This is a genomic window from Paenibacillus lemnae, from assembly GCF_012933385.1.
Lineage (GTDB): Bacteria > Bacillota > Bacilli > Paenibacillales > Paenibacillaceae > Paenibacillus_AQ > Paenibacillus_AQ lemnae.
The window spans coordinates 171,690-229,360 of sequence record NZ_JABBPN010000004.1 but is presented as its reverse complement, the minus strand read 5'-3'; the positions used below and the strand labels follow the sequence as shown (position 1 = coordinate 229,360).

Genomic DNA, 57,671 nt, shown 5'->3' with positions numbered 1-57,671 from the left:
TGTTCAGCAAGACGAGCCGCGTCCTTAGGTTGATCTAATCGTCCACTTAAAATGATGAATTCATCTCCGCCTAACCGTGCGACCATATCGCCTGGACCCGTCAGGCTGTGGAGCAGCCGCGCGATCTGCTGGAGCAGCTTGTCGCCAACCGAATGCCCGAGACTGTCGTTAATGTTCTTGAAGCGATCCAGATCAAGCAGCATAACAGCAAAACGTCCGCCTGCACGGCAGCGTTCGGCAATTTGTTCGTAGATGTGCCTGCGGTTAGGCAAATCTGTCAGGGCATCATGGTAAGCGATGTAGCGAATGCGCTCCTCCGAAAGCTTTCGTTCTGTAATGTCCACAATGGAGCCAATCATACGCAGTGGGGTTCCATCAGCGTCTCGTATGGCTTCACCTGCTGCGGAAACCCATGCATAATGATTGTCAGCCTGTCTAAGGCGGAATTCCGCATGGAACAGCATATGCTCACGAAAATGCTGCTGGATGATTCGGATTAATCCGCGCCTATCATCAGGATAAATACGTTCAAATAATTCTTTCGCATGCATATTAGTACCGATATTTCCAAGGATGCGAATGATTTTCTTGTTCCAGGAAATTTCATGATTCTTAAGATCCCAGTCGAAAATACCATCATTGGTCGTAGAGGTGACGATTTCAATCCGAGCTTCGCGGTCGCGAGCTTCCTGATACATTGCTTCGCGTTCCAGAGTGTAAGCCACAAGATCAAGGCTGTGCGTCATGGTATCAAACTTATAATTGCTGGTCCGGTTATTATCATCGATTCTCCCGATCAGAACCATATAGCCCCATTCACGGTCTTCTGTACGAATTGTATGGATCGAAAGTGCTTCATCCGGTTTCATTAAGGAATGTAGAGAGGAGGGAGGGAAACACTGCTCCTCGTACGTTTCTCCTGCGGCCAGAGGTGATTCGGTTTTACTGGTATAGATACTGTCTATAGTCAGCGAACCGCTTGCATTCCACAATGCCAGGCACGCCCAGGAATAATCCGTAAATTTTAACCAGGATAAATCTTTAATTTTACTGCCATCAGCACGAACCATTTCATGAGCGATATGATGATTCCGCTGGATGACCCGGGCAAGATAATCAATGGTTTCCTGCGCATTTTTTGCAGGCATTTCAACACTGGGAATATAACTTTCCGTAGGTTTGCAGCCACAGGATTCACGGATAACGAGCGCAGTTGGTTCTTTATACAGATGGGCTGTCTGTTCCATCCCGCCATCCATTTGTTGAAGCAGAATTTCTGCCATGTGACTGCCTCTGCTGAAGAGCGGCTGTTCTACGGATGTTATCGATTTCTGACGGGCTGCATCCATGTTATCAAAACCAATAATTGCAATATCATCCGGTACGGATAATCCCCACTGCCGGATGGTTTCTGCGATTCCGATGGCCATCATATCGGAAGCAACAGTCACTGCTGTGAATGGAAATCCTCGCTGCTTCATGAGATTAGCTGCATGAACTCCATTGGCTTCCCAGAGGTCATCCATATCGTACACTAACTCCGGATCATACGGGATGTCATGTTCGTTCAGTGCCCGCAAGTATCCTTCATGACGAAGCAGACATTCGGGATTCTTGCTGCTGAATACACTGGCAATCCGCTGATGTCCATGCTGAATCAGATGACTTGTAGAATCGTAACCTCCCTGTTCATTGTTTACGATGAAGATTCCAGCATTATGAAAACCACCTTGGTAGGGACTGCAAATGATAGGTTTTCCGGTTTTTTCAAGCTGTTCTATATAACTTGGATCGGTGACGGCATTCAGCAGCACGATCCAGGCGCCGATTTCTTCCATGCCCAAAAAGCGCTGATAGGTTACTCGTGACATTTGGGAATCCATCGTTTGAAACAGGATAAGGTGGGCATTATTTGTTCTGACAGCATGATGAATTCCTTGAAGGATCCCGTTAAAATAGAACCCGTCCAGAAGCGGGGTCAAAACTCCTATGGTTTTAGTATTCATATTTGCACCAGCCTCATAGTCGGATATGTGTATGAAATCTTTTAATTCTCTCTATAATATCCTACTTCCTGCGTAATTTTTAACAAAATTTTGATAGTGAAGAACATATAACCCTGCATCCAAGGGGATACAGGGTCTCGAGATATGGTTCACGCCTTACTCAACCGTTCAATACAAAAATAAACATACCCAGGATCGTAACTAAAACAACACCGTTAATGATGGCTCCGACGATCGCGATGGCCCGTTTGCTGTTTTTGTTGTAACTTCCGAACAGTCCGAGAACAAGACCGGTCAGGTTCAAGGCAACCACAAAAACAAAAATGGCGGCGAGGGTGGTCATGGCCTCAAGCGCTTCCTTGGGCAGCTCCGTAACCGGTCCTTGAGGTGTGACATACGGTTCAATCATCGCCGTACCAAATGAAGCCATGACGATGTATCCCAGGAGGGTGATCACGGCAATGGCTAATGAAGCGATTCCCAATTTGGAGGTTCTGCGATCCTCGCGGGGAGTGCGGCCGGCTGCTGCTTGGGTAGAAGCAGGTTTTAATGAGTCGGGCCTGGAGGATTGTTCAGACATCGTTATGTATTCTCTCCTTCCTTATATGTTACTAAGATTTCATAAAATGCTGCTAAAATCAAGTCACAGGCCTTGAAACCTGCTGGAAAAGCAAAGCGGTATCCGTTACACTGAGAACGTATGACAAGATCATCACATGAGGAGCTGGTTAGCATTGCAGTGGAGTAGAAAATGGATCGCTTGGGGCGCCCTGATTATGGCCTTGTCGGTGGCGATTGGAGCCTTCGGAGCGCATATGCTGGAAAATCAGATCAGTGAAGATGCGCTGGCTACCTTTGAAACAGGAGTCCATTATCATATGATACATGGTTTGGCCCTTATTTTGACAGGTCTGGCCGGCATCGGATTAGGTGCATCCCGTAAGCTGTACTGGGCAGGATGCCTCTTTGTGATTGGAATTGTAATTTTTTCAGGAAGTTTATATGTATTGTCACTTAGCGGGACCAAATGGCTGGGAGCGATTACGCCTATCGGCGGCGTATCTTTTATTGCGGGATGGATTATGCTGGCTTTAGGAGCTTTGGGATCTTCAAGATCACAAAAGTAAACAAATCAACAAAACGGCTGACCTTTTCCGAGTAAAGGGTCCGCCGTTTTTTTATGGAAGTGTCAACTGGTGCTGAATTCATCGATTTCATTGATGTTAAAAGTGTATACTTGCTTCTCATCTACATGGTATACCGTGACCAGGCGATTCTTTTCATCATAATTTAAAATGCGGCAGGGAAGACTGAATTTCTTTCCTTGTCGGTTCGTGGTTAATCGGATCAGGCGGTTATCTTTGGAGTAGATCTTGATTAATTCCGTAGGATCAGAAGAAGATTCAGGTACGTCGGATACGGTCTGTTCCGCAGGCTGCTTCTTGGTCTTCTCGGTCACCGCTGGTGAAACTTTCTCGGTCGCTGCTGCTGCTTTCGTGATGACAGACCTTTTCTTGGCTTCAATCAGCTGATCAATCATTCCACCCAGTTCCATGCCTGATTTAATTCGGTAATCAGCAATATGTTGACTCTGATTTAGGGTTTCCAGCAAATGCTGCAGGGCAAATGCATTGGAGGGGCTTTTTACAAGAATATCTACATTAAATAAAAAGCCGTTGTTCTCTGGGGGAGTGCTGTTATTCATAAGTTTGTCGTTCACCAGCTTTCACAATGTTTCCTATAGACAACTATATCACACCTTTCAAATTTTCATAGTCTAAATGTCATACGTTCGTCATGTAATTTACATAAAGGTCTTTCGTCATGGCAAGCCATTTGCACCATTTCAGATGAGTCGGAATACACTTGAAGCAGATGCCTTTGAGGAGGTGTACTGCTTGGTAACTTTGATTCCTATTCAAATCGAAGGACACACTGTGATGGCGGTGGAGGTCAAGCTGCCGAAAACGACATTGCTGGCGGTTTACACACAGCGGGGTTACATTATGTGCGGGGCTTTGGATGTGCAGCTGTTGAATGAGAAGCTGGCCGACAGACAGATTATTGCAGGCAGGGCCGTAGGAGTACGGACCATTGATGATCTCCTGGAAGCTCCCCTGGAATCGGTCACCGTGGAGGCGGAAAGATGGGGCATTCACGCGGGACTGAAAGGCAAGGATGCACTAATGCGCATGTTATAACAAACCACATGAGAAAGGGACGGCCAGTAAGCGGCACGTCCCTTTTGTAATTATTTGTTTTGTTTCTCGAACAGGGTTTTCAGGCTTTCCTCATAGGGAGCCCTGACGACACCTTTTTCGGTAATAATGGCAGTTACATACTCATTCGGCGTAACATCAAATGCCGGGTTAAATACCTGGACACCCGGGGGTGCGGTCCGTTTCCCGAAGCTTTCCGTAATTTCCTCAGCCGGCCGCTCTTCGATCGGAATATCCGCCCCTGTCGGGGTGTTTAAATCAATGGTCGAGAGCGGGGAGGCGACATAAAAAGGAATGCCATGGGCTTTTGCCAGAACCGCTACGCCATACGTGCCGATTTTGTTAGCGACATCGCCGTTCGCTGCTACTCGGTCGGTGCCGACGATAACGGCCTGAATCCATCCCTTGGACATGACCATGGCGGCCATGTTGTCGGCCAGGAGAGTTACATCAATACCGGCCTGCTGGAGCTCAAATGCGGTGAGCCGGGCTCCTTGAAGCACAGGCCGGGTCTCATCAGCGAATACTTTAAATGAGATGCCCTGTTCCTGAGCCAGATACATCGGTGCCAGAGCGGTGCCGTATCGAGCAGTAGCAAGGCCGCCGGCATTGCAGTGCGTCAGGATGCCCATTCCCTCCTGGATCAAAGGCAGGGCATGAACACCGATCTGCCGGCATACTTCTTCATCTTCCGCACGGATATCATTGGCTTCTGCCAGCAGTTTTTCATTCAGATTTTCAATAGACATCAGTGTTTCTGCCAGCTGTCCGGCGACGAGCTTCATCCGGTCCAGTGCCCAAAATAGATTAACGGCAGTCGGACGGGAGGTTGCCAGGTAAGCGCAAGCTTTACGGACATTTTCAAACCATTCCGCCGGGAGGCTGCCTTTATACTGGAGTCCGGCAAGAACGACACCGTAAGCTGCGGCGATGCCAATGGCAGGCGCACCACGAACTTTCATGGAATGAATGCCTTCCCACACTTCTTCAGGCGTAAACAGCTTGAGGTGTACAATTTCTTCCGGCAGCAGGCGCTGATCCAGCATAAGAAGATGGTCGCCGCCCCATGACAGGGAAGTTAATGGAGCACTCATAAAGACACCTCCGTCTCATGGACGGTTTGCTGCACCAGCTGAATGAGCTGTTCTGCACTGCTGATACTGCGATGATGACGAACCAATGCTTTACCGATTGCCAGTGATTTGCGCTGTGAAGCTTCCCGGATCTCGTCATTTTTTATGCCTTCAATATCGGCAACGTGAGACAGCCCCACAATCCGGCGGATCATCTTGCAGCCTGCAAAGCCAGCCGCATCGCGCAGAACTTCTGCAATATAATGATCCTGATACCCTGGTGTCCGGGACATTTCATCCTGCAGATCCTTGTCCCATAATTGACGGAAATTATTCTCAAAATGCTTCCATACGTCAGTACACATATTCAGCAGCCGCTGCTGCCGGCCGGAAAGGATAGTCTCATCCTCACTCCAACCAGGCTGGGATGCATAATTCAGAAGCAGATTGGCAATGACGGCTCCGATATCGAAGCCCATCGGTCCGTAATACGCAAACTCAGGATCGATGACCATGGTGGAGTCCGGTGTTACAAATATACTGCCAGTATGGAGATCTCCGTGGAGAAGCGCTTGTCCGCGTGTGAGAAACTTGTCGCGGAGCAGTGCAACCTCAAAGTGGAGCTGGGTATCATTGCGAAGCGCTTTTGCTTCATCAGCAATAGCATCGGAATAATTGTTGTTGGGTGAATCCCGGTAAGGATCTTCGAAAATCAGATCTTCTGTAATTTTGCACAGATCTGGATTGACAAACTGCCCTGCGAGCACCTTTTTCTCCTGTTGATTCATACCCAAATCAGACGTATAAAACAGTGTGTTTGCCATAAAGCGTCCGATATGCTGGGCAAAGTTAGGATATACACCGCCTTCAATAAGGCCTTTTCTCATAATCGTGAAACGGCTGAGATCCTCCATAACCGTATAAGCCATTTCATCCGAATAGGCGTATACTTCCGGAACGAGATCAGGACAAAGCTTGTGCTGAATTTGCAGAGCCTGGCGTTCGATCCGGGCACGGTCCAGAGAGAGCGGCCAGGATTCGCCTACGACTTTTGCATAAGGAACAGCCTGTTTGATAATGATACTTTTATCCGAGTGTTTATCTGTCACGTGAAAAACAAGGTTCAGGTTTCCGTCACCGATTTCACGGCAGCTTAAATCTGAGTCAGCTGAAAAGTGTCCCGAGATACTCTTGGCAAGCTCGATGGCTTCTTCAACGGACAGCGGATGATATGCGGGCATGATGCCACCTCCATATATATTGTAAGGATTAAACCAACCACTCTAGTAGGTATAGCCAGTATACCTTTAAATGGTCACTTTTTGCACCCTTTTTAATGAGAATTGTAATGAAAGGCCATGATTCGTCTCCGGACTATACGGGTAAACTACAACTAGGCCCGAGCAACACGGGAAATGTTTAAATGAGTAAGACTGAACACCAATTTTTTTGAAAAGGAAGGGATTAACAATGGCTAAAGCACAATCCAGTAAATCAACTTCTAAAACACAAAATAAAGGTGTAGAACAAATGCTGAACCAACAGGTGTCCAACCTGAATGTTCTTTATGTTAAGCTTCATAACTACCACTGGTATGTCAGCGGTGAGCAGTTCTACTCCCTGCATGTTAAATTTGAAGAACTTTATAATGAAGTGACATTGAAAATGGATGAGGCTGCTGAACGCCTTCTGTCCATCAAAGGACGTCCGGCTGCAACGATGAAAGAATATCTGGAAATGGCAACGATCCAGGAAGCGGCAGGAAACGAGGATACTCGCGGTATGGTGCAGCAGCTGGTCGAGGATTTCGCGACCCTTTCCGAAGAACTGCAGGAAGGCATTGAGATGGCAGAGGAAGCCGAAGATATGCCGACATCGGATATGCTGACAGGCTTCAAGGCCGATTTCGAGAAGCATATGTGGATGCTTCGTTCTTTCCTGGGCTGAATATCGGAACCTGGAAGCTGCCTGCGTATGAGAAATACCACGGCCATCTCATGACGATTCAGTAACTGTGACGGTTTGAGATGCAGCTTCAAAGGCAGCTGTCATATAGCTTTAAGTGCAAATACAATAAAAAACAGGCTTGGCCGATCATATGCGGCCAAGCCTGTTTTGCTAAAGAAGGTGGAGGCTGCCGGATAGCCTGAGCCAGCTAGTCCGGTTGAAAAGAGTCGTTATTTATTATAAAATGACTTGAGAATCAATGAGTATCAGTTTAGAATAATTATAAATAAACAAAAAGTTTATAGTTATTCCGGATGAAATCAGGGCAAAGAAGGCCTGTGATCATAGACCTACTATAATATATATGGCGGAGGGAATATCAAATGTCGACGAAGTTTGTCATTGAAGGTTTAAAAGCAGAGATTGAAGGAAAAGAGATTCTGAAAGGAATCAACCTGGAAATGAACGGTGGCGAGATTCATGCCATCATGGGACCGAACGGAACAGGTAAAAGTACGCTGGCATCTGCGCTTATGGGCCATCCCAAGTACGAAGTTACAGGCGGAAGTGTAACCCTGAATGGCGAAGATGTACTGGACATGGAAGTGGATGAGCGTGCACTTGCTGGTCTTTTCCTGGCTATGCAGTATCCAAGTGAAATTGCGGGTGTGACCAATTCCGACTTCCTTCGCAGTGCAATTAATGCCCGCCGCGGTGAAGGGAATGAGATTTCCCTCATCAAATTTATCCGCCAGATGGAAGGCAAGATGAAAGAGCTGGAGATGAATCCGGAATTCGCACATCGTTATCTTAATGAAGGCTTCTCCGGCGGCGAGAAGAAACGGAACGAAATTTTGCAAATGATGCTGCTGGATCCGAAAATCGTAGTTTTGGACGAAATTGACTCGGGTCTAGATATTGATGCCCTGCGTATTGTAGCGAATGGCGTCAACGCTATGAGGGCAGAAGACCGCGGTTTCCTGATTATTACCCACTATCAGCGTCTGTTGAATTACATCACTCCGGATTTTGTTCATGTGATGATGCAGGGGCGTATTGTCAAATCGGGTGGCCCTGAGCTTGCACAGCGTCTGGAAGCTGAAGGTTATGACTGGATTAAAGAAGAGCTCGGCATCACAGATGAAACTGTAGGTCAAGAAGCGTAATTGACGGGAGGAGGAAATCATATGACAACACAAACTATTCTTCCGGTCAACGCCGAGACCTTGAAGTCTGTATCTGAAGGAAGGCAGGAGCCGGCATGGGTAACGGAGAGCCGTCTTGCATCCCTGGAGCTGGCGGGACGCCTGGAGCTGCCGAAGCTGGAGAAACAGCGCATTGACCGTTGGAACATTCAATCGTTTGGTGAATACAAGAAGAGTCAGGAGTTGTCCTCTTTTGAGGATCTGCCTGAACGTGCGGCCCAGCTGGTTGAAGGGTCGAGAGAGGGCGGACTTCTGATTCAGCGCAACAGCAGTACCGTCTACAGCAAAATTTCTGAAGAGCTGGCCGCCCAGGGCGTTATCTTTACGGATCTGGAAACAGCAGCAAAAGAATATGAGGACTTGGTTAAGCCATATCTGCATCAGGCTATCAAAGCCGATGAGAACGCCTTGTCTGCACTGCATGCGGCAACGTGGAACGGCGGAGTTTTCCTGTATGTTCCGAAGAATGTCGAAGTTGAACTGCCGCTGCAAGCGGTCATGCTGACCGATGATGCCGGAGCTCTCTTTGCACCGCATGTTCTGATCGTGGCAGAAGCTAACAGCCGTGTGACTTATGTTGACAACTATGTGTCCAATGATCTTGGTGATGCTCTGACACATAATGGTGCTGTTGAGGTTTTCGTGAAGAATGGAGCGAAAGTGCGTTTTGCTTCTGTTCACCAGTTATCTGCTCAGGCAACGGACATTACATTCCGCCGTGCCGTGGTTGAGAACGACGGCTCTATAGAATGGATTGTCGGAGAAATGAACGATGGAGATACAGCCAGCGATACGATGAGTATTCTGAACGGCAGCGGTTCCGTATCGGATGCGAAAATCATCGCCGTCGGTTCAGGATCCCAGAAGATCAATTACACGACTCAGGCACGTCACTTTGGTAAAAATTCTGCCAGCCAGATGATTACCCGTGCTGTTATGCGTGAAGAGGCACAAGCGATTATTAACGGGGTTACCAAGATTGAAAAAGGTGCAAGCAAGTCGGATGGCCAGCAAACAGAACGTGTTCTGATGCTGAGTCCGAAAGCACGTGGAGATGCGAACCCGATTCTTCTGATTGATGAGGATGATGTAACCGCAGGTCACGCGGCATCTGTAGGTCAGGTGAATGCGGAACAAATCTATTACCTGATGTCCCGCGGTATTTCCAAAACGACGGCAGAGTCTTTAATCATATACGGATTCCTTGCTCCAGTTATCAGCGAAATTCCTTTGGAGGGTCTGCGTGATCAGCTGCAGAGTCTCGTCGAAAGGAAGCTGGGACAATGAACCCATCCATCCGCGAACAGTTTCCCATTTTGCATCAGGAAATTAACGGGCACCCGTTAGTGTATCTGGATAATGCGGCAACTTCACAAAAACCGCGGGCGGTCATTGAGGCGGTCAAGCATTATTACGAATGGGAAAACTCGAATGTTCACCGCGGAGTTCATACACTCGGCAGTCGGGCAACCGATGCATATGAAGGCGCAAGGGAGAAGGTCGCCCGGTTCATCAATGCGAAGAGCATGGAGGAGATCATCTTTACACGTGGTACGACAACAGCTCTGAACCTTGTAGCGTCATCCTATGCCCGCTCCGTGTGCGGACCCGGTGATGAAATTGTACTGACGGAAATGGAACATCACAGCAATTTGATACCGTGGCAGCAGGCAGCCTTAGCTGTCGGTGCCACGCTGAAGTATATACCTCTGCAGCCGGATGGAACCATTACACTTGAAGATGTTGAGAATACGATCAGCCCGCGCACAAAAGTAGTCGCGATAGCCTATGTCTCTAACGTCATGGGCGTGGTACATCCGGTGAAAGAAATAGCAGCAATTGCTCACCGCAATGGAGCGGTCATCTCTATAGACGGTGCGCAGAGTACCCCGCATATGAAAGTAGATGTTCAAGATCTGGACTGTGACTTCTATGCCTTGTCGGGACACAAAATGTGCGCACCGACAGGAATCGGTGCACTGTATGGCAAAAAGGCGCTGCTGAATAAGATGGAGCCGGTCGAGTTCGGCGGCGAAATGATTAATGATGTCGGCCTGTATGAATCCAACTGGAAAGAGCTGCCGTGGAAGTTTGAAGGCGGTACGCCGATCATTGCCGGGGCTGTAGGATTAGGTGCTGCCATTGATTTTCTTCAGGACATCGGAATGGACAATATTGAGCAGCATGAAAGCCGGCTTGCAGCGTATGCAATGAACCGATTGGCAGAGATTGAGGGCTTTCAACTGTACGGTCCCCGGATACGTGAAGTTGGATTGATTACCTTCAATTTGGGAGATGTCCATCCGCATGATTTGGCCACAGTATTGGATGCTCAGGGAGTTGCCATACGTGCAGGACATCACTGCTGCCAGCCGCTGATGCGCTGGCTTCAAGTATCTTCTACTGCACGTGCGAGCTTTTACCTGTATAATACAGAAGAAGACGTCGACCGGTTGATCAGCGCCTTAATCCAGACAAAGGAGTATTTTGGCGATGCAACTTGATGATTTATATAGACGTGTCATAATGGATCACTACAAGAATCCCCGCAACCGCGGCAAGTTCGAAGACGGTACTGTCACGATTGACTTGAACAATCCAACTTGCGGTGACCGTATTTCCCTTCAGCTGAAGGTGGAGGACGGAATCGTCAAGGATGCTAAATATACGGGTGAAGGCTGTTCCATCAGTATGTCATCCGCATCCATGATGACGGAAGCCATCAAGGGCAGAAACCTGCAGGAAGCGGAAGAACTGGCCTCCAGATTTTCTTCCCTTATGAAGGGTGAAGCAGTGGAGTTCGAGGAGTATGAAGATATAGAAGCCCTATCCGGGGTGAACAAGTTTCCTGCCCGTATCAAATGTGCAACACTGGCCTGGAATGCACTTCGCAAAGGTATAGAAGGCACGGAAGAGAAGTCCTAAGAATGATAGGGAGGTAAGACAAATGGCGAAAAAAGCTCCTGAAATGGAAGAGTATAAATATGGCTTTCGCGATGAGCACAAGTCTATTTTTCAAACCGGTAAAGGTTTGACCCGCGAAGTAGTGACGGAAATTTCCAAGATTAAGAATGAACCGGAGTGGATGCTGGATTTCCGCTTGAAGTCTTTGGAACAGTTTGAGAAGATGGATACTCCGAAATGGGGAGGCGATCTGGATGAACTCGACTTTAACGACATCCAGTACTATGTAAGAGCTTCTGATAAACAGGGGAAAACCTGGGAAGAGGTTCCTACAGAAATTAAGGAGACCTTTGATAAACTGGGTATTCCTGAAGCAGAGCAGAAGTTCCTCGCGGGTGTATCCGCACAGTACGAATCTGAAGTTGTGTATCACAACATGCAGAAAGAACTGGAAGATCAGGGTGTTATCTTTACAGATACGGATACCGCGCTGAGAGAGCATCCGGAAATTTTCAAGGAGTATTTCTCAACCGTGGTTCCTCCAGCCGATAACAAATTCGCAGCATTGAACAGCGCGGTTTGGTCGGGAGGCAGCTTCATCTATGTTCCAAAAGGCGTAAAATGTGAAATTCCTCTGCAAGCCTATTTCCGGATTAACTCCGAAAACATGGGGCAATTTGAGCGTACGCTGATCATTGCAGACGAGGACAGCTTCGTTCACTATGTTGAGGGCTGTACAGCTCCAATCTACAGCACCAACTCGCTGCATAGTGCGGTTGTAGAAATCATCTGCAAGAAAAATGCCCGTGTTCGTTACACCACGATCCAGAACTGGGCACCAAATATTTATAACCTGGTAACCAAGCGTGCAGTGGCTGAAGAGAATGCCACCATGGAGTGGGTTGATGGAAACATCGGTTCCAAACTGACCATGAAATACCCGGCTGTTGTCCTTAAAGGACGCGGTGCCAAAGGTATGGTGCTTTCGATTGCTGTAGCAGGTAAAGGCCAGCATCAGGATGCCGGTGCCAAAATGATTCACTTGGCTCCAGACACCACCTCGACCATCGTCTCGAAGTCGATCAGTAAGCACGGGGGTAAGGTTACGTACCGAGGTCTGGCGTCCTTCGGACGTAATGCTGAAGGTGCGAAGGCAAACATTCAATGTGATACGTTGATTCTGGATAATGAGTCCACATCGGATACAATCCCGTACAACGAGATCAAGAACGATAATGTGACCCTCGAGCATGAAGCGACCGTATCCAAGGTGTCAGAAGATCAGCTGTTCTATCTGATGAGCCGCGGCCTCAGCGAGGCGGAAGCCACGCAGATGATCGTCATGGGCTTCATCGAACCGTTCACCAAGGAGCTTCCTATGGAGTATGCGGTAGAGATGAACCGTTTGATCAAGTTTGAGATGGAGGGCTCGATCGGTTAAGCTGTAAACAATCGAACCTTAATTTATATCTTAGTGAAAAGGGGATGTCCCAAAAGATCTTAGATCTTGAGGGACATCCCTTTTTCTTGTTTTCAACTCAATCATGTACCCTTCCATCTGCCTATGGCATAGGATGGTTTTATAATTAAGGAAGGGATTGAGAACCATGTATAGAGCTCCTTATCCGTATTCCTATCCACATGCATATTTTATTTGCGTCCATGGACCGGATTATGATTTTGCTTCTAATCGTTTCGAAAGCACGATGATAAAGGATTACGGACCCAACCCGTTTGTAGTCAACATTGACGAAGTCACCAAACTAAACCATACTTATCGGACTGCTTTGTGGACAGGAACATATTTGCAATTGACACTAATGAGTCTGGGCGCTGGTGAAGATATCGGGTTAGAAATGCATCCTGATGTAGATCAATTTATACGTATTGAACAAGGACAAGGGATTGTCCAAATGGGCAAGAGTAAAGAAAATTTAGACTATGTAAAAAACGTCGCTGATGATTATGCCATCATAATTCCTGCTGGAACCTGGCATAATTTGACGAATACCGGTGATGTCCCTTTAAAGCTATATTCGATTTATGGTCCCCCTAATCATCCATTTGGTACCGTCCATGTCACCAAGGCAGATGCCATTGCTGCGGAAGCGGCTGAGGAGCAGAGCCATTGCAATGTGGTTGTTTCTGGCAGAACACCAGATGAGTGGGTACAATACACAGATTTCCTGGTAAAGGAAGGCTTAGAGGATGTAAAACGAGGAATTAATGCCACACATATTCTTCAAGAGTTCATTCTGATGGGAGTTCTTGTAGGGAAAGGGTACTCACCTGAAAAAGCATATGAAACTGTGGAGGGATGGGAGCGTACAGGGGAATCCAAGCTTCTTCAGCAAAGCAAGAACAAATAGATGTTTTTAGATTCCCCTAATCTCACTTTAAGCTTGCTTTAAGATTAAGGTGTTAATGTATAGATACCTCTTACAAATATATGTGGAACCCCCTTTGGCAGCTGCCAAAGGGGGTTCGTGCGTCTGTCGCTAAAAGTCTGTCGCTAAAACTTGATTTCATGAATGGCCGAGTCAGGCTCCTTGGACAAGTCAATGAAACGATCCGATGTACGGACCAGCGGACGGAAAAAATCAGAAGGGTTTGTCATGACGATCGTTCCGGATTCACCAGAAGTCAGCAGCACCTTTTTACCGATAAAATTAGGCAGCATATGTTTGATAAAAGCATGGACAGGCTTTCCGTTTAATTGGCCGAAGCTCATGGTGTGCAGTTCGCGGAGCACATGCAGTAGCTGCTGCTTGGACTGGTATACCCGATTGGAGGACATAGCACTATAGACGTCTGCAACGGCTGCGATATGAGAATAGGGATGAATTTGCTTGGACCGAAGTTTCAGTGGATACCCTTTGCCGTCATCCCGTTCATGATGCTGCAGCGCGACCAGAGCCGTTAACTCATCATCCATGGATTCTCGAATAATATCATATCCGTAAAGGGTGTGACGTTTCACCTCTTCAAATTCTTCGTAAGTCAGCTTGCTCGGTTTATTCAGAATTTCCAGTGGGATTCGGCACTTGCCGATATCATGAAGATATCCTGCCTTTCCGATCTCATAGGCTTCGTCATCGTTGTAGCCCATCCAGGTGGCGAGATAGTAAGACAGCATGCCAACCTGCATGGAATGTCTAGAGGTATAATCATCTTGTCCGTTCAGAAGGAGCAGAAGAGATACAACGTCTTTCTGCTTCATCAAGGTTTCTACTACAGGCTTAAACGCATCATCAACAAGATCCTCATGAAATTTACCGTGCTTCAGTGCATCCATAAAAATAGAGGAAATGGATTCCACGGCCTGGTCGAACTGAGGTTTGATCTGATGCAGGGTTTCCGGGGTGTCAGAAGAAGAATCTGCAGTTATAAGAACCTCGCGCGGCTCAATTTCGATATAATCAACGCTGTGCTGAATTAACTTGGAGATCTCTTCAATCTGGAGAACCGTCCCTTTACGCAATACATGAACACCATTGTCGTTATAGACATCATGCTGCATCAAATCTCCAGGCTGGAGGTCAGTAACATGTACTCTCAAATTGCTGCACCTCTTATTGTTATAATATGGATAATTGGAATTAACCTATATCATAGCAAGAAAATAATGGGATATCAATGACTTTTTGACTACTCGCTTTTTGGTAATGGGTCCCAAGGACCAGTCTGATACCCTTTCCATTGTGAACCGTCAGCCCACACTTCCTTTTTCCATATCGGTACGCTTCGTTTCAACTCTTCAATCGCATAGCGGCTAGCCGTATAGCATGTATCCCGGTGAGGAGCGGATACGGCAATCACTACGCTGATTTCACCGATATCTACAATACCGACCCGATGGGATATCGCACAGCTTGTTCCAGGCCAGAGCTTGTACATTTGTGTGATGATTTTCTGCATCTCTGCAAGCGCCATGGGGATATAAGCTTCATATTCCAGTGTGACAGTTTTCATGTCCCCTGTAATTTCACGCGTGGTTCCAACAAAAGAAAGGGAAGCGCCATGATTGGGATGCAGCACTTTAACGAGAGTATCGTCAGACGATAAGGGAAGGGCTGAGATGACACACATACCGTCAGCGCTGACATGGTGGACAGGTTCAGCTGCATCGGACGGCTCCAGGCCGTCTCCTCCAGATACCGGAGGAATCAACGCCACTTCATCACCCGATTGAATCTGCTGGTCGTCGGCAGCATAGGTGTGATTGACTGCTGCAAAAGAAATTTGAATCAGCGAAGAAGCCTCCGGGTAGGCGGCAGACAGGAGGTCCTTCAGTTCTTTTGCGGTCAGTGGAAATTGTTCTACTGGGAAATCAAGAGCCTGATGGCCGATTTTCTCGGCGAGGCCAGCAAAAAGCAGGATCTGAATATTGGATTTCATTACATATCACCTCTAATTCTTATGGGCTACAATATACCATAATCCCGGCTAAAATGTTATGCTTGTAAGACCGGAGATTCCAAACATGAACCATAGGGAGGGGCCGCGGCTTGAGTCAGGATACAACAGAGATCCTTACGATTTTGCACACCAATGATATTCATAGTCATTTTGAGATGATGAGCGGAAACGCGGCCGTTATTTCCCGGGAAAAAAAGGCGGCCGAAAACGGAACTGTACTTGTTCTTGATATCGGTGACCATATGGACCGGGCGGCTATGGAGACAGAAGGAACGATGGGACAGGCAAACGTGGATGTCATCAACCTGACCGGATATGATGCGATTACGATCGGCAACAATGAAGGCCTGACCGTTCCTTTGGAAGACCTGTCTGCGGCTTATGCCGGTTTGCAGTGTCCAGTTGTATGCTGCAACATTAAAGAAATAGACGGGGGAAAACCTCCCTCATGGATGAAAGAATATATTATTTTAGAGCGCACAGGGATCAAAATTGGTATAACAGCAGCCACGGCAGCCTTTTCCAGCTTTTATCAGCTGTTGGGATGGGAAGCACAGGAGCCGGTGGCGAAGATCAGGCAGCAGGTAGAGTTTCTCCGAAGCCAAGTGGATGTTGTTATTCTCATGTCCCATTTGGGCATAAATGCAGATAAAAACATAGCAGAGCAGGTATCAGGCATCGATATTATTCTAGGCGGGCACACGCATCATCTGCTGGAAGAACCTCTGATTCTGAACGGAACGGTCGTCTGCGGTGCCGGCAAATTCGGGGGCTATGTGGGTAAAGTCATACTGGAACGCAAGAGGGAAGACAGCACTTTTCAATATAGAAGCGGCGGCGTCATTCCTGTGGGGCACCATGAAATTCATACTGATGTCGAATTAGCCATTCTGCAGCATCGTGAACAGGCCGATCATAGGCTTCAAGAAACTGCTGCATTAACCGGAAGAGAGTTAACTCTGGACTATACGGCAGAATCACCTTTTGCCAACCTGCTGGCCCAGGCGGTATATCACTATACAGATACGGATTTGGCTATCGTGAACGCAGGGCAGCTGCTGGGTCCTCTTCCCTCGGGAACCATCACGGACGGAATGATTCATGCGCTTTGCCCATCTCCAATCAATCCTTGTGTGATGACACTTAAGGGCTCCTATATTTTGCAGGCGCTGGAAGAAAGTCTGATACCGGATTATTACAACCGTGAGATTAAGGGTTACGGCTTCAGGGGGAGAGTGCTCGGTGTGCTGGCACTGGATGGTATTCAGGTTTCCTACGATCTCCGAAGACCTGAAGGAAACCGGATCGTCCAGGCCATTGTGCAGGGTAAGCCTCTTGAACTGGATAAAAAGTATAGAGTAGGCACATTGGATATGTTTACTTTTAAGGTGGGCTACGAGTCACTTTCTTGGGGTGAGAACATTACATATTTGCTCCCGGAATTTATCCGTGACCTGCTCAGACAGGAACTAATCCGCCCTGGGGCGCTGGAACAAAGCTTTTACCAACGCTGGTTGTGAACCCGTTCGACTAACCTGCTTCAGCCAAGCATAGATATATATGGACAAAGCTGAAGCAGGGAGGAACGTACATGGATGTATTGGCATCTATCATTTTAGGTATCGTAGAGGGGCTTACGGAGTTTATACCGGTGTCATCCACAGGTCATATGATTCTGACAGCAAAAATAATGGGATATACAGATCAGAGTGAGCTGTTAAAAACATTCGAGGTTGTTATTCAGCTGGGAGCTATTCTGGCGATGGCGATGGTATACTGGCAGCGGATTTTGAATCTGCTTGGGATCCACAGCAGTGAACCGGTCCGCAAGCCGGCTGTACCTGTCAAAAAGCTGAATTTGCTTCATGTGCTGCTTGGCATTGGTCCGGCTCTGGCTGCAGCCTATGCGGCCAAAGACCATATCAAAAGCCTGTTCAGTGCCGAAACGGTTCTGTATGCACTTGTGGCCGGTGGAATGTTCATGATATTTGCTGAATGGTTTAACAAAAGGAAGACACACATAACGGCACATGAACTGGATGAGCTCACTTACAAGCAGGCTTTCATGATCGGACTTTATCAGATCATTTCCGTGCTTTGGCCAGGCTTCTCCAGATCCGGAGCGACCATCTCAGGCGGTATGCTGAGCGGTGTCAGCTACAAGGCATCTGCGGATTTCTCCTTTCTTATTGCCATACCGATTATGTGTGCAGCTGCCGGGTACGAGCTGCTGGATTCTTACCGCTACTTCACACCCGATGTGCTGGGTGTGTTTATCACGGGTTTTCTGGTATCTTTTGTAGTAGCGTATCTCGTCATTCTGGCGTTTATGAAATGGATTCAAAAAATCAGATTAACCCATTTCGCCATATACCGTTTTATTCTGGCCGCCGTCTTTTGGCTGTTTATCATGCATTGATGAGGCCGCATTACAATTTATTCACATAGCAGAGGAAGTGGCCTTTTGCGTCTGGTACCCGTTCATTTATTACAGCCGGGCATGGTGCTTGGTAAAAAAATCTATAATGCTGACGGATTAATTCTGCTTTCAGATGGGGTCCAGCTGACAAGCGGACTGATCCGGAGACTGGATGATTATGGGCTTCATTATGTTTATATTGAGGATGCAGTCACGGAAGATATCGCCATCCCCGAGATGTTGAGTGCGGAATCCAGACTTGCAGCGGTGCGGGCTATTCAGAGCAGTTTTAAAAATCTGGAGAATCAGCCGGCACTGAAAGGATCTTTTCTTCATTTGGGAAAAAGCTTCACGGGAATGATCGATTCCGTAATTGATGAGGTATCCTCCATGGAAGTTTCCATGGTTCTTCTGACAGATATAAACGCAAATGACTATAACCTGTACCAGCATTCATTAAACGTATGTCTATATACCATGGTGCTGGGGTTGTCATACGGATATACCAGGGAACAGCTGCGCATGCTCTGTCTGGGTGCCCTGCTGCATGATATCGGTAAAACTCGGATTCCGGCCTCGATTGTCCAGAAGCCAGGCCGCCTCAGTGAGCTGGAGTTTTCAGAAATGAAGACCCATACAGAGATCGGATATCAAATTCTGAAGGATGAGCCCAATATACCGCTCTTGTCTGCCCATTGTGCTTTTCAGCATCATGAGCGGCTGGACGGATCCGGATATCCAAGAGGCCTGAAAGGTCCAGAAATTCATGAGTTTGCAAAATGGATCGCCATTACAGATTCTTATGATGCAATGACAGCCCAGCGAGTGTACAAGCCTGCCAGACTGCCGCACGAAGCGGTTGAGATCATGTATTCGGGATCAGGTATCCTTTATGAACAGAGCTTCCTGGCACTATTTCGGGACCGGGTTGCTATTTACCCGCCAGGCATTACTGTCGTACTGACTACCGGTGAGGTTGGTGTGGTGTCCAAAATAAATGCCAAGATCCCTCACCGGCCCATTGTTCGAATCTTGTATAATCCAGCCGGTGAACAGCTAACCTCGCCGTATGAGGTGGATTTGTCCCAATGTCTTTCCATCATGATTACCGGAATCGGGGAAGCTGTATACCATTGATGATCACACAATAAGGAGGAACCACAGTGAAACAACATGGCCCGGAAACCCTGCTGTACAGGTGGGGGAAATTTGTCTACCGCTTCCGCCGGGCTGTTGCTGCTGCATGGTTCATTTTGTTTTGCCTGATGGTGCCGCTGGCCCTGCAGCTGCCCTCACTTCTTCAGCAAAACGGATTTACGCCGGAACATAGTGATGCTCTGGAGGGAGCTCGCGTGCTGGAAGAGAAACTGGGGATTTCCTCAACCATGATTGATCTTGTCATCGTGAGCCGTACGGGAGAGAACCTGACCACTGGTGCGGCGCAGAAGCGTATATTAGAAGAGCTCAGGCCGCTCCAGGACCAGCCTTACGTTCAGGATCTGTTTATGCAGATCGCTTCACGTAAGCAGGGGCAGGATCATATTCAGGCCGTTACGGTTCAACTGAATGAGGACACCGCAGATGTTTTACGTGAGTTTGATGTGATTCGGAAGGATATTCCAGAGATCAGCGGGGCTGATACCTATTTAGCAGGCAATACCGCTGTCTTCGCTGATATGAATCAAGCGGTTAAAAAAGATATTGTACGAGCTGAGATGATCGGTATTCCCTTGGCGCTTATTATTTTGTTGTTTGTTTTTGGTACATGGACAGCGGCAATTCTGCCGATTATTGGAGGCCTGATCAGTGTCACCGTGACCATGGGGCTTTTATATTTCGCCGCACTCTGGAACGGATCTATCAGTAATTTTCTCCCCAATGTCGTCACCATGCTCGGTCTGGCTGTCGGCATTGATTACGCGCTCTTCGTCGTCAGCCGCTTTCGGGAAGAACTTCAAGAGAACGATCCGGAACAAGCGGTGGCCCGTTCCTGTGCCTCTGCCGGAAAAGCAGTCATCTTTTCAGGAGCTGCGGTATGGATTGGTTTTCTTGCAATGGCATTTATTGATCTGCCGATCTTCACGTCCTTCAGCATTGGAGGGATCGCGGTCGTATTGGTGTCTGTGCTGGCAGCGAATACACTTTTACCTGCACTGCTTGGCATGATGGGACATCGAATTCACGCTTTACCGGTCTTCTCCCAATTGAGACTTCGTAAAAGGTCGAGCAGGATGTGGCGGCGGATCTCCACGTTTGTGATGGCTCGTCCTGCAGTCATTGCTGTTATCGTTATAGCATTGCTCCTGGTAGCGATGGCACCCGTCACACGAATGAAGGTCGGGATTCCTGCGGCTGAAGTGCTGCCACCATCCTATGAATCCAGGTACGGCTATGATCTCATGAAGCAGGCTTATGATGAAAGAGAGCTGAATCCGATTGTCATTGCTGCAGAGCTTCCTGGCCGTTATGATACACCGGAAAGTATTCAGGCCGTTAAACACTATATGGACGAAGTCCGGAAGCTTCCGGAAGTTCGCCGGGTGGAGAGCTACCTCAGTGTCCTTCCACGGGGCACGCCGGAGCAGATTGCGGATGAACTCCGGCTTTCGGGGAGGGCAGATATTTTTCAGCGGTATCATATCGTCTCTGATAAGCTGGCTGCTGTTGCAGTTGTATCCCAATATGGGGATTCCCATGAATTAACCCAAAAGCTGGTGTCCTCGCTTCGGAGTATGGAAGCACCAGGGCTGACTATCCATGTAACCGGCAATCCGCCGTACAAGCTGGATATCATTGAGGAGATTGAGAGAGGAATTCCTCTCGTGCTGATGTTCGTATTTATTACAACCTACATCGTTTTATTTGCCGCTTTTCGCTCCGTGATCCTCCCGCTGAAGGCGGTGCTCATGAACGTACTTAGTCTCGGGGCCGCACTGGGGCTGGTGGTGTGGGTGTTTCAGGAAGGAGCTGGGGCCCAGTGGCTGGGTGTCAGTTCAACGGGGACGGTTTTTGCCCTGCTCCCTGTTCTGATTTTTTGTGTGGTATTCGGGATTTCGATGGATTATGAAGTGATTCTGCTGTCCCGAATCCAGGAAAGATATGAAATTACCGGAGACAATGAAGTAAGCACCATGGAAGGTCTGGAGTATACAGGGGGGATGATCACTAGTGCGGCGCTCATTCTTGCCGCGGTAGTAGGTGCATTTATTTTCACGGACAATGAGGTTATGAAAGCAATGGGCCTGGGGTTGACAGCTGCGGTTTTGTTGGATGCTTCTGTGGTCCGGATTCTTTTGGTGCCGGCTTTTATGAAGCTGCTGGGGCGCGCTAACTGGTGGGCACCGAAATGGATAAGGTACTCCAATAAAAAATAAAGTGCCTGTGCTATAATAGGGGAATGATTAAAAGATATAAAGGTGGAAAATAATGAGTAACCGTTTGAAAGATGGTACAGGGCTTCTGACACCGTTATCTCCGGCATATGATCCATGGGACCCGATTACGTCCTTGAGAACACACGGAAAGCATGTTCTGACAAGTGTCGAGATGACCGTCACCCATTTATGTAATATGCGATGTGAGCATTGTGCAGTCGGCGAGATGCTAGTAATGAAAGAAGCGCCGATGCTGCCGCTGGATCTGATGCTGAAACGTCTGGATGAAGTGGAACACCTGGAAACGATCAGCCTGACAGGCGGAGAACCGGCTTTCCTCGGGAAGACGGTGGACAAGGTGATTGTACCTTTGTTGAAATATGCACGGGAGCGGGGAATTCGTACCCAGATCAATTCTAATCTAACATTGGATATCGAAAGATATGAGAAAATGCTGCCTTATCTGGATGTCATGCACATCTCGTTCAATTATTTGAACGGAGATGATTTCTACGAAGTCGGGTTTGCGAACAGCGGCAGGCCTGTCTCCAGGGATACGGCTTACCGCATGTATGAGGCAATGATCGATAACGCAGAAAAGCTGAGCCGGGCAGGCATGTTTATATCTGCGGAATCTATGATCAATTACCGGACACATCACAAGCTGGACAAGATTCATCAGCTAATCGCACAGATGGGCTGTGTAAGGCATGAAGTGCATCCGATGTATGCCTCAAATTTTGCTGAAGCACTTCCTGTTCTGTCGCTGAACGATATGAAAGAAGCCATCCATCTGCTGCTGGATCACAGAAATCCAAATGTGTGGATGCTGTTCGGCACACTTCCTTTTTACTCCTGCAGTCAGGATGATAGCGAACGGAAACTGATCCGGCGATTGGCTTCAGAACATAATGTCACAGTACGTAACGATCCGGACGGACGAAACCGGGTGAATGTCAATATGTTCTCAGGCGATGTTTATGTTACCGACTTTTCGGATATACCTGCTTTTGGAAATGTTAAATCAGACCGCCTTGATGATGTCTTCTCGGCATGGAGTACAGGTCATCCTTTAAATCAAACTGTCAATTGTCACTGTGATGCCGCAGGCTGCTGCGGACCAAACTTGCTCGTGGCAGATATGTATTACAAAGGCGTGGACTTTAAGACAAGAAAAGCTATGACAAACTAGCATTCCGGAAAGAAGGCGTATGGCGATGGAGGAGTTTGAGGTCGGGAAACTGATTTTGAATTTGCTCTTTGTTTTAATGCTTGTGTTATTAAACGGCGTGTTTGTGGCAGCCGAGTTTTCATTGGTCAAAATGAGACAATCCCGATTAACCCAGCTGGTGAGTGAGGGGAACCGGTTGGCTGGCGTGGCTTTGACTGTAAACGGAAAACTCGATGCCTATTTGTCAGCCACCCAGCTGGGCATAACCCTGACCTCTTTGGGGCTGGGGTGGGTTGGGGAACCAGCCATTTCAGAGCTGCTCGTCGTGCCGATTATGCACAGTTTTGGTATGACGGACGAAGTGGTGATCAAATCCATTTCTGTGGCCATCGGCTTCTGTATCATTACGTTCCTGCATATTGTATTAGGAGAGCTTGCACCAAAATCGCTGGCGATCCAGCGTACGGAAGGCACGGCATTACTGTTGTCCGCACCGCTGCTCTGGTTCTACCGTTTATTCCTGCCGGTCATCTGGCTGCTGAACAAATCGGCGAACGGGGTACTCCGTATATTCGGGATTCAGCCGGCAGGAGAGGGTGAAGCTGCGCATTCGGAAGAAGAGATTCGTATTCTGATGAATGAGAGCGCGAAAAGCGGAGTTATCGATGAGAATGAGATGAAGCTGATGGACAATCTGTTTGATTTCTCGGATTTGCTCGCGAGAGAAGTCATGCTGCCGCGGACTGATATGGATGTGCTGTTTACCAACCTGCCGCTGAAGGAGAACCTGAAGATCATCAGTGCAACCAAACATTCACGCTACCCGGTGGCTGTAGAGGATAAGGACCGTATTATCGGTTTTATTCACATTACCGACTTTTTAATGGCACCGCCGGAGCAGCAGAAAAATCTGGCCTCCCTGGTCAGGCCGATGATGGATGTACATGAGTCGATGGAAATTAGTCAAGTTCTGCGATTAATGCAGAGCCGTCATGAGCAGATGGCACTGGTCGTGGATGAGTATGGGGGAACAGCCGGGATTTTGACAGCCGAACGCATTCTTGAAGAAATCGTAGGGGATCTTTATGATGAATTTGAGGACGAGCGGCCTGAGATCGAAGTGAATGAGCAGTATACTTCTGTAGACGGACGAATGCTGATTGAAGAAGTTAATGAATTGACAGGACTGCACATTGATGAGCCCAAGGTTGATACGATCGGCGGATTGCTGTTTAAGGAGCTGGAAGGAAATCCAGCCAAGGGACAACAGGTGGATTATGAAGGTATGACTCTGGAAGTAGAAGAAGCTTCGCGTCTGCGGGTGACCCGGGTAATTATTCACAACATGCAGACCGATCCTGAGAGTTCAGGCGATTGATAGCAAGCCGTGAATGAACGGAGTGAGCGAGTGAAGTCATGGCAAAGACCTTGAAAAAGAGGAAGTGAGTTATGACCGGGAAGCAAATTTTATTTATCGGTCTTGGTCTCCTGTTCATTTACGGGATGTTTACGGTAGGAGCTCCGTTCCTGCTTGCCTTGATTATCGCCATTGCGCTGGAGCCGTTAAACAGGTTGCTGATGAAAAGAGCACGCTTGAAGCGGCCGGCTGTAGCTACGATTACCAGCACACTTTTTCTGCTGCTTTTGCTTCTCTTGGCTTACATCATGGGAGTGCAGGTATTTGCCCAGCTGGTAGAATACTGGAGCAGAGCTCCGCGTTACTTCGAAGGTGCAGATGCTTTTCTTACACAGACCATCATCCAGGCACAGGATGTGTTGAACGGCATATCACCGGGTCTGGCAGAGAGCCTGGCCTCGTTTACCTCCAACATCACTTCCTACGTGCAGTCGATTGTTAATACTGTGTCGGTTACATTTCTTTCATTTGCGAAAACATTGCCGAATCTGTTTGTCACTTCAATCGTCTTCTTCGTGGCTGTCTATCTGTTCAGCTTCAGTCTGGATACGATGCGTGCCAGTGTACTGTCACTCTTTGATGAAGACTCTCATCAGCAGGTGAATGAAGTGCTGGGCAGCCTGAAAAATTCGATCTTCGGATTTTTAAGAGCCCAGCTCATCCTCAGCTTGTTCACTTATGGGATTACCTTGGTGGGACTGCTCATTCTCGGCATTCATTACCCGCTTGCGATTGCTTTGCTGGTCACTGCAGTAGATATTTTGCCAATTCTGGGTGTCGGCTCTGTGCTGGTACCTTGGGCCGTTTATCTGCTGTTCACAGGGAATGTCTTTGATGGCGCAGGACTGATTATTCTCTTTATCATCATCACGGTCGTTCGGCGGGTACTGGAACCGAAGGTGATCGGAGATGCGGTCGGCATCGGCGCACTGTCAGCCCTGATTAGTATGTATATCGGTTTCAAGCTGGTAGGCGTCATTGGATTTTTTATCGGTCCGCTGGTCGTAATTTTGTATTCAGCGATGCGAAAAGCAGGCTTGTTTCAAATCAAGATTAAATTTTAATGTTCATGCAATGATTTAGAGAATGCAGGGAATCCCTTTTATGGGTGACTGCCCTAAATAAGACTGTTTTCCAATCTTATTTCTCTCAAAATAGAAGATACAGTTTCAATAAGCCTGTTTTTCAGGCTTATTTTTTTTAATTCAAATCATTTTTCGTCGATCGATAGAGTTTCAGTCCGTTTAAGATTGATTTTCAGACTTAAGTGGTGTTTAGCGTTGAAAACGGGAGAAATAAGCTTGGAATTCAAGCTTAAACCCCAGTGTCTGTCCATAGGGGGAAATGATCTTATTTTGGGATGAGCCCTTTTTCTTTTTTTGTTCATTTTTAGCACGGGCGACATATGTTAGTTACGGAGAACCGTTTCGACTATTCAACAAAAAAAGGAGGTATGCCCAGTGAAAATGAATCATGAAGAGCGGACTTATGTCCCTTTCCGCAGTCCGTTCGATCCATGTCCTCCACTGCCGTGCAGAACCTATGTCGTTCCCGTTAATCAATATGTCGTATTTCAGCCGCCGGATTTACCGCAGTTTAGTCCCGCGGAAGCACTCAAGCATGGAACCCTCTGGCCTTCTCTCTACAGTCCCTATGTATCCCGGAAAATGAAAGGAGAATAGGACATGGATGAAGCAAAAGCCCAGGCTCAGGCGCAAGCGCAAGCCCAAGCGCAGGCCCAGGCTCAGGCGCAGGCGCAAGCTCAAGCCCAGGCTCAAGCCCCGGCCAAACAGCAGGCCGGGGACCCCCGCTATTATGAAATGCTGGAGCAGCTGCAGGCCGTTGATTTTGTGCTCGTGGAACTCAATCTGTATCTGAATACGCATCCTGGAGATCTAAAGAGCATTGAACAGTATAACAAATTGGCACAGGAACGCATGATGCTGGCCAAATCATTTGAAGCGCTGTATGGACCTCTAACCAATTTCGGCCACTCCTTCTCGCGTTATCCATTTGAATGGCCTCAAAGCCCCTGGCCCTGGCAGGTTTGAGCATATTCCCAAGCGAAGGAGGCATATCATCACATGTGGATCTATGAGAAAAAGCTCCAGTATCCGGTCAGGGTAAGCAAATGCGACCCCATGATGGCCAAATTTCTGATTGAACAGTATGGAGGGGCTGATGGCGAGCTGGCAGCTGCTCTCCGGTACTTGAACCAGCGCTATACCATTCCTGATAAGGTGATCGGTGTCTTAAATGATATTGGCACAGAGGAATTTGCTCATCTGGAAATGATCGCAACAATGGTGTATAAGCTGACCAAAGATGCAACAGTAGACCAGTTACAGGCAGCAGGCCTGGGCGCTCATTATGCTAATCATGATAAAGCATTGTATTATGAAAACGCGTCAGGTGTCCCTTGGACAGCGAGCTACATAAACGCCAAAGGCGATCCGATCGCCGACTTATATGAGGATATTGCTGCTGAAGAGAAGGCTCGTGCAACGTACCAGTGGCTCATCGACATGACGGATGATGTGGACATTCAAGACAGCTTGAAGTTTTTGCGGGAGCGGGAGATCATTCATGCCATTCGCTTCCGGGAAGCGGTAGAGATCATTAAAGAAGACCGGGCGACCCGTAAAATTTTCTGACACAATAATAAGGACAGATCCAAGCTCTGGTGCCTGGGTCTGTCCTTTTGCATGAATACGTCTCATTGTTCAGGTTTTGCCGAATCGGTATCAACATCATTCAGGGCATGTTCGGAACCCTTCTCCTCTGATTGCAGTACAGACATTTTCCCGTTCGTTTCCAACACGATGGCATGAATCTGATCCATATTGGTGAAACCCTGGGAACGTGTCCATTGATAAATATCCTGTTGGTCAATCCGGTTTTTTTTCATAATGTGTTTTAGATAATGGCCATCGTAATAAACCAGCTCCGGACTGGCCTGGAGCAGGCTGCGAAATTTGTGATTTCTCGAAGCGAACCATGCTAAAATATACTGTAAACCAATGAGGACAGCAAACGCGGTTAAGCCTTCTGCTAAGGTTATATTTTTATCCAGAATGACAGTGGAAAGCGTGGATCCTACCGCCACCGAGACCGTAAAGTCAAATGCGTTCATTTTGGCAAGTGTTCTTTTACCTGAAACCCGCACCAAGATAATGAGTGAGATATAGCTCATACAGCCAATAATCAGAATCCGGAATATATCGTTCCAATTGCTGAATAACATAAGTTCCTCCTTCATTCACCAGTCTTTGTTCTTATTACCCTGCCGCACACAAAGACAACCGTTTCTTGTACTTTCGTTTGCTACCTTATGCTTCTTTCACTTATGATGTGAAATAGACAGACAAACACCAATGGCAGATGAAGGGATGAGTGGAGAAGTGGAAACGACTGGAAAACTTATAAAACCTGAAGCAATGATCTTTGATATGGATGGCACCTTGTTTCAGACGGAAACGCTGCTGCTTCCTGCGTATCACAAGATGTTTGACATCCTCCGGGAGGAAGGACATCACGAGGGAGATACACCAGATGAACAGCTTATGCTCGGCAGTCTTGGTATGCTTCTTGAAGATATCTGGAAACGGGTGATTCCTCATGGAACGTCTGAAGCACACCGTCGCGCAGACGAGCTGCTGCTTCAGCTGGAACTGGAAGGCCTTGAGAATGAAGAGGCTGTTCTTTATCCAGGGGTAGTCGAAACGTTAAGCGAACTGAAAGAGCGGGGGGTACGGCTGTTTGTGGCTAGTAACGGCCTTGAGGATTACGTCAAAGGAATCGCCATGGCTCGCGACCTGGCACCGTTGTTTGAGGGATTGTACAGTGCGGGTGAGCATGCCACGACAAGCAAGGTAGACCTCGTAGCGCTGCTGCTCAAAAACCATGGCATCCAGCGGGCCTGGATGATCGGTGACCGCTCGTCGGATGTGGAGGCAGGCAAAGAGAACGGTCAAACGGTTATCGGATGTCAATATGCAGGCTTTGGCAGCGATTCAGAACTTAGCGGATCGGATGCCATTATCACCACGTTCCCTGAATTGATCAGTCTTTACGACAGCTCTGCAGAATCATAGAATAAGGCAAAGAAAGGCGGCGGCATCAGGAGAAACTCCTGATGCCGCCGCCGATTTGTTTGGATCTATCGACACTGTCTTAAGCTGACAGTCCGTTGCCTGTGTTATGCGTTTTTGGCGGATTTTCTCCGGTTGTACACCCATAGCGCATATTCCAGAGGACGGGTAAGAGAGTCGCGGTAGGCGGCCTTGTCACCGATCTGTGAGAATACTTCTCTGGACGGCTTAGGATTCACCTCAAGCAGAAGAATGCGTCCGGACCGGTCGATCGCAAGATCGAGAGCCAGTTCACACAGTGCGCCGTACTGTTCTTCCAGAAACATGGACACATCAATCCCGAGACGAGAGGCTTCTTCATTCACTTTCTCCCGTTTTTGGGGATCCGTTATCCATTCATTGAGCAGTTCACTCATGACCATGGCTCTGCCGCCGCCGTGAAGATTGGAGGTCACACTGTTTAATGCACCTACACGGCCCACACAGCCGGTAACTTCCCATTCGCCGAAGCCGTTCTTCTGAACGAGCATTCGGTAATCATGCACTCTGCCGCTTGGCAGTTCCAGGGGAATGGCCTCCTGAACCAGATATCTTCCCTTCACATCCCAGCCAGCCAGGAAAGAACCGAGCATGGCCGCAGGAACCTTGCGCGGGGTTATGATACTGCGGTTGGCATTGCGTCCGCGGATTTCATAGGCACTATGTGAACCGGATCCACGGGAAATCCGCAGAATACCCCGCCCGCCGGTACCGTTAATCGGTTTGAGATAAACAGCGGGATGATGCTGCAGCATTCGTGTAACATCGCCCAAGCTTTGAACCAGCATCGTTTCCGGCAGATGGGGGCGGAATCGTCTCAACGTATATAGCGCCTGATGAACGGTCCACTTGTTCCGCAGCGGCCGATTGAGGAACAGCAAATGGCTGTACTGGTTTCGGAAGCGCAGCAGCTGCTGAAACCGTGCGCTTTTTTGAATCCGGCAGCGGTCATAGATCATGTGGGGAAAGGGGCGCTTTTGTCTGGACCATTTGCCGGTCGAAGGGTTGAACACGAGTGCATGAATCATACCGCCATGAACGTCAGCGGGTGTGAACACAAAAACATCCAGCCCCATTTCACGGCCCTCAGCAATCATTCTTTCATATACAGAGGCTTCTTCAAGCCTGTAGCGGTTGTTCAAATACAACGTCAGGATACCTAAGACGGGCTGAGACACAGCGATTCACCTTCTTGCATTTAGTTTCTTATCCGTGATCACGAACGCCGTCCGATCAAATGATCACAATATTTAAATATCCGCTCCAGCGAGCGTTTACGGATCATCGGTTCGTCAAATTTCATAGGCCGGGCATTCGCTTCAAAAAACCACAAGCTTCCCGCGTCGTCTACGCCCAAATCCATAGACATTTCGCCTAACTGGCATTCAGAGCCTTTTTCGATCTGTCTGGCGATCTGAACAGCGGCACTACGTACCTTGCTCAGAATTTCCTCACTTTGCTCGGACCCGAACAGCGCATTCAGAAGCTTCTCCGGATCTTCAATGGAGCCTCCCCTTGGCACATGTGTCGTAATACTGTGAATGCCAGCCATTCGGGCACCGACGCCAGTCACACTCCAGGAGCCGTGCTCTGTTTTCTGAACCAGAATTCTCAGATCGAAAGGCCTGCCGTGCAAGGAAGCCAATTCAATTCCCTGTTGAATGAGGTAGGACTCATCACGGGTTTCCTGATACACGCGCCGCCACAGCCTTTCCAGAGAAGCTGCCTTATAAGTCGTGCTGCTGCGGTTGTTTTGAATTTGAAGACGAAATGGGAGGTTCTTGTTCTTCTGGTATTTCAAACGCATGATTCCTCGGCCTGCCTTGCCTTCTTCCGGCTTCAGATACAGATAGGGTGTCTGCTTCAGCATGTCATGTAAGGAAGAGAGTCCCTTTAACCGTTTGGTGGAGGGGGCCCACTGACGGGTATGACGTGATTTATCCAGCCAGCTGAACAACTGCCGCTTGTTAAAAAAGTAAGGGTTATAAATATCAATTTTGGGATGCTGTAGACATGCTTTAATTTTTCGGCCGACTTTAGGCCGCATCTCATCCTCGCGGTTCGGAATCCGGTTATAAATGATACGGGGAAAGGGGAATGTCTTCTGTTCCCAGGTCTGATCCCCGCTTGGTACAAAGCCTTTTACAGTGGGAGAATCCATGATGAGATCCCTGGTAGTAAGCACATAGACGAGATAGCCCATATCTTTGCCGGTTTTAATGATTTCCTGAAAATTTTGCCGGTTGCCTCTGAACATGCGGAAGGAGTCAGACATGGTGAGTATGGCGACGACCTTATTATCCTCCTCAAGCCGGCTGATCATGAATCATTCCCCCTGAAGAATCCGCTCAGATACAGACTGTGTTCAAAAATGTGCTCAACAGATGCCCTGCCCTCGACCTTCAGGGAAGGATGAGCAAAAATAGAACGTCCTGGCTTGGAGTTGGCTTCGAACATCCAGATTTTCTCATCCTCGTCAATGCCGATATCGAATCCAATCTCAGCCAGCACATGAGATTGATGGCTTTCAATCGACTCCGCGAGTACAATCGCAGCCTGCTTGGCACGATCGAGGACTTCTTTCGAGCGTGAGCCAAATACAAGTCCAAGCGCCTGTTCCGGAGTCATGAGCTGTCCGCCATTTTTAATATGCGTAGTTACACTGCCCCGGCCGGCTTTCTTGGCTCCAATGCCAACGGCAGTCCAGCGGTTTTTGGCGTTCTTGTGCATATGAAAACGGAAATCAATCGGACAATCGTCAATTTCTATGAGCCGGATTCCCTGCTGAATAACATAGTTTTTCAAACTGCCTCCATGCTTGCTTTGCAGCATCTTCATGAGGCTGTTGAAGTTCGGAAACTTCAGCAGGGTATTGCCGCCCTCACTCCGGTACCGTGCGAAATATCCTTTTTTAGGGTGATACGTCAATCGGTAAATGCCATTACCTAGGCTGCCTGCAGACGGCTTGTAATAGACAAACCGGTGGCGCTCCATCATATCCTTGATCCGTTCCGGACCCGGACTGTTATAGGTTTCCGGCACATATCGTCCTGCCTGCACGTCATTTTCCAACAGATTGTATATATCCGATTTGTTGAAAAAAGCCCAGTTGAAAAAGGAGATGTTTCGGCGGAGGAAACGGTCTCTCAGCTGATTGGTAAAATTGGAAAAATCGGTTCGTCTGCTGGGAAGGCGGTTGTAGACGACATCCGGCAGCGGAACAGTCTTTCTTATAAATTGTCCGCCTGAGCTCAGGATATAGGCATTGACTGTTTCTTTTTGCCAATTGATGTCCCGCGGTGCAAAGGCATAAACATACATTTTCTTGCTGCCTTCCCGAAGCAGCTGCTTAATGTAGCCGGTCCGGGAGCCAAAAGGGTTGCCGGGAACCGAAGGGCCGTCAGACAGAACGCCTACAACAGGTCCCAAGTGAATGTGTCCTTCTTTGGGACTGTGAACATAGGCAGGTCCGGACCGGGGTACACGGACATTGGACCGCAAGCCCGAACTCAAATAAACATGCTTTCCGGACCGGTCAATGGATTTAAGGGGGACAGTCAAAGAATCCGTGCCGAGCGTCAGCTGGATCTGCTTTTTTCCTGTAAGTCCCATACTTCTCATGAGCGAGCCGGACATAAAGACCACTTTTTCGGGCTGCTGCGAGAAATGAACATTACTGAAAGTCAAACTCATGAAATAACCCTCCTAAGTTGTCGAAGCAGTAAATAACGGGCGTACCGGAGAGGATTCATCACGGACAGCTTTGCTGCCGGAATATCTCTGGTATGAGTGAATGCCTGCCGCCCTGGTTTGGAATTCACCTCTAGCAGCCAGACCTTTCCCATCCGGTCGACACCAAAGTCGATGCCAAGCTCGCCCAGTCGGCCAAAGCCGTTCTCAAGCAGCGGAGGGATTTGAGCGCTGAGGTGTTCTATGAGATCTGTAATTTCAGCGGAAACAGGAAGGCCGAATTGTGATTGCAGAAAAGGAAGTACCGGAACTGCGCTCCCACCTCCGTGAAGATTGGAAGTCAGTCCGTCAGGAGAACCCTTTCGCAGAGCCGAACCGGTAATGTTCCAGCGTCCGGTCTCATTCTTCTGTACCAGTACCCGAATATCGAATGGGCTGCCGTCTTTGCAGGTCAGCTGCAGAAATGGCTGTATCAAAAAGGTTCGTTGACCGGTAAACCGTTGTATCCATGGGAACAGGTCTTTGTCATGAAGAATAAGCCTGAACATGGAATTATCGCGTTTTCGTCCCTGAACCCACGGCTTCTCCCCTGTGGTGTTGACATATAAGGTATGACTTCCATGAGAGCCGCTGCTCGGTTTCATGAACAATTCTCCTCGGAAGCATTGGAGAGCTTTCCTGAGAGAGGCAGTGCCGGTATAGGTTAACGTATGTGGGAGATGGGGCAAAAGCGACGGATTCCGCTGAAGGTGTTCATAAACCTTCTGTTTTCCCGGCAGACCGCGGGACCATAGGATACGGCTGGACACGGCAGCTGCCGTGAGCGCATGGCGTACAGCCAGACTTTCACTGGCATTTTTAGATAGGCAGCGGTCATAGATGAGATCCGGAAACGGAAATGTATCTTCTTCCCAGCGGCCCTGCCGATAGATGAGCCCGGTAACTGATGATTCAGGAATACCATCATTCCCTGTTTTGATGTGATCCGGAAAAAAGACGAACACCCTCAGGCCAAGCCTCGATGAAGCCAGACACAGATTTTTAAGATACTCACGGTCTGTAAAGGGCGGCGTACCTTCTCTGCGGCAGACCATCACGCCGAGCGTGCCAACTTGTATTGAGGACATAGAACCTCCTATTGAAGGCCGGTCAGGTATTGAGCATACTGAACCAGCCGCATGGCGGATGGCCGGATTTTATAATCACTGTTCAGCGGTGCGTTATCACTCTTGGACGGCTTCGAGTTTACCTCCAGCAGCCAGATCCGTCCGGTCGTATCGACCGCAAGGTCAATCCCGAGTTCACCGAAGTGGAAGGGGATAGAGGACTCGACGCCCTTGGCAATCTCCAGAGCGGCCTGCTCCATACGGGAAGGGACCTGCTGCTTCGCGTTCAATGGAATACTGCTGCCGGCTAAGGCTTCCTTGACCGTCGTTAAAGTTCCCCCGCGGGCGAGGTTGGAGACGAAGTGATTGCCGCCGGCAATGCGTCCGACGATGGATGTGACGCTCCACTTGCCCTTCTGGTTTTTATGAACCAGAGCGCGGAAATCCACATTCCGCTTCTGATTGCGAATGAGGTTCAGGCCCTGCTGGATCTGATACCGCTCCTTCATCAGCTTGGCGGACAATCCGTTGTACAGCTTCTGAAGCGTGGCATATGGTTTGCGTTTCGTCCCTTCCAGCGATGTAGTCAGTGTGTGATAGGTGCCGTCAGTCTGGCGTGAGATGCGGATAATGCCTTTGCCCAGACTGCCGCGGACGGGCTTTAGGAACACCGTGGGGTACGAAGCGCACATTTTTTTGAGCGTGGGATAGTTTTTGAGCAGATAAGACTCCGGTAAATATCTCCCAAGCCTTTCATCGGTTCCCAATGCCTCAAACACGTCAGACTTATCCAGAAACTTTTCATTGAACACCGGGGTGTTGTAGCGTGATTTTACTTCTTTCATGAAATGCTGTACTCTAGGACTATTCTCTAACTTACGTGTAGCCAGCCGGTTGTTGATCACATCCGGTGCCGGAACAGAGCCTTTTTTCCATCCGGAATCATACCAGACTCCTTCCAGTGAGGAGATCGTTGGACCGATCATATCGGGTGTGAAAAAGTATACAAATGCACCCAGCTTCCGGCTGGCGTGTATCATTTCCATGCAAAAGGAAGATATGGATCCGAAGGGCTTTTGGGGCTCCTGGGGATCATAGCGGCCGATCATGACCCCGATTACGGGCCCGACCTTCAGTGTTCTTTCAGCGACGTAGTATGCTGCGTTGACAACGGACCCTGGAAGAAGACCGGCGCTTTTGGAGAGGGAGGGACTGATGCGAATAGCTTTCAATTTCTTTCCCGGAACGGCACGGATCTCCTGCCTGAATGAACCGAAGGCAAGTATAATGGGTTGATCCGGCGGAATCCGGAGCGACTTCATCAGTCGATCGCCAAGCCTGATATGGTTTTCCGGCAGCGTGTTTGAGGTAATGAGCTGTACCGGTAACTTGGATTTGGACATCATGGATCTCCTTCCGACAACAACTTGATGTCTGATGCGCAGACCAAAGGTTTCGTCTGGACATTTGCATGTAATTTATCATATGGAGACATTTATCCCTTGGTGATTGTATGGCCTTACGAAAATGGGAGGACTGTGACGATGCAGAATTGGATGTTTATTCTGATCAATATAGGGGTTGCCGCTTTAGTCGGCGGAATTACCAATCACTTAGCCATCAAAATGCTGTTTCATCCCCGTAACGAGGTGAGGCTGTTCGGACGCCGTATTCCATTCACACCCGGCCTGATCCCGAAACGGAAACAGGAGATTGCGAAATCGCTGGGCAGCGTGGTATCCGACTATCTGGTGACCAGTGAAGGGCTGCAGGACTTGCTCAGTAAGCCTGCATTCCGTACGAAAGCTGTGGAGACGCTCAGCCGCAGGCTGCATGCTCTCGCAGACCGTCCTCTGACCGTCAAGGAAGCCGTCCTGCGCATTTGGAGCGAAAGCGAGTGGGAGATTTTAAAGGCAAAGGCTACAGGATCGGCACGGACTGCGGTCTCACGTTCTGCAGCCTCCCTGTGGGCAGCGTACGGTTTAGAGGACAAGCCGCTGAAGACTTTCATCCCGGGATGGTCGGATGAGAAGCGGACAGCGTGGAGTGAAGCGGCTGCGGATTCGGTGCTGAAGGAATTGGGCGATACGCTTTTATCCGCTGACGGGCAGCGTGTGTTAAAAGAAATGACGACAGCCATGGTCGATAAGGCCGGCGGATTTCTGGGGACGATGGCCGCCTTGTTTGTGGATGAAGACAAGATTGTTCAGAAGCTGACGCCCACATTGATCGCCCAGCTGGAAGGAGAACGTTTTCGTAAAACGATCGTTTCCGTCATATCCGCAAAGCTTGAACAATATGGAGACATGCCGCTGGGGCACATCATGGAATCACTGGCAGGGGAACCTGCACTGGATTTTGTGATTCACAAGCTGGAGCAGACTCTGCCTTGGGAAGAATGGGCCGGTCGACTGGAAACCATCGACATAGCAGAAGTTATAAAGCCGCGTCTGCCAGAGTGGGAAGCTTCTTTGCCGCAGTGGGTGGATAAAGGCCTTGGGCTGCTCTCGAGCGCTGTGCCTTCTGCCATGAAGGCTGTTAATCTGCCTGGAATGGTGCAGGAACAGGTTGAGAAATTCCCTGTGGAGCGGCTTGAGGAAGTTATTCTTAGTGTTTCCGGCAAGGAGTTCCGGGCCATCACATGGCTCGGTGTGGTTCTGGGAGGCATGATCGGATTAATGCAGTCGATCTTTACTCTGTTTGTACTGAGATCCTGATAAGCATTCAACACAGAAGCGGCACTGCCGCAAACTTTAGGAGGTAATAACATGAACATTTATGACAAAGCGAACGATTTGGCCAAGGCAATGAGAGAGAGCCAGGAAGTCCAGGAGATTACATCTGCGATGAAGTTGATTGACAAAGATCCGGAAAGCAAGGACATGCTGAACAACTTCCGTGAACGCCAGATGGAAGTACAGCAGCGGATGATGAGCGGAGACATGCCTTCACAGGAAGAAATGGAAAAGATGGAGAAGCTGTTTGAGGTGTTGAGCCTTAACCTGAATATCCGCCGCCTGTTTGATGCCGAACGCCGTCTCAGCGTCATCATTGAAGATGTGAACAAGATCATTTCCGACAGCCTTCAGGATCTGTACGGTCCCGCTCAATCCTAATTAATAACCCGCCGCACCTTCCTGGTGCGGCTTTTTTTTATCTGTTTTAAATCTTGTCTCATAAATAGGACCAGCTTCTCATAGAGTAGAAATATAGAAGAAGTAGAGGAGCTGTATGACTGTGAAAAAGAAGAGTAAATTCAAACATCTGGTTTATCTGATCGTGGCGTTAGGTATGCTGATTTACGCGCTGCCAAGCATTTCTTTCTCCGGAGGGTTTTCCTGGACAGCCTTGTTCGGTGCGGTGTGGGCAGGGTTCGCCCTGCTGGTGATTGCTTCACATCTGCATATTCTGATTGGTGTGGATGATGCCAAACAGAAGGCACTGGATGAAATCCGCAGAGAAAAAATGAAGCAGTGGCAGTTGAAGTGGCCGGAAGAACCGAAGCAGAAGAACGTACAAATCAGTGAATAATCAAGTGCTTGAAAGCTGTCTCAGGAGCGTTATGGACCTGTGGCAGCTTTTTTCTGTTGAGATGGATATGATCTCCCGGCATGATATAATAGGTACAGAATGGTACAGATGGAAGGAAGGGAGTGTAACAGTTGGATATCAAGGATGATACGGTCACGAAGCACGAGCAGCTCGTCCAATATATTGAAAGCCTCAAGGTCGGGACGAAAATATCGGTCCGCGGGCTGGCGAAAGAGCTGGGTGTCAGTGAAGGTACCGCTTACCGGGCAGTCAAAGAAGCGGAATCCCTCGGTATTGTGGTCACCAAGGAGAGAATCGGAACGGTGCGGGTTGAACGCAAGCCGCGGAATATATCGGAACAGCTGACATTTTCAGATGTGGTGAACATTGTAGAAGCCCATGTTCTCGGAGGCTCGGCCGGACTCGAGAAAAGCCTTCACAAATATGTGATTGGCGCTATGAAGGTCGAAGCAATGGTTCAGTATATTGACGCTGGCAGTCTGATGATTGTCGGTAACAGAGAAGATGCTCATGTGCTGGCATTAAAGCAGGGAGCTGGCGTACTGATCACAGGCGGATTCGGAACCAGCCGGGAGGTCAAGCAGCTGGCTGATTCCCTTGGACTTCCCGTCATGTCTTCCCGCCACGATACGTTTACGGTAGCCTCCATGATTAACCGGGCCATCTTCGACCGGCTGATCAAGAAGAAAATCATGCTGGTTGAAGATATTGCAGGTGACAAATCCAGAATCCAGCCCTTGAAAAATTCGGCCACCGCCCTGGAAATGAGAGAGATTGCGAAGCAGACCGGGGAGCAGCGGTTTCCCGTAACGGATGAGTGGAACCGGGTCATCGGGATTGTAGGGGCCAAGGATGCAGCCGTGCTGGCAGATCATCAGCCTATTGAGAAGGCGATTACACGCAATCCGATTACTGCAACGCTCAAAACTTCTCTTGCATCGGCAGCGCAGATTATGATGTGGGAAGGCATAGATTTTTTGCCGATTGTTGATCGGAACCGCAAGCTGGTCGCGACTGTAACGCGCAAGGAGGTGCTGTCTGCACTGAGGAATGCCCGCAATCAGCCGCAGACAGGAGAGACCTTCGATCAGTTGATCTGGAACGGATTTGCGGAGGAGCGCGACGAGCAGGGAAGATTGTTGTTTCATGGTATCATTACACCGCAGATGGCGACAGATCTTGGGACCATATCCCAAGGGGTGATGACCACGGTCATGAGTCAGGCTGCATTTAAAGCGGCCAAGGATCTAACTGGTGGTGATTATGTCCTGGATCAGGTTTCTACATTTTTTATCCGCCCTGTCCAGATCGAGGATCCGATCATTATTTATCCCCGCCTGCTGGAGATGAGCCGCAGGACCTGCAAAATGGAAGTGGAGATGGTTCATGAATCCAGTCTGGTCGTCAAATCCGTCATGACCCTGCAGGCCATTGATCAGGGGTAAGTGTAAGGTGCATGCCGTCAGGCGGCAGGCAATAAAAAAAGGATTCCAAAGACATTGATCTTTGGAATCCTTTTTTTAGGTATTAATCTTTTGTTGACGATTAAGATAAGAACGGCTTCGTATACCTGCAAAAATATTAAACGCACCGAGCACCATAAATATCGCTTCTACAATGACAGCCAATGTGGATCCACTGAACATAAACATAGCCAGGACCGATAGAACGACAAGCATCACGCCCATCCAGATATTTGTCGAAGCGCGATGCATACCGCGGTCAAGAGGATCCTTCTTGCGGCGGGCGTAAATGCTGTTTCGTGCGGCTGCCAGAGTGGAGATGGCAAGCAGGGCTATCAGGACGTATTTTAGCATGTCAATCATGAATCAAGGCACTCCTTTGATGTAACACGGAATAGCCGTATTGTATCATGAATCCGTTCCGGTTTGAATCCTGACACTAATTTCAACCCAGATCTGCAGCACGCCTTCCATAACCAGCATCGTGCGGATTTTCACGGCATAGTTTTTATCTCTGACTGTATATAGCTTGTCGTCCAGGAGAGAGCGGGTGAGCTTGCTGTCGGTGTCAATATCAAAGATACTTCGCCCGCGCAGGGCGGCCAAATCCTTACCCAGCAGCTGCAGGATTTCCTTCACAATCAAATCATCCAGCATTTCATTTTTCTGCTCGGCCCGCAGCTTGATTTCCCGGATGACAGTAGGCTGCTTGCTGTATTTTTTTAGATGGAGAATGTCCTCTTCATACTGTGATATCTGAATCTGCATATCCCGGTTATTCATCCACAGCTTGTTATAGCTGGCATGATAGAACGAATTGTAGACCACGCTGCCGATCACCATACCGAGGACGATACACGAGGCAGCCTGATAAAAGGGGCGGAAACGGCGCAAAGGCGGAACTCGCATAATGTCAGCTCCGGCTTTGGCAGACCCACTTGACCAGCTCGCTGCCCATATGTGCTCCAAGGAAGGCGAACACGAGATACAAAATTTGTTTGATCGCCGGTGACAGGTTGCCGCCCAGCATGTTACTTTCAATTACCCGCATGGGATCGATCGTTCCGCCGACCGCTGCCGCAAGCGCCCAGATCTTGATCCGGTCTGCCACATCCAGCATGGTCTGGGTCGGAGGCTGCATGGACAGGACAGCGCCAATTCCCCCTACCATGGCTCCGCCGAGCACAATCCCGAATGCGATGAAGAAATCGAGAATGGCTTTTGATAAAAAGATACTCATCCGTGTCTGACCCCTTTCTGCCGAACAGGCCGGTGGTGAGCGCCTGTCCAGAAGTCTCCTGTTTCATTGTATGGGCGGCCCGTCTCACAATATGATAAAATATTAGTAAGAATTTCAGGCTCACGACGTGTCTTGAGCCAAAAGGGAGGCGAGCCATGAGCTCTTTCGTGCATCTGCATGTACACAGTGAATACAGCCTGCTGGACGGGGCCGCACGACTAGAAGATATGGTTCTTAAGGCAGCAGCGCTCGGAATGAAATCACTCGCCCTGACCGATCACGGGGTCATGTACGGCGCCGTTCCATTTTATAAATTATGCAAACGTCATGGAATCAAGCCAATCATTGGCTGTGAAGCATATATGACGGCAGGCTCGCGCAAAGAACGCGGCAGCCGGAAAGACCAGCCGATCTACCATCTCATCCTGCTGGCCAAGAATGAAACAGGCTACCGAAATTTGATGAAGCTCTGTTCGATGGGACACCTGGAAGGGTTTCATTACAAGCCCAGAATTGATATGGAAGCTTTGGCTGCGCATCATGAAGGCATCGTATGCCTGAGTGCTTGTCTGGGAGGAGAGGTTCCCCAGCATTTGCTGCACGGCCGTACCGATGAAGCAAGAAGAGCCGCGCTGCGGTATCAGGAAATTTTTGGACCTGATTATTATCTCGAGCTGCAGGATCACGGCCTGACTGAGCAGAAGCGGGTCAATCCTCAGCTGATTGCCTTGAGTCAGGATACCGGTATACCACTCGTACTGACCAATGATGTCCACTATCTGTCCTCGGAAGATGCAGAGGTTCAGGATGTGCTGATATGTATCGGTACCGGTAAAACCGTTGAGGATGAGGACAGGCTTAAAATTCCGACCCAGCAGCTGTACTTGAAAAGCGGTGAGGACATGTCCCGTCTGTTTCCTCATATACCGGAAGCGATAGAGAATACTTCTCTTATCGCTGAACAATGCAATCTGGAACTGACCTTTGGCAAGTCTATCCTTCCGGAATATCGACCGCTTCCGGAAGGCATCGATGCCGCCGGTTACCTGAGGGAGCTGTGTTCCCGCGGACTTCAGGAGCGTTATGGAGACGGGGAACGATGGCAGGACGAAAACTTGAAGAAAGAGCTGGAAGAGCGGCTGAATTATGAACTTGGTGTCATCGAAAATATGGGGTTCAGCCATTATTTTTTGATCGTATGGGATTTTATCGCCTATGCACACGCTCAGGAGATTGCCGTAGGACCTGGCAGGGGGTCTTCTGCAGGGAGTCTTGTAGCGTATACACTTAAAATTACGAATGTCGATCCGATCAAATACCATCTTCTTTTTGAACGATTTTTGAACCCGGAACGTGTCACCATGCCGGATATAGACATCGATTTCAGTGATGAACGGCGTGATGAAGTCATTGATTACGTAGTAGACAAGTACGGGAACCAGCATGTTGCGCAGATCATTACATTTGGCACGCTTGCAGCGAGGGCGGCTGTTCGGGACGTTGGACGGGCACTCAATGTGCCTTTTGGTGATGTGGACAAGGCGGCCAAGCTGATTCCGAATCAGCTGGGCATCCGGATTTCCCGGGCCGTGCAGGATAGCGAAGGCCTGAAGGAACAGTATGAGCGTAACCCCAAGGTACGTCAGCTGCTCGATTTAGCCATGAAGGTAGAGGGGATGCCCCGGCATGCCTCAACCCATGCGGCAGGTGTCGTGATCTCGAAAAGCCCGCTCACCGATGTCGTCCCGCTCCAGGAAGGCAGTGAAAAGACGGCATTAACCCAATATCCAATGGAGAGTCTGGAGAGCATCGGGCTGCTGAAGATGGACTTTCTGGGACTCAGAACCCTGTCCATTATCGAGAGAACAATGAAATGGATCGAAGAAACCAAAGGCGGTGCACCTGATCTAGCCGAGGTGCCGGATGATGACCCAGTGACATATGCAATGCTCGGTAAGGGTGACACCACAGGGGTGTTCCAGCTGGAATCGGCAGGCATGCGCAGGGTGCTCAAGGATCTGAAGCCTGCAGTATTCGAGGATATTGTGTCGGTTCTTGCCTTGTATAGACCGGGTCCGATGGAATTCATTCCGAAATTTATTCAGGCAAAGCACGGCATCATTGAACCGGAGTATCCGCATCCGGATCTGGTAGCTATTCTGGGTGACACACAGGGGATCATCGTCTACCAGGAGCAGATTATGCAGATTGCTTCCTCCATGGCAGGCTTTTCTCTGGGCGAAGCCGATCTGCTCAGGCGTGCCGTATCGAAGAAGAAAAGGGAAGTGCTCGATACAGAGCGGAGCCACTTTGTTACAGGCAGCTTGAAGCAGGGATACTCTGAGGAGGATGCCAATCGGGTATACGATATGATCGTCCGTTTTGCAGACTACGGATTTCCGCGTGCTCACGCTGCGGCCTATGGCGTGCTTGCTTTTCAGACCGCTTATCTGAAAGCTCATTATCCGGTTCATTTCATGGCATCCATGCTAACCGCGGTTATGGGCAACCATCGGAAAGTGGCGGAATACGTTCTGGAATGTCACCGTATGAACATCCAGGTGCTCTCCCCGGATATTAATGAGAGCCGGGCCTTGTTCACTCCTGCTGCAGCGGCAGCCGGTGAAGGAGGCGAGGTGGAGCATGTCATCCGCTTCGGTCTCGCCGCGATCAAAAATGTCGGCACCCAGGCTGTCGAGAGCATCGTTCGCCTTCGTGAAGAAGAACCGTTCGAGAGCCTGCTGGACTTTTGCCGCAGGGTAGATCTGCGGGTCTGCAATAAACGGGTAATCGAATCTTTGATTCAGGCAGGCGCATTTGATTCCTTGCCGGGTCACCGTTCCCAATTGGTTGCCATGGTGGATGAAACCGTCGAGGCAGCACTGAAGTGGAGAAAAGAGAGGGAGGATCTTCAGATCCAGCTGTTTGATTTCGATGTGATCGAGACGGCGAACTGGGATATGGATTATCCGGATATTCCGGCCTATACCGGCAGCCAGCAGCTGGAACTGGAGCGGGAACTGCTTGGAATGTATCTCTCAGGGCATCCGCTGGATGATTATGAGGAGCTGCTTCAGGAAGCTGGCACCCAGCGCCTCGTGGAGCTGGATGAAGTTCCGGATGACACGCAGGTTACTGTAGCAGGGATGATCGTATCGGTAAAAACGATCACGACCAAACAGGGGAAAGCGATGGCTTTTGTGGAATGGGAGGATCAGATCGACCGCTGTGAGGTGGTTCTGTTTCCTGAAGTATGGAGGCGAAACAGCCAGCTGGTGGAGAAAGGTGCGCTCCTGGCTTTAAGGGCCAAGGTTCAACAGCAGGACGAAGGATTCAAGCTCCTGGCCGAAGAACTTGCACCGCTTGCAGAAGACCGGCTTCATCAGCTGATCCGCCGGACCAAATCCTACAGGGATGAGCCCCGGAAACCGGCTGCAGGTGGTACCCCGGCCGCATCTCGCAGGCCCGTACCGCCTTCTGCGGTGTCCGCTGCAGGGGATCATAGGGCTGCGTCAGCACAGGTCAAACCGCCTGCCTCAACATCCGGGACATCCCAGAGAGTGTTTGTTAAAATTTCACCGGCTGCGGAAGATCCCGATGTACTGAGCAGGCTGAAAACTTTGCTTCAAGAGCATCCAGGCCCTGCGGCCACGGTACTTTTTTACGAAAGTTCTCAAAAAGTGCTTGCTCTAAGCGATGCTTACCGGATCTCCCCGACCGATGTATTGATCTCTGCCATGGAGGATATGCTGGGAAAAGATACAGTGAAGTTGAAATAATGCTGGACAGTGGAATTAAAATTTCATGAACGTTTCATATCCCTCCCGCATACACTTAGGACACTACGGAGATCACTTTCCGTAAATACTGCTCTATGGCCTCAGGGCTGAAGCAGAAGTGTTTTATCCGGTAAAGCGCAGGAGGGATTCATTATGTCAACCGAATTGGCAGAGGCGATGCTGGCTGAAAGAGGTGTCAGTGTGCGTGCAATTGCGGATATTGTGTTCAAGCTTCAGCAAAAATACCATCCCGGACTCACCATGCTGACTTGTGAGGATAGTGTGCGTGCTGTGTTAGGAAAACGTGAAGTACAGTATACCTTGTTTACCGGCATTGCATTAGACAAGCTTGCTGAAAGAAAGCTGCTGCCAGAGCCCCTGCAGTCGATTATGGAGAATGATGAACCGCTTTACGGTGTAGATGAAACGATGGCTCTGGGCGTTACCAGTATATATGGCATGATTGGGTTAACCAGTTTTGGTTATCTGGACAAGGAAAAAATCGGTGTAATTGATACATTAAATGAAGAAAGCGGGGCCATTCATGTCTTTCTGGATGATCTGGTCGCCGGCATTGCGGCTGCGGCTTCATCCAGAATTGCTCATAACCATCCCGGAGCAGCTTCATATACAACCGGCACAGACTGACAAAGGCTGACAGATTCGGCCTGATTCTCTCCAGTATCCCGGATGGAGCCTACTTTCATCCCCCTTCCTCTTTTGTTGAGGTAAAAAGTGAAGTGTGTTATCATTATCCATTATATCGGCTCAGGATATGCCTATGGCACGAGATTAGGGGGATCTGAAAGGCATGTGGACGGTAATTTATATCGCGCCCACCTCCAAGGTGGCGGAAATGATTAAAACCAGGCTGACAGAAGAAGGTTTTTTGGTTCAGAGCCGTCCTGTGAATCTTTCCAAACAACAATATGAGATACGAGTACCATCCGGGGAACTGGAGGAGGTACAGGAAGTATTGAATTCCATTTTGCGCCCCTAGCTCAAGGGATACATAGCGAAGCTTGCCAGGTAAATCGAGATTGCTGAGTTTGCGGCCATTCAAATATACGGCTGGAGAGGTGTAGTTGTGTTCAAAGATCTGTTTCAGAAGAAGAGAAGATATGCCACGATCCCTTCCGAGCAAGCGGCGAAGACCGGACAGACGGAAGAGGGAGAACGTCCAAAGCGCGAAATTCCTGAAGGTTTGATGAACAAGTGCAGCAAATGCGGCACTATTCAGTACAGCAAGGAGCTCGAGAAAAATCTGAAGGTATGTCCTGAATGCGGGTATCATATGAGACTGAACGCGCTGGAACGAATCGGGATTACGCTGGATGAGACAAGCTTCGAAGAGTTTGACGCCGAGATGATCTCTGTCGATCCGCTTCAGTTTCCGGGTTATGCCGCCAAGCTGGATCAGCAGAAGATGAAGTCAGGTCTTCGTGATGCAGTGATTACCGGCAAGGGCTTTATTACAGGACAACCTGTTGTGGTTGCTGTGATGAGCTTCGACTTTTTTACAGGCAGCATGGGATCTGTCGTGGGTGAGAAAATCACGCGCGCCATTGAGCATGCCACAGAGCATCGTCTCCCTCTGATCATATTTTCGACCTCTGGCGGTGCAAGAATGCAGGAGAGCATTCTCAGTCTGATGCAGATGGCCAAAACCAGTGCAGCCTTGTCCCGTTTCGGGGAACAAGGCGGATTGTATATGTCGGTCATTACGGATCCTACAACAGGCGGCGTTTCTGCCAGTTTTGCGACACTGGGTGATATCAATATCGCTGAGCCTGGAGCCGTATTCGGGTTTGCGGGCAGAATCGTAATCGAACAGACGATCCGCCAAAAGCTTCCTGATGATTTTCAGACCGCTGAATTTAATCTGGCTCACGGACAGCTGGATATGGTTGTGCATCGTAAGGATTTACGCAGCATGCTGGGCAAACTGCTCGAAATGCATGCCGTGAAGGGGGGATTTTAATGTCAGGCGAATTACCTTTCGAAAAACCTCTTGGCGAAATGCGCAAAAAGATCGAGGAACTGAAGCAGTTTGGCCAGGAGAAGGGCATCGATTTTACGGATGAGATTGCCCGTTTGGAAGAAAGATATACACGTTTGGAGGAAGAGATTTACTCCTCGATCTCCCCCTCGCAGAAAATGCATTTGGCAAGACACCAGCAGCGCCCCACTTCCCTGGATCTAATCCAGCTAATATTTACGGATTTTATTGAGCTCCATGGTGACCGTTTGTATGGTGATGACCTTGCTGTAGTGGGGGGCCTTGCCAAACTGAACGGTGTGCCAGTGACTGTGATCGGACAGCAGCGGGGAAAAGATACGAAAGATAATATCGCGCGCTTCTTCGGAAGTGCGCATCCTGAAGGCTTCCGAAAGGCGCTGCGGCTGATGCAGCAGGCGGAGAAGTTTAAACGACCGATCGTAACGTTCATCGATACAAAAGGCGCTTACCCGGGTAATACGGCAGAAGAGCGGGGACAATCCGAGGCGATTGCCCGGAATCTGCGTGAAATGTCTTCCCTCGGTGTTCCAGTCGTATGTATTGTCATCGGCGAAGGAGGCAGCGGCGGTGCACTCGCGATGGCTGTCGGCAACCGTGTTCTGATGCTGGAGCATGCCATCTACTCGGTCATATCCCCGAACGGTGCGGCATCGATTCTGTGGAAGGATGCCTCGAAGGCTGACCAGGCAGCCCAGGCCATGAAGATTACGGCTCAGGATCTGCTGGAAATGGAAGTGATCGAGGAGATTATTCCGGAGCCGCAGGGTGGAGCCCACCGCGGGTATGAGGAAGCGGCAGCTTTTATTAAAGACGCCCTGCTCCGCCACTTGAAAGAGCTGTCTGCGATGGATGCCTGCGAATTGATCGAGGACCGGTATCGTAAATTCAGAAAGATTGGCAGCTTTGATTTTGCACAGTCTGAACCCCAGGCTAATTCCGTTTTGTAGAACAATGTGACAAAATTCCTATACAAACGTCGAAAACTGTAGTAGATTTAATTGTTGGAAGAGATATAGAGAACCCTTGAAAAACGGAGGAAACCCAAATGCGCAAAACAAAAATTGTATGTACGATCGGTCCTTCCAGTGAATCGTTGGAAAACACCAAGAAGCTGATTATGGCCGGTATGAATGTTGCCCGTCTGAATTTTTCCCACGGTGACTTCGAAGAGCATGGCAACCGAATCAAAAACATCCGTCAAGCTTGCGAAGAACTGAACAAGACGGTAGCGATCCTGCTGGATACAAAGGGACCGGAAATCCGCACAGGTAAACTGGAAGTGGAGCCTATCGAATTGGTTCAGGATGAATACATCACGCTGACTACGGAAGAAATTCTTGGCGACAAGAACCGTTTGTCTGTTACTTATAAGGATCTGCCTGCAGATGTTCAGTCAGGATCCACCATCCTCATCGATGACGGCTTGATTGGTTTGACTGTGGTTGAGGTTCAGGGCACAGAAATCAGATGCCGCGTCGTAAACGGCGGAACGATCAAGAGCAAGAAAGGTGTTAATGTACCGGGTGTTTCGATTTCTTTGCCAGGTATTACAGAGAAAGACGCCAACGATATCATTTTCGGAATCGAACAAGGCATCGATTTTGTTGCAGCATCCTTCGTCCGTAAAGCAAGCGATGTTCTAGAAATCCGTGAACTGTTAAAGCGTCATAACGCTGAACATATCCAGATCATCTCCAAAATTGAGAACCAGCAGGGTGTTGACAACCTTGATGAGATTCTCGAGGCTTCCGATGGTCTCATGGTTGCTCGTGGTGACCTCGGCGTAGAAATTCCTGCTGAAGAGGTACCTCTTGCGCAAAAACGTATGATTGAGAAATGTAATATTGCAGGAAAACCTGTTATCACCGCAACACAGATGCTGGATTCCATGCAGCGTAACCCCCGCCCAACTCGTGCTGAAGCGAGTGACGTTGCGAACGCCATCTTTGATGGCACTGACGCGATCATGCTGTCCGGTGAAACAGCTGCCGGTAAGTATCCGGTAGAATCCGTTCTGACCATGTCACGTATTGCAGAGAAAGCCGAGTCTGCACTGAACTACCGCGATCTGTTCTTGAAGCAGCGTATTGCTCAAGAAACCAGCGTTACCGAAGCGATCAGCCAATCGGTAGCCATCTCGGCTCTGGACTTGAATGCGAAAGCGATCATTTCCTCCACGCAGTCGGGTACAACAGCTCGTATGGTATCCAAGTACCGTCCTAAAGCTCCGATTGTTGCTGTGACTACTGAGGAGAGAACTCTCAGACGTCTGGCTCTGACTTGGGGTGTGTTCCCGGTTAAGGGAGAGGCTGCAACTTCAACTGACGAAATGTTCGACTATGCTCTACAGGGCGGTGTGAAATCCGGGCTTGTGAAAGAAAATGATCTGGTCGTTATCACTGCTGGTATCCCGCTGGGTAAATCCGGCTCCACTAACCTGGTTAAAGTGAGCCAGATTCCTGCTGAAATCTAGGAAAAAGTTTTAAACAGATATACATGATGCTGAAAAAAAAGCAATGGCCGATCATCGACCATTGCTTTTTCGTTCATAGTGGAGGGACATGCATGTCAATGAGAGTGAAAGATGAACTGCCGATAAACTGGCATCATACTTCTTTTCGGGTAAGGTATCAGGAAACAGATCAGATGGGCGTTGTATACCATGCCAACTATCTGAACTGGTTTGAGATCGGCCGTACCGAAATGATCCGTGCCACTGGCATCGATTACCTTGGAATGGAAGCGGCCGGCGTATTGCTTCCGGTGGTGGATCTGGATGTCCAGTATAAGCACCCAGCGAAATATGATGATCTCGTTCACGTGTTTACAGCGATAACAGCGTTCTCCCCGCTGCGTATTCATTATAAATACGAAGTGCGGCGCCTGCCTAAGCAGGAAGGGCAGCTAGGAATCATGAACAATCAGACAGATGAAACAAGGTTACAGGGAGAGCTTCTGGTCAGCGGTTCTACCCGCCACGTATGGGTAAACCGGGATTGGAAACCAGCCAGACTGGATAAATCTTTACCAAAGCTGTATGATGCATTAAGGAACTCTCTTTTGGAGGGAAAGGAGTAAGCGAATGTGGAAATGGATGCTGGCAGCCGTGATCTTCATGCCTGCCATTGAAATATTCGGTTTTTCTTATGTTGCGGAACAAGTCGGCGGAATGAATACTCTGCTGCTGACATTGCTGACGTCAGCAATCGGTGTAGCCATGATGCGGTTTGAGGGACGCAAGGCGATGGAGGATGCCAAACTGAAGGCGGATTCGGGTATGATGCCTGGTGAATCTATGGCTGTAGGATTGTGCATCTTTATTGGCGGAATTTTATTGATCATACCTGGTTTTGTCACAGACATTGTTGGATTTACGATGCTGTTCCCGATCACCCGGCCAATTTATAGAATCCTTCTGCTGAAGTGGATGAAGAAAAATATAAAGAACGGTAAAATTACGATATTTAAACGATAGTAATTGCTTTTGAGAGTGTGTTGAATCATGAAATGAAGACATGACGTTGTCAGGGAGACCCATCCCGACAGCATCATGTCTTTTTTTATAGAGAAAAATGTGCGAAGAAGCACAGAGATCGAAACGATCCCGTACAAACGGTAGCGGTCGCATTTGCTCTCAAACTACTTCCTGATCAGCATAATTTGAAGCTGCCGCATAAAATCAGCTCCAACAATAGAGGATATGACTAAGGAAAACCAGCAATGGCATTTCAAAACACGTTCAGATTTTACGTAGAGTTTACAAAACGAAAATTTCAGCATAACACTTGGGCTTTAAGATGAAGTAGTGCTGATGGTTAACAAAAAAACAGACCATCACTAAACAAAGGGAGGACTAATTCAAATGAAGAAAAAACTGCCATTCATGCTCACCATTCTCGCACTCATGCTGACGCTTGCAGCATGCGGATCCAACAACGATGCATCAGGAACAGGAGGCTCTTCTGAAGCTGGCGGTGAGACAGAATCCAAGCTCAGCGGTTCTGTTCTAGCGGTAGGATCTACAGCAATGCAGCCCCTGGTTGAACAAGTCGGACAAAAATTTATGGCAGATGACAAATATAAAGAGGTAACCGTTCAGGTTCAAGGCGGAGGCAGTGGTACCGGACTGACTCAAGTATCGGAAGGACAATCCGACATTGGCAACTCCGACGTCTTTGGTGAAGAGAAGCTGGATGCCGACAAAGCAAAAGAACTGGTGGATCATCAAGTTGCCGTAGTAGCCATGACGGCTGTCGTGAACCCTGGGGTTTCGGTAGATGATCTGACGAAAGAGCAGCTGGTTGATATTTTCACAGGTAAAGTAACGAACTGGAAAGATCTCGGTGGAGAAGATCAGAAGATCGTCATCGTAAACCGCCCTGCAAGCTCCGGTACACGTGCGACTTTTGAAAAGTTTGCTCTTGGAGAGTCCAAGCTGGCTGACCTTGAAGGCTCCATTCAAGAGGACTCCAGCGGTACAGTAAGAAAACTCGTTGCTGAGACACCAGGCGCGATTGGTTACCTGGCACTGTCATATCTTGACGATAGCGTTAAAACTGTAAAATATGCCGGTGTTGAAGCAACCGTTGAGAATGTAGAAAAGGGTGAGTACCCTGTATGGGCTTACCAGCACATGTACACTAAAGGTGAGCCGAGCGAAACGGTAAAAGCGTTCCTTGATTACATGCTCTCTCCTGAAGTGCAAGAGAGTGATGTTGTGGAGCTGGGCTACATCCCGGTATCCGGGATGCAGGTAACTCGTGATGCGGAAGGCAACGTAACTCAAAAGTAAGACATCTAAATAAAGACCATAAATGGGAAAAAGGGGCGGATATCCGCCTCTATTTTCCGGTTAGAAAGTAGGCTGGTTATGGGTCAGATGGGAAAAAGCACATCTCTGAATCACAATGATATGAAAAAAAGCAAACGCAGAGAAAAACATTACTGGGAAGAGTGGGTTGGCCGCATATACACGTCGATCTGTGTCGTGCTGCTCCTGGTTGTGATCGTTTCTATTGTATTTTTTGTTTCCTCCAAGGGTTTGGCTACGTTTTTTGAGAATGGCGTCAGTCTGAAGGAGTTCTTCACAGGCAGAACGTGGAATCCTGATGAGTCATTTGGTGCCCTTCCGTTCATTACCGGCTCATTTGCCGTAACACTGCTGGCCGCCTTGATTGCAGGCCCACTCGGCCTGTGTGCAGCTTTATTTATGACGGAAATTTTGCCGGGACGCGGAAAACGGATTTTGCAGCCGGCAGTCGAGCTGTTGTCAGGTATTCCTTCCGTTGTTTACGGATTTATAGGCCTTAGTGTGATTGTACCGTTCATACGTGATTACATCGGCGGACAAGGCTTCGGTATTCTGGCAGGGTGTCTGGTTTTGTCGATTATGATCCTGCCGACGATTACGAGTATTATGGCTGATGCGCTGGCTTCCCTGCCAGGAGGGCTGAGAGAATCATCTCTTGCACTGGGAGCTACCCGCTGGCAGACCATATCCCGTGTCGTAATTCCAACCGTGCTGCCAGCCCTGCTAACCGGTGTGGTGCTGGGGATGGCGCGGGCATTCGGTGAGGCGCTCGCTGTTCAGATGGTTATCGGAAATGCGCCGCATGTTCCTGGTTCCTTAACCGAATCGGCGGCTACATTGACCAGTACAATCACATTAAGCATGGGGAATACCGCAATGGGCTCGGTCCACAACAATGCATTGTGGAGTATGGCATTGGTTCTTCTGCTCATGACTTTCGTCTTTGTCATCCTGGTCAGACTGCTTGAAAGGAGAAACCGGATATGATGATTAAAAAAGCTAAAAGAGCAGATAAAATAGCGACCATTGTTATATGCTTCTTCGCGATGCTGATTGTCGCCATTCTGGTGGGACTGCTTGGATTTATTATTGTACGTGGACTCGGTCATATTAACTGGCATTTCTTAACAAGTGCTCCTCAGATGATCAGGGGCGGGGGAGGGATTGGACCCCAGTTGTTTAACTCTGTGTTCTTGCTCATTCTGACCTTGATCATCACCGTTCCGCTGGGCTGGGGCGGGGGGATCTATATGGCTGAATACGCCAAACCCGGAAAAATCACGAATGTGATTCGACTTGTTGTCGAAGTGTTATCCTCGTTCCCGTCCATCGTTATCGGTTTGTTTGGACTGTTGGTGCTGGTCAATGCATTCGGTTTAGGCTTCTCTCTTCTGGCAGGAGCGATGGCACTGGCCGTGTTTAATCTGCCGCTGATGGTGCGGACGACAGAGCAGGCATTTCGTGCGGTGCCAAAAGAACAGAAAGAAGCCGGTTACGCGCTCGGACTGTCCAAATGGAAGATCATTACCTCCATTCTGCTGCCAGTAGCACTGCCAAGTCTGATCACAGGCACCATCCTGGCTTCAGGCCGGATCTTTGGTGAAGCAGCTGCGCTGATGTTCACTGCAGGCATGAGCAGCCCGCCGCTGGATTTCACCGACTGGAATCCGCTCAGTTCAAGATCTCCAATCAATCCGCTGCGACCAGCGGAAACGCTCGCGGTTCACATCTGGAAAGTGAACAGTGAAGGTCTTGCTCCGGATGCGAAAGAAATTGCCGCAGGGGCTTCGGCTGTACTTGTCATTTTGATCCTGTGCTTCAATTTGGGTGCAAGATGGCTGGGCAGAGTCGCATACCGGAAGTTTACGGCAGCCAAACGGATCGATTAGAAAGGATGAATGCATATGTCACAAGCTTTTGGAACGGAACATTTAAGTGTGTTTTATGGTGATTTCGAGGCAGTGAAAGGGATCAGCCTGGAGTTTCCTGCACAGAGCGTGACCGCGCTGATCGGCCCTTCTGGCTGCGGCAAATCTACATTTTTGCGTTCTTTGAACCGGATGAATGATACAATTTCACAGGCGCGCACCACAGGACATATCTGGATGAACGGCAGCGATTTGAATGATCCGGCTACCGATGTTATCAAGCTGCGCCAACAGATCGGCATGGTGTGGCAGAAGCCAAATCCATTTTTTAAGTCCATATATAACAACATCGCCTTTGGTCCAAGGTACAGGGGGATGAAGAAAAAGAAACAGCTGGATGAGATTGTAGAGAATAGTCTGCGCAAAGCGGCGCTGTGGGACGAAGTGAAGGATAGGTTGAATGAATCAGCACTGTCTCTCTCAGGCGGCCAGCAGCAGCGTCTTTGTATCGCCCGGGCACTGTCCGTCAATCCCAACATTCTCCTTCTGGATGAGCCGGCGTCCGCTCTGGATCCCGTGTCAACGGGCAAAATCGAGGAACTGATTTCTGAACTGAAAAATGAGCTGCGAATTGTCATCGTGACACACAACATGCAGCAGGCAGCACGCGTGTCCGATTATACGGCCTATTTCTATCTGGGTAAGATGATCGAACGGGACAAAACGGACAAAATATTCACCAACCCGGAAAATAAGCTGACTCAGGATTATATCTCCGGACGGTTCGGTTAAAGTAAATAAGAGTCAACAAAAGGGAGGGAACAGGCACCTCCTTTTTGTATGTTTTGATAGATGACAAGGAATTCCAAAAAAAGATTTATGGTATCGATAAAACATTTTGATACTGTATCTTGCAGGCCTCTGTTCACTTATCAGACAATATCCGGTATGATAAGAGAGAGTTTGCAATAACGTATGTCATACAACCGCAGGGTTGTTATCCTCATCTGGTATCATGAAACGGTTTTCACAGCAATCCAGTCACCGGGTTTACCCGATAAAAAAGGAGAGATGATGCATGACAGCTACCAAGGGATTGGAAGGCATTGTAGCTACAACTTCCTCAATCAGCTCGATCGTTGACGGTGTTCTTACATACCGTGGATACAATATCGATGACCTTGCAGAACAGGCCACCTTTGAAGAAGTGGCTTATTTGCTCTGGTTTGGAAAGCTACCTAATGCACAGGAACTGCAATCGCTGCAGAAAGATATGAGCGACTATGCTGCCATTCCGGATGCGCTGATTGAACAGATCAAGCTGTATCCGAAAGACACCAACACGATGGCTGCTCTTCGTTCTGCTGTATCTTCCCTGGCATTGTACGACAAGGAAGCAGAAGATATGAGCCAGGAGGCTAATGAAAAGAAAGCGGTTAAACTGCAGGCTCAGCTGCCTACCATAGTAGCGGCCATTGCACGTATCCGTCAGGGTCTGGAGCCTGTAGCTCCAAAAGCCGGCGTCTCATTGGCTGAGAATTTCCTGTATATGCTCAGAGGCGAACAGCCGGAAGAAACATCAATTAAGGCGCTGGACCAGGCTTTGGTACTGCATGCGGACCATGAGCTGAATGCTTCGACATTTGCTTCCCGTGTAACCGTAGCCACATTGTCTGATATCTACTCAGGCGTCACATCAGCAATTGGCGCATTGAAAGGTCCTTTGCACGGCGGTGCTAACGAAGCTGTAATGAAGATGCTGAATGAAGTCGGAACCATCGACAAGGCAGAAGCCTATATTCAGCAAAAGCTGGATAACCGTGAGAAAATCATGGGCTTCGGACACCGTGTATATAAGAATGGCGACCCGCGCGCGAAGCATCTTCAGAAGATGTCCAAGGAGCTTGGAGACATGAAAGGCAATACAACCCTTTACGATATTTCGGTACTGATCGAAGAAGTTGTCACCGGTCAAAAGGGTCTGAAGCCTAATGTAGATTTCTATTCTGCTTCGGTATACACGCAGCTCGGCATTGAACATGAATTGTTTACGCCGATTTTTGCGATCAGCCGTGTATCCGGATGGACAGCACATATTCTGGAACAGTATGACGGTAACCGGATTATCCGGCCTCGTGCAGAGTATACAGGCCTGACAGATCAGAAATACGTACCCCTGGATCTTCGCTAATTTACCAGTAATGCTGTACAATAAGGCAGAGGAACCCTTTGGCCGGCATGCCGGCCCAGTGCGGCTTTCCTGTCATTATATCAAGGAGGAATTATAACCCTATGAAATTCGAAAAATTTGCACTGCCAACAGAAGGCGACAAAATTACAATTGATAACGGCAAGCTTCAGGTGCCAAACAATCCGATCATTCCTTTCATCGAAGGCGATGGAACTGGACGCGATATCTGGAAAGCTTCCAAGCGTGTGCTGGATGCAGCTGTAGAGAAAGCATACAGCGGTTCCAAGAGTATTGCCTGGTACGAAGTATTCGCTGGCGAGAAGGCATTCAATACATACAATGAATGGCTTCCGAACGATACCCTTGAGGCTATTCGTGAATACATCGTTGCCATTAAAGGTCCTTTGACTACACCGATTGGCGGCGGTATTCGTTCCCTGAACGTTGCACTGCGCCAGGAACTTGATCTTTACACTTGCCTGCGCCCTGTACGTTACTTCACAGGTGTTCCTTCCCCGGTTAAACGTCCGGAATTGGTAGACATGGTAATCTTCCGTGAGAACACAGAAGACATCTATGCCGGCATTGAGTATCAAGAAGGTTCTGAAGAAGTGAAGAAGGTTATCAAATTCTTCAAGGAAGAAATGGGCGTGAACAAAATCCGTTTCCCTGAAACTTCCGGAATCGGCATCAAGCCAGTTTCCTCTGAGGGCTCCAAGCGTCTTGTGCGCGCTGCAGTGGAATATGCAATCAAGCATGAACGTAAGAGCGTTACACTTGTACACAAAGGCAATATCATGAAGTTTACAGAAGGCGCGTTCAAAAACTGGGGCTATGAAGTGGCTGAGCAGGAGTTCGGCGACAAGGTATTCACATGGGCACAGTATGACATCATTAAAGAAAAGGACGGCACGGATGCAGCGAACGCTGCTCAGAAGGCCGCTGAAGATGCTGGCAAAATCATCGTAAAAGATGCGATTGCTGATATCGCTCTGCAGCAGGTGCTGACTCGTCCAACAGACTTTGATGTAATCGCGACCTTGAACCTGAACGGCGACTATCTGTCTGACGCTCTGGCTGCACAAGTCGGCGGTATCGGTATTGCTCCTGGCGCTAACATTAACTATGTAACAGGACATGCTATCTTTGAAGCGACTCACGGTACTGCACCGAAATATGCTGATAAAGATGTCGTGAACCCAGGTTCTGTCATCCTTTCCGGTGTTATGCTTCTGGAGCACCTGGGCTGGCAGGAAGCAGCAGACCTGATCTACAAAGGCATGGAGAAATCCATTAATAACAAAACCGTAACGTATGACTTCGCTCGTCTGATGGACGATGCGAAAGAAGTGAAATGCTCCGAGTTCGCTAACGAAATTATTAACAACATGTAATCCGCACCACCTTCTATAGGGTGAATGGATGAGATCGTAATCCCGCTTCCGCTTTAGGGAGCGGGATTGCTTTTCTTTCTTGTGCATGTCCAGTATAATATGGTCGGTACATAGTTTTTTTGCTGCAAGGTGTGTTTAACGAACTAAATGATGCTTGGAGGTCAAGGGAATGGACAAAATCTTTTTTTTACTGCACATGTTTGGAACGGCAGCGTTAGGGTTTTACCTGATTCTTCCTTTCCTCGTTGGAAGCACGCAAAAGCTTTCCACAGGAGCACAGGAAGGCGCGGTTAACGTGATGCGCGTAGCGAACCGTATTGCTCAATATGGTCTGGTTGTACAGTTAATCACCGGAGGCTATATGATGTCTCAAGGAGATTATGCCGTGATCTGGATGATCATTGTGACGGTTCTGCTGCTCGGCATGTTTGCCATCGGTGGCATCATGGGCAAGCCTTTAAAGAGTGCAATGGCGGGTATTCGTGAGAAACGTGATATTGGAGCCGATATGGCCAAACTTCGCACTTTCAGCTTGCTGCTGGCTGTTTTGCTGGTCGTTATGATTTATTTCATGGTATATCCAATCTAAAAATAAGATTTACAAACGGAGGCTTGTTTTCAAGTGCAGTGTGGACTTGGAACAAGCTTCTTTTTTATGCCATACCGGAAACAATTTCTTGAAAAAGCAGAAGTTTGGTTTAGCTTTTTGGGGTTGTGGTAATTAACATATCGTGAGGCTGTGATTAAGATGACACAGCATAAGACATCCTACAAGGGAACAATTTTCGTGAATCCAGATACTCAAGTACCTGAAAGGAGAAATGTCAAATGTCACAAGACCAGCAAAAACAAACCCTGCCCCCGCAGCACCAGAATCATCGTCCAGGAACTGAATCGGAGATGAATCCGCTGCCCGAGTACGAAGCTAGTGATTACAAAGCGGCAGACAAGCTCAAAGGCAAAGCTGCTATAATAACAGGCGGTGACAGCGGGATTGGACGAGCGGTTGCCGTAGCCTACGCCAAAGAAGGTGCCGACGTAGCCATCTTATATCTGAATGAACATAAGGATGCAGAGGAAACTAAACGTCAGGTGGAGCAGGAAGGCCGCAAATGTCTCCTGATTGCCGGTGATGTCGGTGACGATGCTTTCTGCCGTGACGCGGTGAAACAGACCGTGGAGGAGCTTGGACGCCTGGATATTGTGGTGAACAATGCTGCGGAGCAGCATCCTCAGGAAAACATAGAGGATATTTCAAAAGAACAGCTTGAGAGAACCTTCCGTACGAATATTTTTGGGATGTTCTACATTACGCAGGCCGCGATGCCTCATCTGGGCAAAGGAAGTACGATTATTAACACGGCTTCGATCACGGCCTATCGGGGAAGCCCGCAGCTGCTGGACTATTCCTCTACCAAAGGTGCTATCGTTTCCTTTACGCGTTCACTTTCGATGAATGTGGCTGAAAAAGGAATACGAGTGAATGGTGTAGCACCAGGTCCAATATGGACTCCGCTTATTCCTTCCACGTTCACGGAAGATAAGGTAGCAGAGTTCGGTGCTTCCCAGCCTATGAAACGTCCGGGACAGCCGGAAGAACTGGCACCAGCTTATGTGTATCTGGCTTCCTCAGATTCCTCATACGTGAGCGGCCAAATGATCCATATCAATGGCGGCGAGGTTATCAACGGATAACAAGCTGATAAACCTGCTAGCATACAGCCATCTCGGCAAAGGAGCAATCCTTTCTGAGGTGGCTTTTTTTATATAGAATCTCCAAAAAATAAGCAAACCCTTACATCAGTTTTTGATATAATAAGAGATAGTGACAATAACCTTAATTATGCGGCGGCTCTGAGCGCCTGATCACCGAAAAAGAAGGGAAGTAATCACATATGAAGCAATTTGAAGAAAGCGTATACCGTCTGATCGTAGAGACGTCCACCAATCTGCCTGCGGATGTACGGCGCGCGGTAAACCGGGGGCGTGCAGCTGAGGATGCAGCAACGCGGGCGGGACTGGCTTTAACCACGATCGCGCAAAACATCGAAATGGCAGAAAACGAAATATCCCCCATCTGCCAGGATACGGGCATGCCTACATTTGTTGTACATACGCCTGTGGGATCTAACCAGATTGAGATGAAAAAAGATATTTTCAAAGCCGTCATTCGGGCTACAGAGGACGGTAAGCTTCGTCCAAACTCCGTGGATTCTTTGACAGGGAAAAACAGCGGGGACAACCTGGGACCGGGTACACCTGTCATCCATTTTG

Annotated in this window: 57 protein-coding genes (2 of these 57 cut by a window edge); 41 read left to right on the top strand and 16 right to left on the bottom strand. The window is 48.7% G+C overall.

Going from position 1 to position 57,671, the window contains the following annotated elements:
- Nucleotides 1-2,006: the 5' portion of an EAL domain-containing protein gene (locus HII30_RS07045; protein WP_169504312.1), read on the bottom strand. It extends 1,000 nt beyond the left edge of the window; 2,006 of the gene's 3,006 nt are visible here — the first part of the coding sequence; the start codon lies at nt 2,004-2,006; the stop codon falls past the left edge of the window.
- A 160-nt stretch (nt 2,007-2,166) separates the two neighbouring features.
- The gene (locus HII30_RS07040; RefSeq protein ID WP_169504311.1) at nt 2,167-2,586 is read right to left on the bottom strand and encodes a hypothetical protein; all 420 of its coding nucleotides are present in this window, start codon (nt 2,584-2,586) and stop codon (nt 2,167-2,169) included.
- 196 nt (nt 2,587-2,782) lie between these two features.
- Between HII30_RS07040 and HII30_RS07035 the strand changes: the two genes are divergently transcribed.
- Nucleotides 2,783-3,133: a DUF423 domain-containing protein gene (locus HII30_RS07035; RefSeq protein ID WP_246246179.1), complete on the top strand. Its 351-nt coding sequence runs from the start codon at nt 2,783-2,785 to the stop codon at nt 3,131-3,133.
- A gap of 62 nt (nt 3,134-3,195) precedes the next feature.
- Here HII30_RS07035 and HII30_RS07030 read toward each other — a convergent pair whose 3' ends face one another.
- A complete protein-coding gene (locus HII30_RS07030; RefSeq protein ID WP_169504309.1) occupies nt 3,196-3,711 on the bottom strand; it encodes a hypothetical protein in 516 nt (171 codons plus the stop codon).
- Between the two features lie 193 nt (nt 3,712-3,904).
- Here HII30_RS07030 and HII30_RS07025 point away from each other — a divergent pair, with 193 nt between their 5' ends.
- Complete coding sequence (locus HII30_RS07025; protein WP_169504308.1) at nt 3,905-4,207, top strand: YunC family protein; 303 nt, start codon at nt 3,905-3,907, stop codon at nt 4,205-4,207.
- Nucleotides 4,208-4,257: 50 nt separating this feature from the next.
- On the opposite strand, the gene mtnA is transcribed toward HII30_RS07025, so the two are convergent.
- Nucleotides 4,258-5,319, bottom strand: a complete 1,062-nt coding sequence (gene mtnA / locus HII30_RS07020) for an S-methyl-5-thioribose-1-phosphate isomerase (RefSeq protein WP_169504307.1) — start codon at nt 5,317-5,319, stop codon at nt 4,258-4,260.
- Nucleotides 5,316-6,539, bottom strand: a complete 1,224-nt coding sequence (gene mtnK / locus HII30_RS07015) for an S-methyl-5-thioribose kinase (RefSeq protein WP_169504306.1) — start codon at nt 6,537-6,539, stop codon at nt 5,316-5,318. The genes mtnA and mtnK overlap by 4 nt, the downstream gene beginning before the upstream one ends.
- A 229-nt stretch (nt 6,540-6,768) precedes the next feature.
- Here mtnK and HII30_RS07010 point away from each other — a divergent pair, with 229 nt between their 5' ends.
- The 7 genes from HII30_RS07010 (at nt 6,769) to HII30_RS06980 (ending at nt 13,723) form a co-directional block, all read left to right on the top strand.
- On the top strand, nt 6,769-7,245 hold the full coding sequence (locus tag HII30_RS07010) for a Dps family protein (RefSeq protein ID WP_169504305.1): 477 nt from the start codon (nt 6,769-6,771) through the stop codon (nt 7,243-7,245).
- Between the two features lie 383 nt (nt 7,246-7,628).
- Complete coding sequence (gene sufC / locus HII30_RS07005) at nt 7,629-8,411, top strand: Fe-S cluster assembly ATPase SufC (RefSeq protein WP_169504304.1); 783 nt, start codon at nt 7,629-7,631, stop codon at nt 8,409-8,411.
- Between the two features lie 21 nt (nt 8,412-8,432).
- Nucleotides 8,433-9,737 carry a Fe-S cluster assembly protein SufD gene (gene sufD, locus HII30_RS07000; protein WP_169504303.1) on the top strand — a complete coding sequence of 435 codons (1,305 nt, stop codon included), beginning with the start codon at nt 8,433-8,435 and terminating at the stop codon, nt 9,735-9,737.
- A complete protein-coding gene (locus tag HII30_RS06995) occupies nt 9,734-10,954 on the top strand; it encodes a cysteine desulfurase (RefSeq protein ID WP_169504302.1) in 1,221 nt (406 codons plus the stop codon). The genes sufD and HII30_RS06995 overlap by 4 nt, the downstream gene beginning before the upstream one ends.
- Nucleotides 10,944-11,375: a Fe-S cluster assembly sulfur transfer protein SufU gene (gene sufU, locus HII30_RS06990; protein ID WP_169504301.1), complete on the top strand. Its 432-nt coding sequence runs from the start codon at nt 10,944-10,946 to the stop codon at nt 11,373-11,375. Before HII30_RS06995 ends, sufU begins: the two co-directional genes overlap by 11 nt.
- 22 nt (nt 11,376-11,397) lie before the next feature.
- Nucleotides 11,398-12,795, top strand: coding sequence for a Fe-S cluster assembly protein SufB (sufB, locus tag HII30_RS06985; RefSeq protein WP_169504300.1), 1,398 nt, complete (start codon nt 11,398-11,400; stop codon nt 12,793-12,795).
- Nucleotides 12,796-12,961: 166 nt separating this feature from the next.
- The gene (locus HII30_RS06980; protein ID WP_169504365.1) at nt 12,962-13,723 is read left to right on the top strand and encodes a cupin domain-containing protein; all 762 of its coding nucleotides are present in this window, start codon (nt 12,962-12,964) and stop codon (nt 13,721-13,723) included.
- A 143-nt stretch (nt 13,724-13,866) separates the two neighbouring features.
- Here the strand turns inward: HII30_RS06980 and HII30_RS06975 are convergent, their stop codons facing one another.
- Nucleotides 13,867-14,913, bottom strand: a complete 1,047-nt coding sequence (locus HII30_RS06975; protein WP_169504299.1) for an HD-GYP domain-containing protein — start codon at nt 14,911-14,913, stop codon at nt 13,867-13,869.
- An 89-nt stretch (nt 14,914-15,002) separates the two neighbouring features.
- Nucleotides 15,003-15,752: a molybdenum cofactor biosynthesis protein MoaE gene (locus HII30_RS06970; protein ID WP_169504298.1), complete on the bottom strand. Its 750-nt coding sequence runs from the start codon at nt 15,750-15,752 to the stop codon at nt 15,003-15,005.
- A gap of 110 nt (nt 15,753-15,862) precedes the next feature.
- On the opposite strand from HII30_RS06970, the gene HII30_RS06965 reads away from it, so the two are divergent.
- The 10 genes from HII30_RS06965 to HII30_RS06920 all read left to right on the top strand — a co-directional run bounded on the left by HII30_RS06965 (nt 15,863) and on the right by HII30_RS06920 (nt 26,808).
- A complete protein-coding gene (locus HII30_RS06965) occupies nt 15,863-17,293 on the top strand; it encodes a bifunctional metallophosphatase/5'-nucleotidase (RefSeq protein WP_169504297.1) in 1,431 nt (476 codons plus the stop codon).
- 71 nt (nt 17,294-17,364) lie between these two features.
- Complete coding sequence (locus HII30_RS06960; RefSeq protein ID WP_169504296.1) at nt 17,365-18,192, top strand: undecaprenyl-diphosphate phosphatase; 828 nt, start codon at nt 17,365-17,367, stop codon at nt 18,190-18,192.
- Nucleotides 18,193-18,237: 45 nt separating this feature from the next.
- On the top strand, nt 18,238-19,329 hold the full coding sequence (locus tag HII30_RS06955; protein ID WP_169504295.1) for an HD-GYP domain-containing protein: 1,092 nt from the start codon (nt 18,238-18,240) through the stop codon (nt 19,327-19,329).
- 26 nt (nt 19,330-19,355) lie between these two features.
- Complete coding sequence (locus tag HII30_RS06950) at nt 19,356-21,566, top strand: MMPL family transporter (protein ID WP_169504294.1); 2,211 nt, start codon at nt 19,356-19,358, stop codon at nt 21,564-21,566.
- A gap of 52 nt (nt 21,567-21,618) precedes the next feature.
- The gene (gene yfkAB, locus HII30_RS06945; RefSeq protein ID WP_169504293.1) at nt 21,619-22,758 is read left to right on the top strand and encodes a radical SAM/CxCxxxxC motif protein YfkAB; all 1,140 of its coding nucleotides are present in this window, start codon (nt 21,619-21,621) and stop codon (nt 22,756-22,758) included.
- A 19-nt stretch (nt 22,759-22,777) separates the two neighbouring features.
- Complete coding sequence (locus HII30_RS06940; protein WP_425495978.1) at nt 22,778-24,115, top strand: hemolysin family protein; 1,338 nt, start codon at nt 22,778-22,780, stop codon at nt 24,113-24,115.
- A gap of 71 nt (nt 24,116-24,186) precedes the next feature.
- A complete protein-coding gene (ytvI, locus tag HII30_RS06935) occupies nt 24,187-25,218 on the top strand; it encodes a sporulation integral membrane protein YtvI (protein WP_169504291.1) in 1,032 nt (343 codons plus the stop codon).
- A 402-nt stretch (nt 25,219-25,620) separates the two neighbouring features.
- Complete coding sequence (locus HII30_RS06930; protein WP_169504364.1) at nt 25,621-25,836, top strand: spore coat associated protein CotJA; 216 nt, start codon at nt 25,621-25,623, stop codon at nt 25,834-25,836.
- A 3-nt stretch (nt 25,837-25,839) separates the two neighbouring features.
- On the top strand, nt 25,840-26,205 hold the full coding sequence (locus tag HII30_RS21795) for a spore coat protein CotJB (RefSeq protein ID WP_169504290.1): 366 nt from the start codon (nt 25,840-25,842) through the stop codon (nt 26,203-26,205).
- 33 nt (nt 26,206-26,238) lie between these two features.
- Nucleotides 26,239-26,808, top strand: coding sequence for a manganese catalase family protein (locus HII30_RS06920; protein WP_169504289.1), 570 nt, complete (start codon nt 26,239-26,241; stop codon nt 26,806-26,808).
- A gap of 62 nt (nt 26,809-26,870) precedes the next feature.
- Here HII30_RS06920 and HII30_RS06915 read toward each other — a convergent pair whose 3' ends face one another.
- On the bottom strand, nt 26,871-27,398 hold the full coding sequence (locus HII30_RS06915; RefSeq protein WP_169504288.1) for a DUF421 domain-containing protein: 528 nt from the start codon (nt 27,396-27,398) through the stop codon (nt 26,871-26,873).
- A 130-nt stretch (nt 27,399-27,528) separates the two neighbouring features.
- Between HII30_RS06915 and HII30_RS06910 the strand changes: the two genes are divergently transcribed.
- A complete protein-coding gene (locus HII30_RS06910) occupies nt 27,529-28,248 on the top strand; it encodes an HAD family hydrolase (RefSeq protein ID WP_246246164.1) in 720 nt (239 codons plus the stop codon).
- 104 nt (nt 28,249-28,352) lie between these two features.
- On the opposite strand, the gene HII30_RS06905 is transcribed toward HII30_RS06910, so the two are convergent.
- Genes HII30_RS06905 through HII30_RS06885 form a run of 5 tightly spaced genes read right to left on the bottom strand, consistent with a single transcriptional unit; the run spans nt 28,353 to nt 34,483 of the window.
- Entirely contained in the window at nt 28,353-29,462 is a 1,110-nt protein-coding gene (locus HII30_RS06905; RefSeq protein WP_169504287.1) for a YheC/YheD family protein, read from the bottom strand.
- Between the two features lie 38 nt (nt 29,463-29,500).
- Nucleotides 29,501-30,607, bottom strand: coding sequence for a YheC/YheD family endospore coat-associated protein (locus HII30_RS06900; protein WP_169504286.1), 1,107 nt, complete (start codon nt 30,605-30,607; stop codon nt 29,501-29,503).
- Complete coding sequence (locus HII30_RS06895) at nt 30,604-31,977, bottom strand: YheC/YheD family endospore coat-associated protein (protein ID WP_169504285.1); 1,374 nt, start codon at nt 31,975-31,977, stop codon at nt 30,604-30,606. The genes HII30_RS06900 and HII30_RS06895 overlap by 4 nt, the downstream gene beginning before the upstream one ends.
- Nucleotides 31,974-33,101 carry a YheC/YheD family endospore coat-associated protein gene (locus tag HII30_RS06890; RefSeq protein ID WP_169504284.1) on the bottom strand — a complete coding sequence of 376 codons (1,128 nt, stop codon included), beginning with the start codon at nt 33,099-33,101 and terminating at the stop codon, nt 31,974-31,976. The genes HII30_RS06895 and HII30_RS06890 overlap by 4 nt, the downstream gene beginning before the upstream one ends.
- Before the next feature lie 8 nt (nt 33,102-33,109).
- The gene (locus HII30_RS06885; protein ID WP_169504283.1) at nt 33,110-34,483 is read right to left on the bottom strand and encodes a YheC/YheD family endospore coat-associated protein; all 1,374 of its coding nucleotides are present in this window, start codon (nt 34,481-34,483) and stop codon (nt 33,110-33,112) included.
- Between the two features lie 141 nt (nt 34,484-34,624).
- Here HII30_RS06885 and HII30_RS06880 point away from each other — a divergent pair, with 141 nt between their 5' ends.
- The 4 genes from HII30_RS06880 (at nt 34,625) to HII30_RS06865 (ending at nt 38,077) form a co-directional block, all read left to right on the top strand.
- Nucleotides 34,625-35,797, top strand: a complete 1,173-nt coding sequence (locus tag HII30_RS06880) for a DUF445 domain-containing protein (protein ID WP_169504282.1) — start codon at nt 34,625-34,627, stop codon at nt 35,795-35,797.
- Between the two features lie 51 nt (nt 35,798-35,848).
- The gene (locus tag HII30_RS06875; protein WP_169504281.1) at nt 35,849-36,196 is read left to right on the top strand and encodes a YlbF/YmcA family competence regulator; all 348 of its coding nucleotides are present in this window, start codon (nt 35,849-35,851) and stop codon (nt 36,194-36,196) included.
- 115 nt (nt 36,197-36,311) lie between these two features.
- Nucleotides 36,312-36,611 carry a hypothetical protein gene (locus HII30_RS06870; RefSeq protein ID WP_169504280.1) on the top strand — a complete coding sequence of 100 codons (300 nt, stop codon included), beginning with the start codon at nt 36,312-36,314 and terminating at the stop codon, nt 36,609-36,611.
- Nucleotides 36,612-36,742: 131 nt separating this feature from the next.
- Nucleotides 36,743-38,077 carry a DRTGG domain-containing protein gene (locus HII30_RS06865; protein ID WP_169504279.1) on the top strand — a complete coding sequence of 445 codons (1,335 nt, stop codon included), beginning with the start codon at nt 36,743-36,745 and terminating at the stop codon, nt 38,075-38,077.
- 75 nt (nt 38,078-38,152) lie between these two features.
- Here the strand turns inward: HII30_RS06865 and HII30_RS06860 are convergent, their stop codons facing one another.
- Genes HII30_RS06860 through HII30_RS06850 form a run of 3 tightly spaced genes read right to left on the bottom strand, consistent with a single transcriptional unit; the run spans nt 38,153 to nt 39,335 of the window.
- Entirely contained in the window at nt 38,153-38,458 is a 306-nt protein-coding gene (locus HII30_RS06860; RefSeq protein ID WP_169504278.1) for a YtpI family protein, read from the bottom strand.
- A 45-nt stretch (nt 38,459-38,503) separates the two neighbouring features.
- Nucleotides 38,504-39,004, bottom strand: a complete 501-nt coding sequence (locus tag HII30_RS06855; protein WP_169504277.1) for a sporulation membrane protein YtrI — start codon at nt 39,002-39,004, stop codon at nt 38,504-38,506.
- Between the two features lie 4 nt (nt 39,005-39,008).
- Complete coding sequence (locus tag HII30_RS06850; protein WP_169504276.1) at nt 39,009-39,335, bottom strand: YtrH family sporulation protein; 327 nt, start codon at nt 39,333-39,335, stop codon at nt 39,009-39,011.
- 155 nt (nt 39,336-39,490) lie between these two features.
- On the opposite strand from HII30_RS06850, the gene HII30_RS06845 reads away from it, so the two are divergent.
- The 17 genes from HII30_RS06845 to HII30_RS06765 all read left to right on the top strand — a co-directional run.
- Nucleotides 39,491-43,114 (top strand): DNA polymerase III subunit alpha, encoded by a 3,624-nt coding sequence (locus HII30_RS06845; protein ID WP_169504275.1) that lies wholly within the window; start codon nt 39,491-39,493, stop codon nt 43,112-43,114.
- A gap of 153 nt (nt 43,115-43,267) precedes the next feature.
- Complete coding sequence (locus HII30_RS06840; protein WP_169504274.1) at nt 43,268-43,762, top strand: phosphatidylglycerophosphatase A family protein; 495 nt, start codon at nt 43,268-43,270, stop codon at nt 43,760-43,762.
- 163 nt (nt 43,763-43,925) lie between these two features.
- Nucleotides 43,926-44,114 carry a glutamate decarboxylase gene (locus HII30_RS06835; protein WP_169504273.1) on the top strand — a complete coding sequence of 63 codons (189 nt, stop codon included), beginning with the start codon at nt 43,926-43,928 and terminating at the stop codon, nt 44,112-44,114.
- Nucleotides 44,115-44,201: 87 nt separating this feature from the next.
- A complete protein-coding gene (gene accD / locus HII30_RS06830) occupies nt 44,202-45,095 on the top strand; it encodes an acetyl-CoA carboxylase, carboxyltransferase subunit beta (RefSeq protein WP_169504272.1) in 894 nt (297 codons plus the stop codon).
- Nucleotides 45,095-46,081, top strand: a complete 987-nt coding sequence (locus HII30_RS06825) for an acetyl-CoA carboxylase carboxyltransferase subunit alpha (RefSeq protein WP_169504271.1) — start codon at nt 45,095-45,097, stop codon at nt 46,079-46,081. The genes accD and HII30_RS06825 overlap by 1 nt, the downstream gene beginning before the upstream one ends.
- A gap of 98 nt (nt 46,082-46,179) precedes the next feature.
- Nucleotides 46,180-47,607, top strand: a complete 1,428-nt coding sequence (gene pyk, locus HII30_RS06820; protein WP_169504270.1) for a pyruvate kinase — start codon at nt 46,180-46,182, stop codon at nt 47,605-47,607.
- 98 nt (nt 47,608-47,705) lie between these two features.
- Complete coding sequence (locus tag HII30_RS06815; RefSeq protein WP_169504362.1) at nt 47,706-48,212, top strand: acyl-CoA thioesterase; 507 nt, start codon at nt 47,706-47,708, stop codon at nt 48,210-48,212.
- A 4-nt stretch (nt 48,213-48,216) separates the two neighbouring features.
- Nucleotides 48,217-48,609 carry an FxsA family protein gene (locus HII30_RS06810; RefSeq protein ID WP_169504269.1) on the top strand — a complete coding sequence of 131 codons (393 nt, stop codon included), beginning with the start codon at nt 48,217-48,219 and terminating at the stop codon, nt 48,607-48,609.
- A gap of 387 nt (nt 48,610-48,996) precedes the next feature.
- Nucleotides 48,997-49,926, top strand: a complete 930-nt coding sequence (locus HII30_RS06805; RefSeq protein WP_169504268.1) for a phosphate ABC transporter substrate-binding protein PstS family protein — start codon at nt 48,997-48,999, stop codon at nt 49,924-49,926.
- A gap of 120 nt (nt 49,927-50,046) precedes the next feature.
- Nucleotides 50,047-50,931 (top strand): phosphate ABC transporter permease subunit PstC, encoded by an 885-nt coding sequence (gene pstC, locus HII30_RS06800; RefSeq protein WP_169504267.1) that lies wholly within the window; start codon nt 50,047-50,049, stop codon nt 50,929-50,931.
- A complete protein-coding gene (gene pstA, locus HII30_RS06795; protein ID WP_169504361.1) occupies nt 50,931-51,833 on the top strand; it encodes a phosphate ABC transporter permease PstA in 903 nt (300 codons plus the stop codon). The genes pstC and pstA overlap by 1 nt, the downstream gene beginning before the upstream one ends.
- Before the next feature lie 15 nt (nt 51,834-51,848).
- Nucleotides 51,849-52,604, top strand: a complete 756-nt coding sequence (gene pstB / locus HII30_RS06790) for a phosphate ABC transporter ATP-binding protein PstB (protein WP_169504266.1) — start codon at nt 51,849-51,851, stop codon at nt 52,602-52,604.
- A gap of 286 nt (nt 52,605-52,890) precedes the next feature.
- A complete protein-coding gene (gene citZ, locus HII30_RS06785; protein ID WP_169504265.1) occupies nt 52,891-54,003 on the top strand; it encodes a citrate synthase in 1,113 nt (370 codons plus the stop codon).
- Nucleotides 54,004-54,104: 101 nt separating this feature from the next.
- On the top strand, nt 54,105-55,397 hold the full coding sequence (gene icd / locus HII30_RS06780) for an NADP-dependent isocitrate dehydrogenase (protein ID WP_169504264.1): 1,293 nt from the start codon (nt 54,105-54,107) through the stop codon (nt 55,395-55,397).
- A gap of 169 nt (nt 55,398-55,566) precedes the next feature.
- The gene (locus tag HII30_RS06775) at nt 55,567-55,986 is read left to right on the top strand and encodes a hypothetical protein (RefSeq protein ID WP_169504263.1); all 420 of its coding nucleotides are present in this window, start codon (nt 55,567-55,569) and stop codon (nt 55,984-55,986) included.
- Nucleotides 55,987-56,225: 239 nt separating this feature from the next.
- Complete coding sequence (locus tag HII30_RS06770; RefSeq protein WP_169504262.1) at nt 56,226-57,092, top strand: SDR family oxidoreductase; 867 nt, start codon at nt 56,226-56,228, stop codon at nt 57,090-57,092.
- A gap of 200 nt (nt 57,093-57,292) precedes the next feature.
- On the top strand, nt 57,293-57,671 hold the 5' end (the start) of the coding sequence (locus tag HII30_RS06765; RefSeq protein WP_169504261.1) for a fumarate hydratase. 1,175 nt of this gene lie beyond the right edge of the window; the window shows 379 of its 1,554 coding nt (coding positions 1-379); the start codon lies at nt 57,293-57,295; its stop codon lies off the right edge, out of view.

Coding starts and splice junctions, on each gene's coding strand:
- HII30_RS07010 (WP_169504305.1), top strand. CDS start 6,769: ATGGCTAAAGCACAATCCAGTAAATCAACTTCTAAAACACAAAATAAA.
- HII30_RS06910 (WP_246246164.1), top strand. CDS start 27,529: ATGGCAGATGAAGGGATGAGTGGAGAAGTGGAAACGACTGGAAAACTT.
- HII30_RS06895 (WP_169504285.1), bottom strand. CDS start 31,977: ATGAGTTTGACTTTCAGTAATGTTCATTTCTCGCAGCAGCCCGAAAAA.
- HII30_RS06885 (WP_169504283.1), bottom strand. CDS start 34,483: ATGTCCAAATCCAAGTTACCGGTACAGCTCATTACCTCAAACACGCTG.
- HII30_RS06995 (WP_169504302.1), top strand. CDS start 9,734: ATGAACCCATCCATCCGCGAACAGTTTCCCATTTTGCATCAGGAAATT.
- HII30_RS06980 (WP_169504365.1), top strand. CDS start 12,962: ATGTATAGAGCTCCTTATCCGTATTCCTATCCACATGCATATTTTATT.
- sufD (WP_169504303.1), top strand. CDS start 8,433: ATGACAACACAAACTATTCTTCCGGTCAACGCCGAGACCTTGAAGTCT.
- pyk (WP_169504270.1), top strand. CDS start 46,180: ATGCGCAAAACAAAAATTGTATGTACGATCGGTCCTTCCAGTGAATCG.
- HII30_RS07040 (WP_169504311.1), bottom strand. CDS start 2,586: ATGTCTGAACAATCCTCCAGGCCCGACTCATTAAAACCTGCTTCTACC.
- HII30_RS06775 (WP_169504263.1), top strand. CDS start 55,567: ATGGACAAAATCTTTTTTTTACTGCACATGTTTGGAACGGCAGCGTTA.
- HII30_RS06880 (WP_169504282.1), top strand. CDS start 34,625: ATGCAGAATTGGATGTTTATTCTGATCAATATAGGGGTTGCCGCTTTA.
- sufC (WP_169504304.1), top strand. CDS start 7,629: ATGTCGACGAAGTTTGTCATTGAAGGTTTAAAAGCAGAGATTGAAGGA.
- pstA (WP_169504361.1), top strand. CDS start 50,931: ATGATTAAAAAAGCTAAAAGAGCAGATAAAATAGCGACCATTGTTATA.
- icd (WP_169504264.1), top strand. CDS start 54,105: ATGAAATTCGAAAAATTTGCACTGCCAACAGAAGGCGACAAAATTACA.
- HII30_RS06860 (WP_169504278.1), bottom strand. CDS start 38,458: ATGATTGACATGCTAAAATACGTCCTGATAGCCCTGCTTGCCATCTCC.
- pstB (WP_169504266.1), top strand. CDS start 51,849: ATGTCACAAGCTTTTGGAACGGAACATTTAAGTGTGTTTTATGGTGAT.
- pstC (WP_169504267.1), top strand. CDS start 50,047: ATGAAAAAAAGCAAACGCAGAGAAAAACATTACTGGGAAGAGTGGGTT.
- HII30_RS06770 (WP_169504262.1), top strand. CDS start 56,226: ATGTCACAAGACCAGCAAAAACAAACCCTGCCCCCGCAGCACCAGAAT.
- HII30_RS06825 (WP_169504271.1), top strand. CDS start 45,095: ATGTCAGGCGAATTACCTTTCGAAAAACCTCTTGGCGAAATGCGCAAA.
- HII30_RS06920 (WP_169504289.1), top strand. CDS start 26,239: ATGTGGATCTATGAGAAAAAGCTCCAGTATCCGGTCAGGGTAAGCAAA.
- HII30_RS06835 (WP_169504273.1), top strand. CDS start 43,926: ATGTGGACGGTAATTTATATCGCGCCCACCTCCAAGGTGGCGGAAATG.
- HII30_RS06970 (WP_169504298.1), bottom strand. CDS start 15,752: ATGAAATCCAATATTCAGATCCTGCTTTTTGCTGGCCTCGCCGAGAAA.
- sufB (WP_169504300.1), top strand. CDS start 11,398: ATGGCGAAAAAAGCTCCTGAAATGGAAGAGTATAAATATGGCTTTCGC.
- HII30_RS07030 (WP_169504309.1), bottom strand. CDS start 3,711: ATGAATAACAGCACTCCCCCAGAGAACAACGGCTTTTTATTTAATGTA.
- yfkAB (WP_169504293.1), top strand. CDS start 21,619: ATGAGTAACCGTTTGAAAGATGGTACAGGGCTTCTGACACCGTTATCT.
- HII30_RS07035 (WP_246246179.1), top strand. CDS start 2,783: ATGGCCTTGTCGGTGGCGATTGGAGCCTTCGGAGCGCATATGCTGGAA.
- HII30_RS06855 (WP_169504277.1), bottom strand. CDS start 39,004: ATGCGAGTTCCGCCTTTGCGCCGTTTCCGCCCCTTTTATCAGGCTGCC.
- HII30_RS21795 (WP_169504290.1), top strand. CDS start 25,840: ATGGATGAAGCAAAAGCCCAGGCTCAGGCGCAAGCGCAAGCCCAAGCG.
- HII30_RS06890 (WP_169504284.1), bottom strand. CDS start 33,101: ATGTCCTCAATACAAGTTGGCACGCTCGGCGTGATGGTCTGCCGCAGA.
- HII30_RS06960 (WP_169504296.1), top strand. CDS start 17,365: ATGGATGTATTGGCATCTATCATTTTAGGTATCGTAGAGGGGCTTACG.
- HII30_RS06875 (WP_169504281.1), top strand. CDS start 35,849: ATGAACATTTATGACAAAGCGAACGATTTGGCCAAGGCAATGAGAGAG.
- HII30_RS06810 (WP_169504269.1), top strand. CDS start 48,217: ATGTGGAAATGGATGCTGGCAGCCGTGATCTTCATGCCTGCCATTGAA.
- HII30_RS06940 (WP_425495978.1), top strand. CDS start 22,778: ATGGCGATGGAGGAGTTTGAGGTCGGGAAACTGATTTTGAATTTGCTC.
- HII30_RS06845 (WP_169504275.1), top strand. CDS start 39,491: ATGAGCTCTTTCGTGCATCTGCATGTACACAGTGAATACAGCCTGCTG.
- mtnA (WP_169504307.1), bottom strand. CDS start 5,319: ATGAGTGCTCCATTAACTTCCCTGTCATGGGGCGGCGACCATCTTCTT.
- HII30_RS06815 (WP_169504362.1), top strand. CDS start 47,706: ATGAGAGTGAAAGATGAACTGCCGATAAACTGGCATCATACTTCTTTT.
- mtnK (WP_169504306.1), bottom strand. CDS start 6,539: ATGCCCGCATATCATCCGCTGTCCGTTGAAGAAGCCATCGAGCTTGCC.
- ytvI (WP_169504291.1), top strand. CDS start 24,187: ATGACCGGGAAGCAAATTTTATTTATCGGTCTTGGTCTCCTGTTCATT.
- citZ (WP_169504265.1), top strand. CDS start 52,891: ATGACAGCTACCAAGGGATTGGAAGGCATTGTAGCTACAACTTCCTCA.
- HII30_RS06840 (WP_169504274.1), top strand. CDS start 43,268: ATGTCAACCGAATTGGCAGAGGCGATGCTGGCTGAAAGAGGTGTCAGT.
- HII30_RS06900 (WP_169504286.1), bottom strand. CDS start 30,607: ATGATCAGCCGGCTTGAGGAGGATAATAAGGTCGTCGCCATACTCACC.
- HII30_RS06915 (WP_169504288.1), bottom strand. CDS start 27,398: ATGTTATTCAGCAATTGGAACGATATATTCCGGATTCTGATTATTGGC.
- HII30_RS06850 (WP_169504276.1), bottom strand. CDS start 39,335: ATGAGTATCTTTTTATCAAAAGCCATTCTCGATTTCTTCATCGCATTC.
- HII30_RS06870 (WP_169504280.1), top strand. CDS start 36,312: ATGACTGTGAAAAAGAAGAGTAAATTCAAACATCTGGTTTATCTGATC.
- HII30_RS06805 (WP_169504268.1), top strand. CDS start 48,997: ATGAAGAAAAAACTGCCATTCATGCTCACCATTCTCGCACTCATGCTG.
- HII30_RS06930 (WP_169504364.1), top strand. CDS start 25,621: ATGAATCATGAAGAGCGGACTTATGTCCCTTTCCGCAGTCCGTTCGAT.
- sufU (WP_169504301.1), top strand. CDS start 10,944: ATGCAACTTGATGATTTATATAGACGTGTCATAATGGATCACTACAAG.